At 34.3% G+C, this 57,671-nt stretch carries 49 protein-coding genes, 1 tRNA gene and 1 pseudogene (1 of these 51 running past the window's edge); 31 read left to right on the top strand and 20 right to left on the bottom strand.

All coding sequences use genetic code 11. The features are described 5' to 3' along the window. Nucleotides 1-619, bottom strand: partial view of an endonuclease/exonuclease/phosphatase family protein gene (locus ES765_RS09800; RefSeq protein ID WP_138113697.1) — the 5' portion only. 194 nt of this gene lie to the left of the window's left edge; the window shows 619 of its 813 coding nt (coding positions 1-619); the start codon lies at nt 617-619; its stop codon lies beyond the left edge, outside the window. 38 nt (nt 620-657) lie between these two features. Here ES765_RS09800 and ES765_RS22895 point away from each other — a divergent pair, with 38 nt between their 5' ends. The 3 genes from ES765_RS22895 (at nt 658) to ES765_RS09790 (ending at nt 2,758) form a co-directional block, all read left to right on the top strand. Continuing rightward, nucleotides 658-936 carry a DUF4143 domain-containing protein gene (locus ES765_RS22895; RefSeq protein ID WP_410504485.1) on the top strand — a complete coding sequence of 93 codons (279 nt, stop codon included), beginning with the start codon at nt 658-660 and terminating at the stop codon, nt 934-936. 49 nt (nt 937-985) lie between these two features. After that, the gene (locus ES765_RS22055; RefSeq protein WP_212744228.1) at nt 986-1,150 is read left to right on the top strand and encodes a hypothetical protein; all 165 of its coding nucleotides are present in this window, start codon (nt 986-988) and stop codon (nt 1,148-1,150) included. A gap of 534 nt (nt 1,151-1,684) precedes the next feature. Further along, nucleotides 1,685-2,758 carry a Fic family protein gene (locus ES765_RS09790; protein ID WP_138113695.1) on the top strand — a complete coding sequence of 358 codons (1,074 nt, stop codon included), beginning with the start codon at nt 1,685-1,687 and terminating at the stop codon, nt 2,756-2,758. 74 nt (nt 2,759-2,832) lie between these two features. Here ES765_RS09790 and ES765_RS09785 read toward each other — a convergent pair whose 3' ends face one another. Then, the gene (locus ES765_RS09785; RefSeq protein ID WP_138113693.1) at nt 2,833-3,159 is read right to left on the bottom strand and encodes a phosphotyrosine protein phosphatase; all 327 of its coding nucleotides are present in this window, start codon (nt 3,157-3,159) and stop codon (nt 2,833-2,835) included. 124 nt (nt 3,160-3,283) lie between these two features. Between ES765_RS09785 and ES765_RS09780 the strand changes: the two genes are divergently transcribed. From ES765_RS09780 to ES765_RS09715, 14 genes are all read left to right on the top strand, one after another. Beyond that, nucleotides 3,284-4,075 (top strand): type IV toxin-antitoxin system AbiEi family antitoxin, encoded by a 792-nt coding sequence (locus ES765_RS09780; protein WP_138113691.1) that lies wholly within the window; start codon nt 3,284-3,286, stop codon nt 4,073-4,075. After that, on the top strand, nt 4,072-4,863 hold the full coding sequence (locus tag ES765_RS09775; RefSeq protein WP_138113689.1) for a nucleotidyl transferase AbiEii/AbiGii toxin family protein: 792 nt from the start codon (nt 4,072-4,074) through the stop codon (nt 4,861-4,863). Before ES765_RS09780 ends, ES765_RS09775 begins: the two co-directional genes overlap by 4 nt. A 28-nt stretch (nt 4,864-4,891) precedes the next feature. Beyond that, nucleotides 4,892-7,315, top strand: coding sequence for a type I restriction-modification system subunit M (locus ES765_RS09770; protein ID WP_138113687.1), 2,424 nt, complete (start codon nt 4,892-4,894; stop codon nt 7,313-7,315). After that, nucleotides 7,306-8,544: a restriction endonuclease subunit S gene (locus ES765_RS09765; protein WP_138113685.1), complete on the top strand. Its 1,239-nt coding sequence runs from the start codon at nt 7,306-7,308 to the stop codon at nt 8,542-8,544. The genes ES765_RS09770 and ES765_RS09765 overlap by 10 nt, the downstream gene beginning before the upstream one ends. Further along, nucleotides 8,541-9,296: a hypothetical protein gene (locus ES765_RS22050; protein ID WP_212744227.1), complete on the top strand. Its 756-nt coding sequence runs from the start codon at nt 8,541-8,543 to the stop codon at nt 9,294-9,296. Before ES765_RS09765 ends, ES765_RS22050 begins: the two co-directional genes overlap by 4 nt. A gap of 37 nt (nt 9,297-9,333) precedes the next feature. Beyond that, on the top strand, nt 9,334-9,834 hold the full coding sequence (locus ES765_RS09755) for a hypothetical protein (RefSeq protein ID WP_138113683.1): 501 nt from the start codon (nt 9,334-9,336) through the stop codon (nt 9,832-9,834). A gap of 82 nt (nt 9,835-9,916) precedes the next feature. Further along, nucleotides 9,917-11,725 (top strand): McrB family protein, encoded by a 1,809-nt coding sequence (locus ES765_RS22290; protein WP_249356311.1) that lies wholly within the window; start codon nt 9,917-9,919, stop codon nt 11,723-11,725. A 2-nt stretch (nt 11,726-11,727) separates the two neighbouring features. After that, the gene (locus ES765_RS09745) at nt 11,728-13,017 is read left to right on the top strand and encodes a 5-methylcytosine restriction system specificity protein McrC (protein ID WP_138113681.1); all 1,290 of its coding nucleotides are present in this window, start codon (nt 11,728-11,730) and stop codon (nt 13,015-13,017) included. A 61-nt stretch (nt 13,018-13,078) separates the two neighbouring features. Continuing rightward, on the top strand, nt 13,079-13,918 hold the full coding sequence (gene dinD, locus ES765_RS09740) for a DNA damage-inducible protein D (RefSeq protein ID WP_138113679.1): 840 nt from the start codon (nt 13,079-13,081) through the stop codon (nt 13,916-13,918). A gap of 9 nt (nt 13,919-13,927) precedes the next feature. Next, nucleotides 13,928-16,960, top strand: coding sequence for a type I restriction endonuclease subunit R (locus tag ES765_RS09735; RefSeq protein ID WP_138113677.1), 3,033 nt, complete (start codon nt 13,928-13,930; stop codon nt 16,958-16,960). Beyond that, nucleotides 16,950-17,678, top strand: coding sequence for a M48 family metallopeptidase (locus ES765_RS09730; RefSeq protein WP_138113675.1), 729 nt, complete (start codon nt 16,950-16,952; stop codon nt 17,676-17,678). Before ES765_RS09735 ends, ES765_RS09730 begins: the two co-directional genes overlap by 11 nt. Nucleotides 17,679-18,558: 880 nt before the next feature. Continuing rightward, entirely contained in the window at nt 18,559-18,990 is a 432-nt protein-coding gene (locus ES765_RS09725) for a BfmA/BtgA family mobilization protein (protein WP_138113673.1), read from the top strand. After that, a complete protein-coding gene (locus ES765_RS09720; protein WP_138113671.1) occupies nt 18,987-19,646 on the top strand; it encodes a hypothetical protein in 660 nt (219 codons plus the stop codon). The genes ES765_RS09725 and ES765_RS09720 overlap by 4 nt, the downstream gene beginning before the upstream one ends. 190 nt (nt 19,647-19,836) lie before the next feature. Next, nucleotides 19,837-20,922 (top strand): Fic family protein, encoded by a 1,086-nt coding sequence (locus tag ES765_RS09715; protein ID WP_138113669.1) that lies wholly within the window; start codon nt 19,837-19,839, stop codon nt 20,920-20,922. Between the two features lie 67 nt (nt 20,923-20,989). Here the strand turns inward: ES765_RS09715 and ES765_RS09710 are convergent, their stop codons facing one another. Both ES765_RS09710 and ES765_RS09705 read right to left on the bottom strand, forming a co-directional pair. Next, the gene (locus ES765_RS09710) at nt 20,990-22,201 is read right to left on the bottom strand and encodes a site-specific integrase (RefSeq protein WP_138113666.1); all 1,212 of its coding nucleotides are present in this window, start codon (nt 22,199-22,201) and stop codon (nt 20,990-20,992) included. 239 nt (nt 22,202-22,440) lie between these two features. Next, nucleotides 22,441-22,525: transfer RNA gene (locus tag ES765_RS09705), tRNA-Ser, on the bottom strand. 159 nt (nt 22,526-22,684) lie between these two features. On the opposite strand from ES765_RS09705, the gene ES765_RS09700 reads away from it, so the two are divergent. The 5 genes from ES765_RS09700 to ES765_RS09680 all read left to right on the top strand — a co-directional run bounded on the left by ES765_RS09700 (nt 22,685) and on the right by ES765_RS09680 (nt 27,978). Continuing rightward, on the top strand, nt 22,685-23,692 hold the full coding sequence (locus ES765_RS09700) for a glycosyltransferase (RefSeq protein WP_138113664.1): 1,008 nt from the start codon (nt 22,685-22,687) through the stop codon (nt 23,690-23,692). 107 nt (nt 23,693-23,799) lie between these two features. Next, complete coding sequence (locus tag ES765_RS09695) at nt 23,800-25,716, top strand: BatA domain-containing protein (protein WP_138113662.1); 1,917 nt, start codon at nt 23,800-23,802, stop codon at nt 25,714-25,716. A 5-nt stretch (nt 25,717-25,721) separates the two neighbouring features. Continuing rightward, nucleotides 25,722-26,981, top strand: a complete 1,260-nt coding sequence (locus ES765_RS09690; protein ID WP_138113660.1) for a dihydroorotase — start codon at nt 25,722-25,724, stop codon at nt 26,979-26,981. Between the two features lie 3 nt (nt 26,982-26,984). Beyond that, nucleotides 26,985-27,314, top strand: coding sequence for a hypothetical protein (locus ES765_RS09685; protein WP_138113658.1), 330 nt, complete (start codon nt 26,985-26,987; stop codon nt 27,312-27,314). 4 nt (nt 27,315-27,318) lie between these two features. After that, entirely contained in the window at nt 27,319-27,978 is a 660-nt protein-coding gene (locus tag ES765_RS09680) for an alpha/beta hydrolase (protein WP_138113656.1), read from the top strand. Here ES765_RS09680 and ES765_RS09675 read toward each other — a convergent pair. Both ES765_RS09675 and ES765_RS09670 read right to left on the bottom strand, forming a co-directional pair. Further along, nucleotides 27,975-28,469, bottom strand: coding sequence for a hydrolase (locus ES765_RS09675; protein ID WP_138113654.1), 495 nt, complete (start codon nt 28,467-28,469; stop codon nt 27,975-27,977). The genes ES765_RS09680 and ES765_RS09675 overlap by 4 nt on opposite strands. A gap of 2 nt (nt 28,470-28,471) precedes the next feature. Continuing rightward, nucleotides 28,472-29,248 (bottom strand): MBL fold metallo-hydrolase, encoded by a 777-nt coding sequence (locus ES765_RS09670; RefSeq protein WP_138113652.1) that lies wholly within the window; start codon nt 29,246-29,248, stop codon nt 28,472-28,474. 170 nt (nt 29,249-29,418) lie between these two features. Between ES765_RS09670 and ES765_RS09665 the strand changes: the two genes are divergently transcribed. Further along, nucleotides 29,419-30,873 (top strand): TonB-dependent receptor, encoded by a 1,455-nt coding sequence (locus ES765_RS09665; RefSeq protein ID WP_138113650.1) that lies wholly within the window; start codon nt 29,419-29,421, stop codon nt 30,871-30,873. 104 nt (nt 30,874-30,977) lie between these two features. On the opposite strand, the gene bcp is transcribed toward ES765_RS09665, so the two are convergent. After that, nucleotides 30,978-31,430, bottom strand: a complete 453-nt coding sequence (bcp, locus tag ES765_RS09660; protein ID WP_138113648.1) for a thioredoxin-dependent thiol peroxidase — start codon at nt 31,428-31,430, stop codon at nt 30,978-30,980. A 55-nt stretch (nt 31,431-31,485) separates the two neighbouring features. On the opposite strand from bcp, the gene ES765_RS09655 reads away from it, so the two are divergent. Next, a complete protein-coding gene (locus ES765_RS09655; RefSeq protein ID WP_138113646.1) occupies nt 31,486-32,148 on the top strand; it encodes an endonuclease III domain-containing protein in 663 nt (220 codons plus the stop codon). Nucleotides 32,149-32,377: 229 nt separating this feature from the next. On the opposite strand, the gene ES765_RS09650 is transcribed toward ES765_RS09655, so the two are convergent. Next, a complete protein-coding gene (locus ES765_RS09650) occupies nt 32,378-32,959 on the bottom strand; it encodes an RNA polymerase sigma factor (RefSeq protein WP_138113644.1) in 582 nt (193 codons plus the stop codon). Between the two features lie 631 nt (nt 32,960-33,590). Then, nucleotides 33,591-34,172, bottom strand: coding sequence for an RNA polymerase sigma factor (locus tag ES765_RS09645; protein ID WP_138113642.1), 582 nt, complete (start codon nt 34,170-34,172; stop codon nt 33,591-33,593). A gap of 243 nt (nt 34,173-34,415) precedes the next feature. Here ES765_RS09645 and uvrA point away from each other — a divergent pair, with 243 nt between their 5' ends. Both uvrA and ES765_RS09635 read left to right on the top strand, forming a co-directional pair. Then, nucleotides 34,416-37,196 (top strand): excinuclease ABC subunit UvrA, encoded by a 2,781-nt coding sequence (gene uvrA / locus ES765_RS09640; protein WP_138113640.1) that lies wholly within the window; start codon nt 34,416-34,418, stop codon nt 37,194-37,196. Nucleotides 37,197-37,370: 174 nt separating this feature from the next. Continuing rightward, nucleotides 37,371-38,591, top strand: a complete 1,221-nt coding sequence (locus ES765_RS09635) for a hypothetical protein (protein ID WP_138113638.1) — start codon at nt 37,371-37,373, stop codon at nt 38,589-38,591. A 71-nt stretch (nt 38,592-38,662) separates the two neighbouring features. Here ES765_RS09635 and ES765_RS09630 read toward each other — a convergent pair whose 3' ends face one another. Beyond that, nucleotides 38,663-39,541 (bottom strand): RluA family pseudouridine synthase, encoded by an 879-nt coding sequence (locus tag ES765_RS09630; protein WP_138113636.1) that lies wholly within the window; start codon nt 39,539-39,541, stop codon nt 38,663-38,665. Between the two features lie 145 nt (nt 39,542-39,686). Here ES765_RS09630 and ES765_RS09625 point away from each other — a divergent pair, with 145 nt between their 5' ends. Further along, nucleotides 39,687-40,724: an AI-2E family transporter gene (locus tag ES765_RS09625; RefSeq protein WP_138113634.1), complete on the top strand. Its 1,038-nt coding sequence runs from the start codon at nt 39,687-39,689 to the stop codon at nt 40,722-40,724. Here ES765_RS09625 and ES765_RS09620 read toward each other — a convergent pair whose 3' ends face one another. From ES765_RS09620 to ES765_RS09605, 4 genes are read right to left on the bottom strand one after another with little or no spacing between them, the layout of a single operon-like run. After that, the gene (locus ES765_RS09620) at nt 40,725-42,179 is read right to left on the bottom strand and encodes a lipopolysaccharide biosynthesis protein (protein ID WP_138113632.1); all 1,455 of its coding nucleotides are present in this window, start codon (nt 42,177-42,179) and stop codon (nt 40,725-40,727) included. Next, entirely contained in the window at nt 42,179-43,450 is a 1,272-nt protein-coding gene (locus ES765_RS09615) for a glycosyltransferase family 4 protein (RefSeq protein ID WP_138113630.1), read from the bottom strand. The genes ES765_RS09620 and ES765_RS09615 overlap by 1 nt, the downstream gene beginning before the upstream one ends. Beyond that, a complete protein-coding gene (locus ES765_RS09610; protein ID WP_138113628.1) occupies nt 43,450-45,885 on the bottom strand; it encodes a YfhO family protein in 2,436 nt (811 codons plus the stop codon). Before ES765_RS09610 ends, ES765_RS09615 begins: the two co-directional genes overlap by 1 nt. Before the next feature lie 32 nt (nt 45,886-45,917). Beyond that, nucleotides 45,918-46,172, bottom strand: coding sequence for a DUF4834 family protein (locus ES765_RS09605; RefSeq protein ID WP_138113626.1), 255 nt, complete (start codon nt 46,170-46,172; stop codon nt 45,918-45,920). Between the two features lie 86 nt (nt 46,173-46,258). Between ES765_RS09605 and ES765_RS09600 the strand changes: the two genes are divergently transcribed. Together ES765_RS09600 and ES765_RS09595 are read left to right on the top strand one after the other, a co-directional pair. Beyond that, entirely contained in the window at nt 46,259-47,332 is a 1,074-nt protein-coding gene (locus ES765_RS09600) for a transporter (protein ID WP_138113624.1), read from the top strand. Between the two features lie 88 nt (nt 47,333-47,420). Beyond that, nucleotides 47,421-48,542 (top strand): GTP cyclohydrolase, encoded by a 1,122-nt coding sequence (locus ES765_RS09595; protein WP_138113622.1) that lies wholly within the window; start codon nt 47,421-47,423, stop codon nt 48,540-48,542. A gap of 63 nt (nt 48,543-48,605) precedes the next feature. On the opposite strand, the gene ES765_RS09590 is transcribed toward ES765_RS09595, so the two are convergent. From ES765_RS09590 to ES765_RS09580, 3 genes are all read right to left on the bottom strand, one after another. Further along, on the bottom strand, nt 48,606-49,865 hold the full coding sequence (locus tag ES765_RS09590; RefSeq protein WP_138113620.1) for an aminotransferase class I/II-fold pyridoxal phosphate-dependent enzyme: 1,260 nt from the start codon (nt 49,863-49,865) through the stop codon (nt 48,606-48,608). A gap of 114 nt (nt 49,866-49,979) precedes the next feature. Beyond that, complete coding sequence (locus ES765_RS09585; RefSeq protein ID WP_138113618.1) at nt 49,980-51,020, bottom strand: PLP-dependent cysteine synthase family protein; 1,041 nt, start codon at nt 51,018-51,020, stop codon at nt 49,980-49,982. A 78-nt stretch (nt 51,021-51,098) separates the two neighbouring features. Beyond that, on the bottom strand, nt 51,099-53,156 hold the full coding sequence (locus ES765_RS09580; RefSeq protein WP_138113616.1) for a S9 family peptidase: 2,058 nt from the start codon (nt 53,154-53,156) through the stop codon (nt 51,099-51,101). A gap of 123 nt (nt 53,157-53,279) precedes the next feature. Here ES765_RS09580 and ES765_RS09575 point away from each other — a divergent pair, with 123 nt between their 5' ends. Both ES765_RS09575 and ES765_RS09570 read left to right on the top strand, forming a co-directional pair. Further along, nucleotides 53,280-53,606, top strand: coding sequence for a YbaB/EbfC family nucleoid-associated protein (locus ES765_RS09575; protein ID WP_138113614.1), 327 nt, complete (start codon nt 53,280-53,282; stop codon nt 53,604-53,606). A 65-nt stretch (nt 53,607-53,671) separates the two neighbouring features. Next, nucleotides 53,672-53,986, top strand: a complete 315-nt coding sequence (locus ES765_RS09570; protein WP_138113612.1) for a YegP family protein — start codon at nt 53,672-53,674, stop codon at nt 53,984-53,986. Between the two features lie 3 nt (nt 53,987-53,989). Here the strand turns inward: ES765_RS09570 and ES765_RS09565 are convergent, their stop codons facing one another. The 3 genes and pseudogenes from ES765_RS09565 to ES765_RS22285 all read right to left on the bottom strand — a co-directional run. Continuing rightward, nucleotides 53,990-55,012, bottom strand: coding sequence for a threonine aldolase family protein (locus ES765_RS09565; RefSeq protein WP_138113610.1), 1,023 nt, complete (start codon nt 55,010-55,012; stop codon nt 53,990-53,992). A gap of 19 nt (nt 55,013-55,031) precedes the next feature. Next, nucleotides 55,032-57,437: a zinc-dependent metalloprotease gene (locus ES765_RS09560; protein WP_138113608.1), complete on the bottom strand. Its 2,406-nt coding sequence runs from the start codon at nt 57,435-57,437 to the stop codon at nt 55,032-55,034. A 121-nt stretch (nt 57,438-57,558) separates the two neighbouring features. Continuing rightward, nucleotides 57,559-57,671 (bottom strand): annotated as a pseudogene (locus ES765_RS22285) (IS1595 family transposase); the annotation flags it as partial.

Genomic DNA, 57,671 nt, shown 5'->3' with positions numbered 1-57,671 from the left:
CATTTGATATTGAAGCATTATAGCCTAATGTCTTTAACCCATCAAAAACTAATTCCTGTTCATTAACATTAAAATCTCCCGCCAAAATAATTGGGTGCTGTGATGCGTTTATCTTCAAAAAATCTGTAATAGCCAGTATTTCTCTTTCCGGATTTTTATCATGTGGCCTAGAATGAAAATTAAGAACTGTTAGCTTCCGACCTTTTATATAAAAATCGATAAAAAAAGGTTCTCGGTCTACAAGTGAATCCAAGTCTGCGATTAGTAGACCTCTATTTTTAATTTTTATGTTTTTAGTCTTCCAAATAAATGCATAGCGCTCCGTTACATAGTTAGTACTATTGGTAGGGTCACTAATAACATAATCCCATTTACTCCCTTTTCTATTCAGGTTATCCGCAAGTTTGGCAACTGCCTGCGCACCGCCGTATCCGGCTACAACTTCTTGTATAGCAACAATATCTGCGTCTCTGACTATGTCTGCAATTCTATCTAATTCGTCGCTGTTTTTGGTTTTGCCGAAATCTCTAATATTCCATGAGATTAGGCTGATGGGTTCTTGGGATGATACACTAAAGTGAAAAAGAATAATTAGGAGTAGAACTGTCTTTTTGAACATAAAGAATTTTATTTAAAAACAAAATTAATCAAATTAGATTGTGGTGGTGTTTTGACACCTATAAAACAAGTTATAACGAACTGACGCAATTGTTAGGTATTTATAAGAAAACAGTCTCTAATTATATCGATTTGCTTTGCCAAGCCTATTTGATTTTCAAACTGCCTAGTTTTAGCAAAAAATTGCGAAACGAAATAAAAACGAATCAAAAAATATTTTTCTACGATACCGGCGTGAGAAATATGATAATTGGTAACCTAGGTACGACAGGACAAAGGCAATCTTTGGTAGAATTTTTTAATTGCAGAACGACTTAAACATAATGCCTATAATAGCTCACTAGCTAATGGTTATTTTTAGCGAACTGTGCAACAGCAAGAAATTGTTTATGTAGAGGAACAAGCAGGAATAATTACAGGCTTTGAAATAAAATGGAATCCAAAAATAAAAGTCAAAATTCCTAAAACTTTTATTGAAACATACAAAACAGAAGTACAAGTAATCACCAACAAAATTTTTGGAAATTTTTAAAATAACGTACTCAACCAACAAGCACTTTTGAAAAAGAACTAGTAAAAATAGCCGACAATTACTCTAGAAGATGAATACACCAAAATATAGTCATTTGGTATTATTGAGAGTATGTCATCACTGTGTATATTCCTTCAATCCCAAAACCTGATAATAAATCTCAAAATGGCAATTCCATTTCAGGATTTTCCATTTATTCCATGTATCAAAACAGTATTTTGAACATTATATAAAAGAAAAAAACCCAATATCTTTAGATATTGAGCTTTGCTCTAAGCGGAGAAAGAGGAACTAACCAAAATCTTATTTTAGTAGTGTTTATAGGGATTAAAAGCCTCTTCATATTTTACGTCCACCAAATATGCCCCTTTTTAACAAAAGTTTATGAAACATGTCATTATAAAGCCTATTTGATATCATTTACATACAATCAACAAGGTAAATAATAAAATATGTCTATAAAACAATAAAATTTCGACATATATTTGCATTGTGTCGAAATTATCGACATACTAACGTCAATATGTCGATTGCATGTACCATCCTGAAAAACCCTATAACAATTTACCATTAGTACCGCCAGCTATAGAAGTTGAGACTAAAAAAATATTGAAGCAAGCCATCGCTTCAAATAAAATTTTAGCGGAGTTAAAAGGACGGGCAGACGAAATTCCAAATCAGTCAATGCTGGTTAATGCCATTACATTGCAAGAAGCGAAGGACAGTTCTGAAATTGAAAACATCATTACAACACAAGATAGCCTGTATAAAGCTTTTTCTTCAAATACCTCAGGAATTGATGCACAAACAAAAGAAGTTTTAAGGTATAGACAAGCACTGTGGGAGGGATTTAATGATTTGAAAAATAGACCGCTTTCAACAAATTCGTTCATAAAGATTGTACAAACCATTAAAGAAAATAATTCTGGAATACGTAATGCACCAGGCACTACTATCTCTAGCAATAATAAGGTACTTTATACGCCACCTGTGGGAGAGGAAACAATTCGAGATTTATTGAGAAATTTAGAAAATTTTATTCATGAGGACGATACTATTGACCATTTAGTAAAGTTGGCCCTGATGCATTATCAGTTTGAGGCCATACATCCATTTTTTGATGGGAATGGTAGAACAGGTAGGGTGCTCAATATGCTTTATATTGTAGAAAAGGGGTTATTGGATAAACCTATTCTATATCTGAGCAAGTTCATCATTGAAAACAAGAATGAATATTACCGACTTCTAAGAAACGTTACGGAACAGCAAGCTTGGGAAGATTGGGTGCTTTTTATGCTCAAAGGAATTGAAGAAACCGCTAGATACACACTAAACAAGATAAACGATATTAATAGCTTAATGCAAGAAACTATTGCGTTTGCAAAAACAAATTTGCCAAAAAGAGTGTATTCCAAGGAGCTGATTGAAATTCTATTTGAACAGCCTTATAGCAAAGTAAAATATTTGGTTGATAACGATATTGCAAAGAGACAAACCGCTGCGGAATATCTAAATGCGCTAGAAGAAATTGGAGTATTGAAATCCCAGAAAGTAGGGGTAGAAAATTTGTATCTTAATGTGAAGCTTTTTGAGTTATTGAAAAGTTAAACCTGTATACTAATTACCATTATTTTGGTAAATAAGACGATATGTTCTATAAATCTACCATTATAATGGTAATTCTAAAGCATAATTCTCTCGTCCAGAATTCTTATTAACGCTTTGTCATAATATTGATAAATATCTGGAATATGTAATACTGTTATTTTTGAATAGTATGTTGACCCGGTATGTTTTTGAATCTGACCGAGATGTTTCTTTTCCATAACATAGACCTTGTCTGCCCATTTCAATAAATCCTCAGTTAGCTCAGTAGTTCCTTCTTTTCTGCAAATCCTAAAATTGGTTCCTGCACTCAAAAACTCGTGCTCTGGAAATTTTGAAGAAAAATAGTCCTCAGCAGTTTTAGAGCGTTGTTTGTTTGCGGAGCATATAAAGAGGATTTTCATATTAAATTGATACTCTTTCTTGTTTACAGGCAATCGTTGCTATTGATTAAATCTAAAAATATCATAGTAAAATAATGAGATTAATACCTTAAAATGGTATCTTTCTAAAAAATTTACTTTTAAATTGGATATTTCAGACTACATAAAGCAATTACAATCGGTTGAAGAGTACTCATTTTCCTGGGATGAACTTATTCAAAAGTGTCATAAAACAGAAACTGCTTTAACGCGAGAGCTCTCCCGATTGGTAGCAAAAAAGGAAATTATAAATTTAAGAAAAGGATTTTACCTAATCATTCCACCAAGATATTCAAAACAAGAACAGCTTCCTATACAATTATTTGCAGATAAACTTTTTAACTATTTGGATAGTAAGTATTACCTGGGCTTTTATTCCGCTGCAAAATTTCACGGTGCAGGACATCAACAAGTGCAACGGGAATATGTGATGACGGATAACCAATTTCCTAACATTAAAAAATCATCGCTGGACATCCATTTTTTTACAACTTCAAAATGGCCAACAAAAAACATTTTAGAAAAAAAATCGGACGCAGGTATTTTTAAAATTTCAAGTCCAGCGCTAACCGCAGCAGATTTAATTAGTCATCAAACCAAGTTGGGTGGCATTAATAGAATGTTAGCCATTCTCGAAGAGTTATCAGAAGAGATTACCGTTCAAGACATAAAAGACTTATTAAGTTGGTATCCTCACAAAAGCACCCTACAACGTTTTGGTTTTTTGTTAGAGTCAGCACTACAAGTTGAATCTAATTTATATGTACCAATTATGGAATGCTTAAAGGCATCAAAATACTATCCGGTGTTATTGAGTCCAAAATCAAAAGAGAGACCTGGAGCCATTAATAATGACTGGAAAGTTGATGTGAATATAAAACTGGAAAGCGATTTATGATTCCAAAGCCCTACATAGCAAAATGGCAAGAACAAGCCCCTTGGAAACAATTTTATCAAGTAGAACAAGACCTTGTAATTAGCAGAGCATTAGTAGAAATTTTCTCTGATGATTTTCTAAGAGAAAACCTAGCTTTTAGAGGTGGTACTGCTTTGCATAAGTTGTATCTAAATCCTGCGCCAAGATATTCTGAAGATATCGATTTGGTTCAAATTAAAGAAGGTCCAATAAAACCAATAATGCAACGTCTCAATGAAGTCATTACATTTTTTGAAGAAAAAAGAAGCACTAAAATCGGAGGACATGGAGCAAAAGCATTATATCGTTTTACTTCTGAATATGAAGATATTAGACTGCGCTTAAAATTAGAAATTAATTGTAAAGAGCATTTTAATGTACTAACATGGGTTGAATTTCCTTTTGAGGTGCAAAGCGATTGGTTTAAAGGAAGTGCTAATATTCGAACGTACAACATCAATGAACTTTTAGGTACTAAGCTTAGGGCATTATACCAACGTAGCAAAGGTCGCGATTTGTTTGATTTGGATTATTCTAGATTGAATTTGCAATTAGATACAGAACAAATTATTAAATGTTTTAAGGAATACACCACATTCTCAACTGGTAAGAGACCACCAAGTCAAAAACAATTTTTATTAAATATTGAAGAAAAAGAGCAAGACCCAAATTTTACTGGGGATATGGAAGCCTTGTTACGACCCGAAATTAAATATGACCAAAATGCAGCCTTTGAATGGCTAAAGAATGAGGTTGTAAAGAAACTATAATAGATACCTATATTATTTAAAACTAACTATGGCAATTAAAAAATCAGAATTATACTCATCCCTTTGGGAAAGCTGTGATAAGTTAAGAGGTGCTGGAGGAATGGATGCCTCACAGTATAAAGATTATGTACTTACAATGCTTTTTGTGAAGTATGTGAGCGATAAATATGCTGGTAATGCTATGAGTTTAATTGAAGTTCCTAAAGGAGCTTCGTTTGAAGATATGGTGGCGTTAAAAGGTCAGCCAGATATAGGTGACCGTATCAATAAAGAAATACTACGACCACTGTTTGACTCTAATGGTTTAGGTGGTTCACTAGAGATTGTAGATTTTAATGATGACGAGAAGCTAGGTAGCGATAAAGAAAAGGTGGAGCTACTTTCTAAGCTCATTGCCATTTTTGAGAACCCTGCCTTAAACTTTAAAAACAATCGTGCCGAAGATGATGATGTTCTAGGTGATGCGTACGAGTTTTTAATGCGTCACTTTGCAACCGAATCTGGTAAGAGCAAAGGACAATTTTACACGCCTGCTGAGGTGTCTAGAATCTTATCTAAAGTGATAGATGTACACAAAGCAGATAAACCTTCGTATAGCGCTTATGACCCAACCTGTGGTTCTGGTTCGCTATTATTAAAGGTAGCTGGCGAGGCACCTAACGGTTTAACATTGTACGGACAAGAAAAAGATGTGGCAACTAAAGGACTTGCCATTATGAATATGTGGCTGCACGGGTACCCTGAGGCTTCTATTGCTGGCAAGAACACCATTGCGTCACCACAGTTTACAGAAAACGGACAGTTAAAACGTTTTGACTTTGTAGTTGCAAACCCTCCATTTTCAATAAAAAATTGGGATACTGGTATTGTACCCCTAGATGATGTATATAATCGTTTTAGAGGTTTTGGCGTGCCACCAGATAAAAACGGAGATTATGCTTTTCTATTACATATTCTCGCATCCTTAAAAAGTACAGGTAAAGGTGCTGTTATTTTACCGCACGGTGTGTTGTTTCGCGGTAATGCAGAGGCTGCAATACGCCAGAATATTATAGAGCGTAAATGGATTAAAGGCGTGATAGGTTTACCAGCAAATTTATTTTACGGTACTGGTATTCCTGCCTGCATTATTGTGATAGATAAAGAACATACAGAAGAGCGTGATGGAATCTTTATGATGGATGCAAGTAAAGGCTTTATTAAAGACGGAAACAAAAACCGACTACGAGAGCAAGACATTCACCAGATAGTAGATGTGTTTAATACACAAACTGAGGTGGAGAAATATGCACGCTTTGTGCCTTTTGACGAGATTGAAAAAAATGAGTACAACCTTAACATCCCTCGTTATGTGGATACGCAGGAAGAGGAAGATATACAAGATTTAAACGCACACCTTAATGGTGGCATCCCTAATAAAGATATAGAAGGGCTAAGTAGATTCTGGAAAGTATACCCTAACCTTAAAGCACATTTATTTTCTCGCTTTCGCGAAAACTACTCACAACTCAATGTAGCGGCTAGTGATATTAAAAATGCCATTTATTCGCATCCTGAGTTTACCAATTATAGCGATAAGCTAGCTTTGGTTTTTGAAAGTTGGAAAGAGAAAGTCTATGCAGATTTACAAGGCATTAATGAGCAAACCGCACCTAAAAAATTAGAAAAGCGTATTGCAGAAGCCTTATTGCACGAGTATGATGGCAAACCACTCGTAAACCAGTATGCGATGTACCAACATTTTATGGATTACTGGGATGCGATGATGAAAGATGATGTGTACCTACTGGCAGAAGATGGTTGGGTAGCTAAAACCAAACGCATACTAGAAAAAAATAGCAAAGGAAAAGAAGTAGATAAAGGCTGGACCTGCGATTTAATCCCTAAGCAGCTAGTGATAGACAAATACTTAGCAAGCGAACAACAAGCACTTAATGACCTAGTAGCACAACTAGAAACCAAACAAGCCGAAATCACTACCTATAATGAAGAACATGCTGGTGAAGAAGGATTATTGAGTGATGCTACAAATGATAAAGGTACCATTACTAAAACCACACTCACCAAATACCTTAAAAGTATAAAAGGGGACAAGAGCGAAAAAGAAGCCTACGATTTAGGAAACAAACTATTGACCGCTTTCGCAAAAGAAGCCACACTAAAAAAACAAATTAAAGTTGCAGAACAAGAACTGGATGCAAGTACTTTAAAGCAATTTGGCAAACTCACCGAACCAGAAGTTAGAACTTTGGTAGTAGATGATAAATGGCTTACCACCATAAGCGCTGCTATGCAAAGCGAGATAGACAGTATCTCACAACGTCTTACTGGTCGTATTAAAGAACTGGCAGAGCGTTATGAAAATACATTAGGACAACTTGATACGAGCAACACCGAACTAGAAGAAAAAGTAGCTGGTCATCTTGAAAAAATGGGATTGGTATGGAATTAACTTTAAAGGAAGGCTATAAGCAGACTGAAATTGGGATTATTCCAAAGGATTGGGAAACAATAAAAATTGGAGACTCTTTATTATTTAAGAACGGGCTAAACAAGGAAAGTGAGTTTTTTGGTTACGGAACTCCTATAATTAATTATATGGATGTTTTTAAAAACTTTGGTCTGACAAAATCGGATATAAAAGGTAAAGTTTTTTTGAATTCACAAGAGCTAAATAATTTTTCAGCAAGAAAAGGCGATGTATTTTTTACTAGAACTTCTGAAACTCAAGAAGAGATTGGTGTATCTGCTGTACTTTTAGAAAATATAGATAATTGTGTTTTTAGTGGATTTGTTTTACGCGGGCGTCCAGTAAATAAAAAAGTGGCATCTGAATACTTTCAATACTGTTTTATACCAGATTATGTAAGAACACAAATAATAGCCAAAAGTTCATTTACTACCAGAGCTTTGACCAACGGAAGATATCTATCTAAAGTAACCATTGCACTACCACCAACCCTAGAAGAACAAAAAGCCATCGCCACCGCATTAAGCGATGTAGATAATTTGATAACCAACCTAGACGACCTTATCGCAAAAAAGAAAGCCATAAAACAAGGCGCGATGCAGCAGTTGTTAACGCCAGATGAAAAATGGGAAACAAAAACTATTAAAGAGCTAGCAACCTACAGGAGAGGTAGTTTTCCGCAACCTTATGGATTATCAAAATGGTATGATGATATAAATGGAATGCCTTTCGTTCAAGTTGTGGATGTAGATAAGAATAACAAACTGAAACCTGAGACAAAACAAAAAATCAGTCTTGAAGGTTCGAAAAAAAGTGTTTTTGTAGAAAAAGGAACAATAATACTAACTCTTCAAGGGTCTATTGGTCGCATTTGTATTACTCAGTATGATGCTTATGTGGACAGAACTTTGCTGATTTTTGAGTCAATTAGTTCAGATATAAGTAAATATTTCTTTATGCTTTCTGTATGGCTCAAATTTCAGATTGAAAAAGAAAATGCGCCTGGTGGTATCATAAAAACTATAACTAAAGAGGCTCTTTCAAAATTTGAAATTTCCTTTCCCGATATCGATGAGCAAAATAGAATTGCAGAAATCCTATCTGATATGGATAAAGAACTTGAGGAGTTAGCCGCCAAAAAAGAGAAATACGAGCATATTAAACAAGGTATGATGCAGGAGTTGCTTACTGGTAAAACGCGGTTAGTGTGATGGAGAAAACAGCCCAAATTAACAAGGTAGTCCAGTCTTATTTTGAAAAAAATAAAGATTGGGTTATGGTACCAGCCAAAGACCTAATGCCTGAACTCATAAAAGCAGGCATTTTTATAAAAGACCACAGAAATGGGCTACCTATTAGAAAAGTGCTGAGAAATTTAAAAGCGAGCAATCAACTGCATTTAATACCATTTGCTCATGGTGTGCAAAAAACAAAGAATACAAATTGGTTTTTTATTCCATCAAATCAATCAATTCCTAAAGTAATTAGAGCAACTCCAAAAGTTAAACGGCTGGCGACGACAAGTAAATCAACAACCAAAAAGAAGCATAAGGATGAAGATTATATCATTGATTTATGCGATGAGATATTAGGAATAAAAGCCTCAAGGCAACATCGATTTGATTTCTTGCAAGGAGACCTACACTCTAATGGTGTTTTAAGAACTAAACTACCAGTTGATGGGTATTATGCGCCAAAAAATCTAGTAATTGAGTTTCACGAAAGACAGCATACCGAGGCTGTAAGTCATTTTGACAAACCCAACAAAATGACTGTTAGTGGAGTGCATAGAGGTGAACAACGCGCCAAATACGAACAACTTAGAAGAGACTTATTACCAGAAAACGGAATACAATTAGTGGAGCTAGACTATTCTTTGTTTGAGGTTACTTCTCAAAAGAAATTGGTAAGAAATAAAAAGAGAGATACAGAAGTGCTCAAAGTAATTTTAAATAAAAAATGATGCAAGAGTTATTGAATGGTAAAACACGGTTAGTGTAATGGAAGAAATTAATAATTTAAATATAGACTGGGAACTTATTACAAACGTTTTAGGCGTTTTGGTTACGTTTTTTTTGGGAGTGGCAGTTTTGATCTCGACTAATAAATACAATAAAAATCAATCTGACATTGCAAGTCATCAACTTCAAAAGGAGCTTTTCGGAGAATATAATAAGCGTTATGATGTGCTTAATGGTTATTTAGAAAAAATAACTAAGCATGAATCTATGGAATATTTAATGGATAAAAAGCCTAATAAGTATCCTTTTCTAAGAAATAAACTTAATGACTACTTCAATTTATGTGCAGAAGAATACTATTGGTATAAAAATGGACGTATCGATGAAGAATTATGGAAGTCTTGGGAAGTTGGCATGAATTCTTGGTATGATAATCACGCTATTATTAGAGAGGCTTGGAAAGAAGAATACAAGAGTTTTGGACATCAATCTTTTTACTTGAAAAAGGATGAGCAATTTTTTAAAAATTTTGAGAAGTGATGGAAAATAAAAAAGAGAATTACGGGCTCCTTAAACAAGATATGATACAGGGGTTACTTACTGATAAAAAGCGATTGGTGTGATGGGGGAAAGCATACTAGAATGTATAAGTTTTTTTAAAGAGTTACAGGTTACTGAAAACGATATTACAACAGTAGCAGAACTTCAAAATAACCAGATGGTTGTTGAAGTGGTATATTCATTTAACGGAAAATATTTTACTACACAAAGACTATATTACAAGAATATTCTATATCAGAATAGTGTAAGAAAACCTAAAAAAATCATCAACTATTTTGGTAATCCAGTATTTTGGTTAGACAACCTAGTAAATGATTGGGCTAAAGGTAGCGGTCAGGCAGAGCTTGAAAAAATTGTAATTGATGAAATTGCTTATCCTAATGATACTAATTTTAAAAAATTTTTAAAGAAGCTTGCCAACAATCAGAAAACAGGGTTTATACAAAGAATTACAGCTGATGGAAAATCAGGGCAATACCATCATAATTTTGAGAATAATAATCACTGGCACGATATTATTTTACTTATCAAGCAAATTATTGACAATAAAGGTGCAGCGATAGATAAAAAATATTTTTCACGACTTGTTTTTAAATGGGATGGAGATAAAAATTCAGTTAGAGAGCGTTCTTCTCTTGCCAAAGAAGTAGAATGGAAATCAAGAACTTTTATTGATAGATTATATACCAACATAAAATCAGTACAAAATAGAATTACTAATATGGAAATAGTAGAGGTACTTAACCAAAAGAAGCAAATCATTTTACAAGGTCCGCCAGGAACAGGTAAAACGAGAGAAGCAAAAGATATTGCTGAGCAGTTAATTTTTGGAACTGTGACAGATGATAAAAAAGAACAAAAAGCCATTTTAGAAAAATCTGAGCAATTTAAACTGGTTCAGTTTCATCCTGCCTATTCCTATGAAGATTTTGTGCGTGGTATCGTTGTAAAAACAGATGTTAGTACCACACCAGAATACAAAACCGTTAATAAAATTTTAGGTGCTTTTGCTAAAAAAGCAAACCAAAGCAACTTATCTGGTGGTACAGATGATTTTGATATAGCGTGGCACGAGTTAGTTCAGGACATCAACGATGGTACAGTTATTAAAATAGGAAGCAGTAATGTTCCCGTAAGCATCAATTCTCAAGAAAACATCAAGTTCAACTCACCAGTAGCAACGTATGAAAAGACTTATGAATTGTATAAGTTTGGTGAGACAGATTTAAAATATGAAACTTATCAAAAAATTGTTCTTAAATATCTAAAAGACCCTAAGGGTAAATATAAACTACAGGATTACGTAACACCTAAAGAGATAAGTTCAAACAAACCTTACGTTCTTATTATAGATGAAATAAACAGAGCAAATTTGCCAGCGGTTTTAGGTGAGTTAATTTATGCCCTAGAATATCGTGGAGAGAAAGTAGAAAGTATGTATGCTACGCCAGAAGATGGTAATACTTTACTATTGCCAGAAAATCTTTTGATTATAGGTACAATGAATACCTCAGACCGCAGTGTAGGACATATTGATTATGCTATTAGACGAAGGTTTGCATTTGTCGACAAATTACCAAAGGCGCTTCCAATTGATAATTTTGAAACTGAATTATTTGAGAAAGTATCTAATTTATTTATCAAAAATTATGATGAGTACAAGATAAATGATGCTGTTGTTTTAAAACCCTCAGAGCATTTATCAGAAGAGTTTAGACCAGAAGATGTATGGCTAGGACATAGTTATTTTATAAACGGTAATGGTGATTTTAGTATTAGGAAAAACTATGAAATCATCCCTATTTTAAAAGAATACGTAAATGATGGTATCTTAAAGCAAAGTGCAATGGTTGAAATAAATGCCTTGTAACTATGATACAACTTTGCGAGCAATACGGTTATAAAAACCCACGAGTAATTGATGATATTAATAATTTTACTGAATTGTTAAACGGTAAAGCATATTATAAATCTATACAGCGTGGTCAGAATAAAGCCTATTGCTTCAATATTTCACATAATGAAAATGATGAGAATCCCTACCGTTTCGAGACCTCTTATTTCGTAGGCGTAGATTGGATTGTTGAGAACGAATTACCCATTTACGTTTATCCTAAATTAGATGATACTATTCAGGAAGTAGATTATTTAAAAATGCTTTTTGCATTATTAAAAGAACCACAAAACTATAATCACCTAGACCAACTTTGTGAAATTGATTTTAACAAACCAAGTATTTCAATACAGCAATCGCAGGATTTATTAACTCCATTACTCTTAATTCAATTTTTAAATGTTTTAAAAAAGATTGTTCAGAAAGGATTAAAAAAATCATACTACCAAGTAACCAAAAACCTAAATGCAAAAGTAAAAGGGAAAATTCTAATAAATCAAACGATTAGAAATAACCATTTCAAAGGAAATACTTTTGATAGTTACTGCCAGTATAATGAATTTGGTGTAAACAGTTTAGAAAACAAGGTCTTGAAAAAAGCATTGCTTTTTTCTGTTTCAGCTATACAAAACTTAAAAGGCATAGATATTTCTTCAGCACATAATATCATTAATTATATTAATCCTGCTTTTGCCAATGTAGATAGTTATGTTGATATAAGATTACTTAAAAACACTAAGCCCAATATTTTGTATAAAGAATATGGTATTGCTATAAAATTAGCCAAAACCATTTTGAAAAAATATGGTTACAATATTTCAAATGCTACTAATGAAATAGTTAAAACGCCACCATTTTGGATTGATATGAGTAAGCTGTTTGAATTATATGTGTATGCTAAACTTAAAGAACGATTTACACAACATCAAGAGGTAACCTATCATAAGAAATTCAATTATTTAGAACCTGACTTCATAGTAAAAACAAATGATGGCTTAATTAAAATGATTGTAGATGCCAAATATAAACCTAGGTACGAAAATAGCAACATCAGTACAGAGGATATTAGACAGATAAGCGGTTATGCAAGATTGAAAAAAGTGTATGATTTTTTGAAATGTGATTATCATGAGGTTATAGATTGCCTTGTTATTTACTCAAATCAAAATTCAAATAGAAGTGATTTTACAGGAGATAATTTTCCTATTGAGGAAGAAAAAGAATACAATCGATTTTATAAAATAGGAATAGAATTACCAGTAAAATAATTTGAACAAATAGTAGATTTTAAATGTCTGCTAAATAGTAGGAAACTTTTAAATTCAGAGTATGAAATCAGAAATTATAAAATCACTTGCAAATACTTTTGAAGACCATTCTCAAACCACAGAAAATGGGATTGAATTTTGGTTTGCGAGAGATATTCAGCATTTACTCGGTTATGCTGAGTGGAGAAACTTTCAAAAGGTTATCGTAAAAGCAAAGATTACTTGCGAGGCTATAGGTAATCTGGTTACAGACCATTTTGTTGACGTCAACAAAATGGTTCCATTGGGTTCAGGAAGTGAAAGAGAAATAGAAGATATAATGTTAACAAGATACGCCTGTTATGTTATAGCTCAAAATGGAGACCCTCGAAAAGAACAAATTGCATTTGCTCAAAATTATTTTGCAATCCAAACACGAAAGTTTGAAGAAATTGAAAAAAGAATTAAGGACTGGGAGCGATTACAGGCAAGACAAAAATTAACACTGTCTGAGAAAGAGCTTTCAGAACTTATATATGAGCAAACTGGTAACGATAAAAATTTTGGGTTAATAAGGAGTAAAGGAGATGCAGCACTTTTTGGAAAATCAACGCAACAGATGAAACAAAAACTGGGTGTTCCAAAAGGTAGAGCACTCGCCGATTTTTTGCCTACAATAACTATTAAAGCAAAAGATTTCGCTACTGAGATAACCGTTTTTAACACTAAAGAAAAAGGTCTTTCAACAGAACGAAAAATTTCAGCTGAACATATTACCAATAATCGTGGCGTTAGAAACATTCTTTTAAATAGAGGTATAAAACCAGAAGAATTACCTCCCGAAGAAGACCTTAAAAAACTTGAAAGGCGCGTGAGTTCTGAATCAAAGAAAATGGGTAAAAATCCTGATAAGCTAACTTAAAAAAATAGTATGAACCACATAGGCAAGTCAGAACGCAAATCTCAAAACAGAGTCATACAGCTTTTTCAAAAAGAACTCAACTATGCTTATTTAGGAGATTGGGAAGAACAAGAACGCAATCGACCCATAGAAGAACACTTACTTTTTGATTATCTAATTAAAGATGGGAAGTATTCAAGAACGCTTGCTCAAAAAGCAGTAGATAAGTTGGTTAAGACCGCAACGAGCCTATCTGATGATTTATATGAAACTAATAAAGAAGTCTATAAATTATTACGTTATGGTATTACCGTACGTGAAGAGTTAGGACAGCCCAAAGAAACCATTTGGATTATAGACTGGAAAAATCCAAACAATAACGATTTTGCAGTTGCAGAAGAAGTCACCGTAAAAGGAAAACATACTAAGCGACCAGATGTAGTGCTTTTTGTAAACGGTATTGCATTAGGTGTTATAGAGTTAAAAAGAAGTAAAGTAGGCGTATCAGAAGGAATACGCCAAAACTTAGACAACCAGAAACCAGAGTTTATACAAAAGTACTTCACCACAATGCAGCTAGTAATGGCTGGTAATGATACCCAGGGCTTACGTTATGGTACTATTGAGACCTCAGAGAAGTATTATCTTAAATGGAAAGAAGAAAGTACTAAGGAGTATGATTATTTGCTTGATAAACACATAAGCCAATTATGTGAGAAATCGCGATTACTAGAACTCATCCACGATTTTATTGTGTTCGATAAAGGCACAAAAAAGCTATGTCGTCCTAATCAGTTCTTTGGTATTAAAGCGGCACAAACGCACATTAAGACAAAAACAGGCGGTATTTTATGGCATACCCAAGGTTCTGGTAAGAGCCTTACGATGGTATGGCTTACTAAATGGATACGCGAGAATGTAAAAGATAGTCGTGTTTTAATTATAACAGACAGACAAGAACTCGATGACCAAATACAAAAACTGTATACGGGTGTAGATGAAAATATTTACAGAACAAAGAGCGGTCGCGATCTTATAAATGTGCTAGACCAAAAAACAGAAATGTTAGTATGTAGTCTCGTGCATAAATTTGGCAGAAAATCTGATGAAGGTGATTATGACACGTACATAGAAGAACTTAGAGCTAGTTTAGGTAGTGACTTTAAAGCCAAAGGTGATATTTATGTTTTTGTAGATGAATGTCACCGTACACAATCTGGAAAGTTGCACGATGCAATGAAACTTATTTTACCAGGTTCTCTATTTATAGGTTTTACAGGAACACCATTACTTAAAAAAGACAAGCAAAAGAGTATAGAGGTTTTTGGTCCCTACATAGGTGATCCATACAAATTTGATGAAGCAGTAGAAGATGGCGTGGTACTCGATTTATTGTACGAAGCTAGAGACGTAGAGCAATTTATCACAGACCAAGACAAGATAGACGAATGGTTTGATGTTAAAACTAGAGGTCTTACAGACGTTGCTAAAATTCAATTAAAACAAAAATGGGGAACGATGCAGAAGGTCTTAGGATCTAAGTCTCGGTTAGCAAAAATAGTCAACGATATTATTCACGATTTTGATACAAAGCCTCGATTATATACAGGTGAAGGAAACGCGATGCTCGTGTCTGGTTCTGTATATCAAGCTTGTAAATATTATGAGTTGTTTCAAAATGCAGGTTTTAAGAACTGTGCCATTATTACCTCTTATCAACCACATCACGGTGACATTAAAGGAGAAGAAACAGGAGAAGAAAGTCCTACAGACAAGCTCTTAAAGTATGAGGTATATACTAAAATGCTTAAAGGGAAATCTACAGAAGATTTTGAAGCTTTGGCTAAAGCACAATTCATAAATGAGCCAAATAAAATGAAATTGCTTATCGTAGTAGATAAGCTCTTAACAGGTTTTGATGCACCATCTGCCACTTATCTCTACATTGATAAAAATATGCAAGACCACGGCTTATTTCAAGCAATTTGTCGTGTAAATAGAATAGATACAGAAGATAAAGACTATGGGTATATCGTAGATTATAAAGATTTATTTAAAAGTCTACAAAAATCTATAGGTGATTATACTTCAGAAGTTTTTGACGGTTATGATGAAGACGATGTAAAAGGATTGTTGAAAGATAGATTCACAGAAAGCAAAGAACGTCTTGAAACAGCTTTAGAGGTTTTGAGAGCTATGTGTGAACCTGTGCATCCTAAAGATGAACCTACTTATATTAAATTTTTCTGCGGCAATACCGAGGATCCATTAGATATAAAAGCTACCGAAGATAAGCGTGTTGGTTTATATAAAGCAGTAGTAAGTTTAATAAGAGCATACGCAAATGTTGCAAACGAAATTCACAAACTTGGATATAGTGATAAGGAAGCAAAAGAAATTAAGGAAGAAGTAAAATACTATTCTGATTTACGAGAAACAATAAAAAGAGCTAGTGGCGATTACATTGATCTTAAGAGATTTGAACCTGGTATGCGTCAATTAATGGATATGTATCTTGATGCAAAATCGAGTAAAAAAATATCTGACTTTGAGAATAAATCACTGGTAGATTTAATTGTACACGTTTCAGAACCAAGTGCGGAATATCAATCAAAAAACAGAAGAGAGGCAGTTGCAGAAACTATTGAGAATAACGTAAGAAAGGCAATTGTAGAAGAAGCAAAGGCAAATCCCAAGTACTACGAGAAGATGTCTGCATTATTAGATGAGCTCATATTACTTAGAAAAGAGGAGGCAATTTCTTATGCAGAATATCTGGAGAAAATCAAAGAACTAGCTGGTAAAGTAGTAACACCATCAAGCAGTTCTAATTACCCTAGTAATCTAGACACAAGAGCAAAGCAAGCACTTTATGACAACTTAGAGAGTAATGAACACCTAGCAATCACAGTTCACTCTACTATTATTGAAAATAAACTTGACGGCTGGCGTGATGGTGGTATTAAAGAAAAGAAATTAATGCTAGCCGTAGGTAAAGTAGTTAACGATATTGATACTACATTGCATATCATGGAAATTATAAAGGCGCAGAATGAATATTAAGACAGAAACTATTGCATTTGCAAATGTCGAAGTAGAGGTGATACGTAAGGATATAAAAAATATGCACCTTGCCGTTTATCCTCCAAATGGAGCAATAAAGTTATCTGTTCCTACTAAAACAGATGAGGAAGTATTACGCCTTTTTGCCATTTCAAAATTAGGTTGGATAAAGAAGAATGTAAAGAATTTTAAACAGCAAGCTAGAGAAACAAAACGTGATTACGTTTCTGGTGAGAGCCATTACTTTAAAGGTCAGCGGTATTTATTAAACGTTAACCATCATAATGGGTATAACAAAGTAGAGATTACAGGAGCAAATAAAATCCAACTTTGGGTAAAGCCTAGTGCAACAGTAGATGAAAAAGGGCACATAATTAAAGAGTGGTATCGTAAGCAATTAAAAAGTCAAATTCCAGAACTACTTGAAAAATGGGAGAAAATCATCGGAGTTCAATCCAATGATTGGGGCGTAAAGCAAATGAAAACCAAATGGGGCGCATGTAATGTAGACGCTAAGCGTATCTGGTTAAATCTGGAACTAGCCAAAAAGCCAACGATTTGTTTAGAATATATACTAGTTCACGAACTAGTTCACTTGCATGAAAGAAATCATAATGCACGTTTTATTTCACTTATGAATCAGTTTATGCCAAAGTGGAGGATGTATAGAGATGAACTTAATAGTCTACCTATAGTTCATAATGATTGGGGTTATTAATTACTTGGATCAATACTGTTAATCATGAGACGAATAACAATATTAATCGGTTCATAATAATAAATTAGGCAAAGAAATTACAACCCGTTCCACCCCATTCCCCTACATTTCGCGAAAAGCTACATTACGAGAAAAGAGGTTCACTACCCTATCTTGAACCCAGTTGCGGAAAAAGCGACAGCGTTCGCCTAAAAAAAGATACCACACCCATTTCTACACAAAGTTTAAAATTCTGCCCGAGACGAACTGCATAACCGTTCGCTCACCCACTCGACTACGCTCAGGGCAGGCTTCACTTTTATAAGTTCTTACTCGCACACAATTTTTATGTCGGTAACCGAAAAGGTAACGGCGATGGCGCTATGGGAAGTAAGTGAATAAAATTGAATTGAGCCTTAATCTGTATCATTTTGCCACAAATTAACTTGGTAATTACGAGGATAAATAGCGTTCAACATCAAAAGAAAAGGAAAACGCTCAAGATATAATAAGTACGTGATTTTAAAAGAAAAGTATATCAAATTCCACCAAAACAAGTCATCTAATATTAATAAATAAAATAGTTTATTTATTTGATATTCAGGTTATTAAAATTATTTATCTTCAATTTATTACTAAAAAAACAATAGCAATAAATGTGTCTAAAATAGCTTATCAGCATCTGTTGAAAAGTATGAAGATTCTGAAATGAAATGAAGGAATGGAATAGCAAGAGGGTAACGGGCAGTCGCCCTGTTACATTTATTCCATTTTCCTATAAGCATACTGTTTATAGGGCTTAACAGTGTTTCTTCAATTATTGTAATTTATGAATATACACTGCTTTTTAGTAAAAACATTTGTTAATCGCCATAAACAGGCATCTATTTTACTAAAAATCATGGATAAAGGATATGAAAAGGAAAAATTTGAAACTTTAAAAATCAAAAGTTCAGTAGCTGTTCAATTTAGGGAATTTAGTAAAATGTTTTCGAAATCCCAATCAATGACAATATTACTAATGATGGATTTTTTTAATGAAAATGGAATTTCCCCGACGGAGCGATTAGGACCTAGAATGGAAACTTTGGAAAACAGAATTACTGCGCTAATCAAAAAACGGATGAATGGAATGATTGCGATAATGAAGGATATTGAAAAGTCTCAGACCAAACCAACAGTTGCAATGCTACATGCCCTTTTTGAGCAAGCTGAACCACCTAAAAAGCAATTGATATTAGAAAAAAAATATACCGATAGAGAAAAAGATGTACGTCTGAATACCGGCGAGGGAGGTTTTCAAGAAATCAAAAATCCAAGTATAGATACATGATGGAAAATGTAAATTACATTACACACCTAAATATTGTATTAGAAAGTTTTCATAACGATGAGCGTATTAAACAAGGTCATATTACTTTGTACTTAGCATTTTTTCATTTATGGAATCGTAAATTTTTCGCTGAAATCTTAACTATCAATCGGGAAATGATAATGGAACGAGCGAAAATAAAATCTAAAACAACCTATCATAATCATTTGCATAACCTTAATGATTGGGGATATCTTACCTATTACCCATCATATCATCCCTTGATAGGTTCTAAAATTAAAATAACTATAGTGTGTCCCAAAAATGGTACAACTACTGGGACACAGGAAGTCCAGAATATGGACAGCTACGTTCCAGAACCCAGCCAAAATTTGGTATATTATAATAAACTTAAAACAAAAGAAAACTTAAATAAAAAGGCCTTGGCTATTTTTAATGAAGATGAAGTTTTTTTGTTTTTTAAAAAGAATAATTGGCCAGAGATAGAAGCAAGAAAATTCTATACCTACATTAAACTAAAAAAATGGAAAACAGAGAATTGGCAAATAATAGCAAAAATTTTTGCGAAGAACAATTTTAAGTTGGAAGAACCTAAAAAGACCAGTCCAATTTCTGGCTATGTAAATCATCTAAGGCAAATGAGAGATGAAAAATAATGGGAATCTTTTAGACTGAATGGATTTGGCGCAGATTATAAGTGGTATGATTACCAAATTAAGCAAGAATTTATGGTAAAAGGTTAAAATTAACGAGCGTAAGTTTTACCCTTATCATAAAAACAAAGGTAAAATTTTATTATATTTACCCTCGTTAAGATAATGCAAGTACTATTTACCCTCGTTTAAAATGGCAAAATTTAATAGAAACATACCTTATAATAGCCTACCAACATTACCACCTAAAACAACTTTAGAAACGACTAAAGTGTTACGGAAGACAATTGAAGCTAGTAGAGCATTAGCACAACTTAATGGTATGCTTACTAATCTACCAAATCCAACATTGTTTTTAGATACCATCCATTTACAAGAAGCTAAAGCAAGTTCTGAAATCGAGAATATAATAACTACTAACGACGATTTGTACAAATCTTTAGTTGCAGATAAAAAGTTTGATAACCCAGCAACAAAAGAAGTTATAAGCTACAAAGAAGCACTTTGGAATGGTTTGCGTGACATAGAAAGCCGCCCTTTTATAAGTACAAACTTATGTATTGACATTGTACAAAGTATAAAAAAAAATACGGCAGGTATTAGAACAACACCGGGAACTGCTTTAAAAAATGCCAATGGTAAAACTATATACACACCACCAACAGGTGAAGATGTCATAAGAGAAAAGATGGCAAACCTTGAAACCTTCATAAATGGTGAAGATGCTATTGATCCCCTCATTAAAATGGCACTAATGCACTATCAATTTGAAGCCATACACCCTTTTAACGATGGTAATGGTAGAACAGGGCGTATTTTGTTGCTGCTCTATTTAAAGCTAGAAAAATTGCTGGATACCCCTGCTATTTATTTAAGTGAATATATCATTAAAAATAAAGCAGACTATTATACTAAATTACGTGAGGTAACCGAAAATAATGATTGGGAAGGGTGGATACTCTATATGCTTGAAATGGTGAATTATACTGCAAAAAAAGGATTACTGCGTTTAAAGGCGGTAACTGTCTTAATGGAACAAATGGCTATAGAAATTAAAGAAACGTTACCAAAAGTTTATACCAAGGAATTAGTTGAAATTTTATTTAAACTACCTTATACAAAAAGACAGTTTTTAATTGATGCCAAATTAGGCACACCTAAAACCGTAGGTAATTATTTAATGGCATTAGAAAAAGCTGGTTTTTTAGTTTCTGAAAAGGTTGGTAAAGAAAAACTATATCTTAACCAAAGATTGATGGCTATTTTGGAATCGACTTAATTATTTCTTTTATTGATTGAAGTTACCCTGTGAGTGTAAGGTGTCGTATGTTTTAAGAACATAACAATCACTTAAACTTATTTCTCAAAATTTCCATATCCTTGCTCACTTTCATATCTAAAATCTTAGCATAATGCTGCGTTGTTTTGAGATTGGTATGACCAAGCATTTTACTAACGGATTCTATTGGCACACCATTCGTTAAAGTCACAGTTGTGGCAAATGTATGTCTGGCTAAATGAAAAGTTAGATTTTTAGTGATTCCGGCCAATGTAGCAATCTCTTTTATATATGCATTCATTTTCTGATTGCTCAGTACTGGAAGAACTAGCTTTTTTTCTTTCAAAAGCTGGTTATCTTTATACTTTTCGATAATTACTTTAGCAATTGGTAGAATAGGAATATTACTTCTAGTATCTGTCTTTGAACGTTTTGTTTTAACCCATTCCTCACCATCAGAGCCTAAAACAATATCAACTTTATTTAGTTTTTTAACATCTGCATAGGCTAGACCTGTAAAACAACAAAAGATAAAAATATCACGAACCTGGTCAAGACGTTCCATCTTAAAATCCAATTCAATGATTCGCTGAATTTCTTCTTCTGTTAAGAATTCACGCTCCACGATTTTAAGTTTGGCTTTCCAATGTAAGAAAGGGTCTTTGTCTATCCAATCATTAGCATGCGCAATTCGGATAATCTTTTTAAAGTTGGTGATATACTTAATAGCAGAGTTATGAGCGCACTTGCGAGTAGTTTTAAGGTAGTATTCAAGACCAGTAATGAACTTATGGTCTACTTGCTGAACAGGAATATCATTTTTCTTGTATTTCTGCTTTATAAACCCTGCAACGTGTTTTTTGCAAGTTCGATACCGTTCTGCCGTTCCTGATGCAAAATCTTTTCCGATAAGACTTTCTACTTTATCGTTGTGCTCTTGGAAAATTTCTAAAAGCATTTTTTGAGTTTTGTCTTTTCCTAGAAGAGCATCCCGAATATTTGATGCTGAATAGGATATGTTATCTCGTTCAAAATTCTGCTGAATAGAATATATTTTATTCTTAACAAAACTCAAATACCTGTTGATTTCCTGAGCTTCAATTGAGTTTCCAAGTGCAAGTTGAGTTCGGGAGTTCCACCAATCTACCTTAATTTTACGGTGGACGCTGAATTCGCACCGACGTCCGTCAAGTGTTATTCTCAGGAAGATTGTAGTTTTTCCTGATACATTTACTTTACTTTTTTTAATGAAAAATAGAAGGGAAAGTGAAAGAGACATACATTTAGAGTGTTTACTTTCTCTAATGTACTCAAAATATAATAATTATATTTTATATTAAGTAATTGATTTACAGAATTTTACGTGCTTCTGGTGGACCTTTTTAAAAAGACAAAACGTCCACCAAATTCACCCCTTTTAGATTGCTATTATTTGATATTAAATGAAATCAATAAAAATGAAAAACCCTCTAAATCAATGATTTAGAGGGTTTTTGTTGCCGTTTATAGGACTTTCCGCGGAGAAAGAGGGATTCGAACCCCCGGAGGTGTGACCCTCAACAGTTTTCAAGACTGCCGCATTCGACCACTCTGCCATTTCTCCTGAGTGCCTCATCAGGTATTCCCTGAATGCGGGTGCAAATATAGAAATGATTTCTTACCTATTAAAGCCTTTTCTTAATTTATTTTCATCCCGTTTCATCCTTCCCAAATTCTGACCAAATGAAAAGCCCAAAATTCAGTTTTTTATTACCTTGCCAACATGGCAAATCCACTGGTAAGTATATTAATTCCTTTTAAAAATGTAGCAGCATATTTTGAGGAATGCCTAAATTCAATTCGTGAGCAAACGTATGAAAATTGGGAAGTTCTGGCGGTTAACGACCATTCTGACGATTACAGCTTAGCAATAGCCGAAGGGTTTTCTAATTTGGACAGTCGAATTAAAATACTATCGAACGACGAATCGGGTATTATTACAGCTCTTCGAAAGGCCTACAAGAATAGCAGTGGTGAATTCATCACCAGAATGGATGCTGATGATTATATGACAGGCCATAGAATAAGCACTATGGTAAAATCATTGATGGAAAAGGGAAAAGGGTCCATTGCTATTGGACAGGTTCGCTATTTTTCTAAAGAGGGTATAAACGATGGCTATCATCGGTATGAACAGTGGCTGAACCAGTTGACCGTTACCGGAACAAATTACCAGGAAATATATAAAGAGTGCGTGATTCCGTCCCCATGTTGGATGGTGCATAGAACAGATTTAGATATGTGTGGTGCGTTCAATTCTAATCGATACCCAGAAGATTATGATCTTGCTTTCCGATTTTACGAAAAGAGACTAACCTGTATTTCGTGTACTGAAATATTACATTATTGGAGAGATTATGATACGCGTACTTCAAGAACCAGTGAACACTATGCGCAAAATTACTTTCTAGATATTAAACTACACTACTTTTTAAAATTAGAATATGAACCATCAAAAACACTAGTAGTGTGGGGAGCTGGTAAAAAAGGTAAAACAATCGCCAAATCACTTGTGGAACGAAAAATCAGGTTTATATGGGTTTGTGATAATCCGAAGAAAATAGGAAAAGATATTTATGGCGTATGCTTAGTTCATTATTCAAATCTGAATACGATTGAAATACCACAATGTATTATTACCGTAGCTAATGAAGAAGAACAACAATCTATAAAATCATTTTTTAATAAGAAAGGACAACTACCAGCCCAAGATTATTTCTTCTTCTGTTAGTTTCTAACCTACTTTTGAACGTGCAGTTAAACACCGTAAAATATTAGTGGCATCCCTTTGAGCTTCTCCATTCAAAATAATTATCTTTGAGGTAATCAAAAACAGGAATGCAATTTAAATATCCAGAAATACTTTGGGGTCTTTTTCTTCTACTCATTCCTATTATAATTCATCTTTTTCAATTACGTCGTTTTAAGAAAACACCCTTCACCAATGTAAAGTTCTTAAAACAGGTTGTTTCTGAATCGAGAAAAAGCAGCACCCTAAAAAAGTGGCTCTTGCTTCTGGCTCGATTAGGTCTGCTTGCAGCGCTTGTTATTGCTTTCGCTCAACCATTTCTAGCAAACGAATCTGCACTTCAAGAAAAGGAAACGGTATTCTACCTCGATGATTCTTTCAGTATGAATGGTCAAAATGAGAATGGCAATATATTTAAGAATAGTGTTCAAGAATTTATAAAGGGCATACCAAAAAACCAGCCGTTTACACTTTTCACCAATAAACAGGTGTTTAAAGATGTAGAAATAAGGGATATTCAAAATGAATTACTGAACCTTACAGTTTCTTCTGATCAACTGGCTATTGCTGAAATAATACTGAAAGGAAACACGTATTTCTCTACTGAAGCCGGGGTGCTGAAAAACCTTGTTCTTATTTCAGATTTTCAGCAACGTATGGGCGACCTACAACTTAACGATACTATTAATAAGATTAATATTCATTACCTTAAACCATCGAATAGTAAAATTATAAATAGTTCTATTGACTCCGTTTTTATTGGCGATAGAAATAATGAAACAATAGAAGTGGTGGCTCAACTATCTACCAATTCTTCTGAACAGACTCTACCCGTTTCCTTATTCAATGGAGATGAGCTCATAGCAAAAACCGCTGCTAAGTTTGATGGCATAAAAAATGCTGAAGTTCGATTTACAGTGAATGCCAAAGATGTCATTTTAGGAAAAGTAGCCATCTTTGATACCGGATTGGACTACGATAATCAGTTTTATTTCAACATCAATGAAAAGTTAAAAATAAACGTATTGGTCATCGGTAATACCCCGGGAGAATTCTTAAATCGAATATTCTTAAATAATGAGTTTAAAATCACATCAAGTACATTAGAACAATTAAATTATAGTACGATTGATAATCAAAATCTAGTGATTATCAATGAGATAAAGCAACTACCTAGTTCACTCATCACAGCTATCAATTCATTCAAAACGAATGGTGGTAGTTTTATTTTGATCCCTGGCATTGATGGCGATATGACTTCGTACAATCAATTATCGAACACGTATAGCACGACTAGATATGTAAATGCCGTGGTTTCAAAAATGGCGATATCGACCGTTAAAACTGAACACTCTTTATTTACAAACGTATTTGAAAAAAAAGTGACCAATTTTCAATTCCCAACGGTAGAAGAGCGCTATAAAATGACAACAAATGCTCCCGTTGCCATTGAATTTCAAACTAAGGAACCTTTTTTAATAGGAACTTCCGGTGCTTATTTCTTCGCTGCTTCATTAGCAAACGAGAATTCTAATTTTAAAAATTCTCCTTTAATCGTTCCTACTTTTTACAATATGGGGTTGAACAGTTTAAAGCTACCGCCTTTATATGCGAGTTTAGGCAAAGAGGTTGAAATAGAAGTGCCGATCACGCTACAGCAAGATGATAATATCAAAATATCGAACGCAAAAAATGAATTTATCCCTCAGCAGCGCGTATTCCCAAAAAAGGTACAACTCACGTTTATAGAAAACCCCAAAGAAGCAGGTATCTATACAATTATGCATAATGAAAAGATGATCAGAAATATCAGTTTTAACGATAATAGAAAAGAGAGCGAATTGATCTATTCACGATTACCAGAAAATAATGCCAATTCATCATTGTCTAATTTCTTTTTGGAAAGCCAAAAAAACAACGCCATAAACGAGTTTTGGAAATGGTTTGCTATTTTAGCATTGGCCTTTGTTTTGATAGAAACATTACTTCAAAGATTCTTAAAATAAACCCCATGAATATACTCTTAAAATCAGTTACAATAGTTCATGGGAATATCAAGGCCCTTCACCTTAAGAAAAGGGATATCCTTATTAAAAACGGAGTAATAGATGCTATTGCAACTACACTAGAACCATCGGCCAATACTAAGGTCATTGAGCAGCAGAACATGCATGTTTCCATTGGTTGGTTCGATAGTGGTGTTAGCTTTGGAGAACCTGGGTATGAAGAGCGTGAGACGATAGATAATGGATTACGTACAGCCGCTAAAAGTGGTTTTACAGATGTGATTCTTAACACGAGTAGTACTCCTACTCCTGATTCGTCTTCAGATATTGTTTTCCTTAAAAATGCAGCAAAGGATCATTTAACCAATCTATATCCTCTAGGAAACCTTACGGCAAAGGGAGATGGCGAAGCCCTTGCTGAGCTTTTCGATATGAAAAATGCAGGAGCGTTAGGGTTTTATGACTTTAAACACCCAATAGTTAACGCAAATCTCTTAAAAATTGCACTACAGTACGCTCAAAATTTTGACGGATTAGTTTTTTCATTTCCATTGGATAAAAGCATTTCTGGAAAAGGAATTGTAAATGAAGGTGTTTCTAGCACGCGATTGGGATTAAAAGGAATTCCGGCACTTGCTGAAGAACTTCAGTTATCCAGAGATCTTTTTATATTAGAGTATACTGGTGGCAAGTTATTTGTACCAACAATTTCAACTGAAAATTCAGTTAAATTAATAGCGGAAGCTAAGAAAAAAGGCTTAAAGGTTTTCTGTAGTGTTGCAGTACACAATCTGAAGATTACAGATGATGTATTAGAAGATTTTGATACACAATTTAAGGTTATGCCTCCATTACGAACTGCTGCAGACACTAAAGCATTGCTTAAAGGAATTAAAAACGGTACAATTGATTTAGTAACCTCTGACCATACACCCTTGAACATTGAGCTTAAACATGTAGAATTTGACAATGCTGATTATGGTTCTATAGGTCTGGAGAGTATATTCGGTATGCTGAACGAAATTCTTGGTATTGAAGAGACGGTTGAACTTCTAACAAAAGGAAGAACGATTTTTGGAATTGATTCACCGCAACTTGAAGTAGGTCAGCCAGCAAACCTGACACTATTTAATCCTGATACTTCGTATCATTTTTCAGAAGACCATATCTTTAGCTCTACCAAAAATTCTATTGCACTCGGCGAAAAAATGAAAGGAAAAGTACTAGGCACGATTGCAAACAACCAACTAGTTTTAAACAATTAAATAATGGAAGATAACCCAACTATACCGGGCAAAACTATAGCTATAATCGCATATTTAACCCTTTTAGGCGCAATAATCGCCCTTTTTATGAATCAGGAACCAAAGTATCGTTTTGCTAGATTTCATACCCGGCAGGCTTTTGGATTACACCTAATGTTTCATGGGTTTGCCTTATTTTCAAGCGTCTGGTTTAACGAATATGCACTTTACGGTCTATACCTATGCTATATTGTTCTTTGGATATATGGCTTTTTAGGTGCATTAAGCAATAAAGAACAAGAGGTTCCAATAGTGGGGCCTTACTTTCAAAAATGGTTCACTTTTATTCAATAATTAAATGACTACAGCTCCCCTATCTTTAGAACACATCATTAGACCTTCTAGCCTAACCGATAAAAAAGCTCCTGTGCTTTTTATGTTACATGGCTATGGCAGTAATGAAGAAGATTTATTTTCCTTTGCTCCAGAATTACCAGAAGAATTGTGCATAATTGCAGTTCGGGCCCCTTATATTCTGCAGCCGAACGGATATGCGTGGTACGCTATAAATTTTGATGATGATAAAGGAAAATGGAGCGATGATGACCAAGCAATTGAATCGCGTGATAAGATTAACGCTTTTATAGATGAGGCCTGCGCTACTTATGGCTTAGACGAACAAAACGTAAACTTATTAGGCTTTAGTCAAGGCACTATACTTAGCTATGCAGTAGCATTATCTTATCCAGAAAAAATTAAAAATGTTATTGCTTTAAGCGGATATATAAATGAAGCTATACTCAAGAATTCATTTAAAGAAAACAATTTCAAAAACCTCAATTTCTATTGTTCACACGGGGATGTAGACCAAGTGATACCCGTTGATTGGGCACGAAAGGCACCTGAATTATTGAAGGATTTAGGTATCAAACATGTATATGAAGAGTTTCCTGCTGGGCACGGTGTTGCATCTCAAAACTTCTACGCGCTTAAGAAATGGATTAGCGGTAAAATTTAGTTGCTACGGGTGTATAATAAATGATCGATAAGGGTGAAATCTACTCCCAAATCATCTTTTAACTCGTACTTAATCAATAATTCACCCCAATATTTTCCATCAGAAAAATCGGTCAGAATCCATTTATGGTTCAAAATTTTAATTTTATTTATTTTAAAATCATTCTGCATTCCCTCATAAGGAATTAATGGATTATCACCTTTCTGTTCATTAGTTTCCAATAATTTATCAGCAATATACCCCGCAGGATTAGTTAATTCTAGATGATCATAGTAGGCTAAAGCATCATCGTTATTTTCTAACGAGAAGTACTGCATATCCATCACCTTCAAATTAGATTTTTGAACGGAATCTTTCAGCAAATCAATTTCACTTTCTAGTCTAGATATTTTACTGGTATTTGCCTCTACCATATTACCGCTGCTCACAAATAGATATAAACAGATTAGGGATACAAATAGAAACAGGTAAAGAAATATTTTACTTTTCATAGTTATAGGGTAATGGTTAAATTATCGAAGGCTAAATGTACATTTTTAGGTAACTGTTTCTCCACTTCTTCATGAAAACCTAATGAATGACTTATATGGGTAAAATAAGCTTTTTCTGGTTTTACTTTATCAATAAACGCTAGTGCTTCCTCTAAATTAAAATGGGAGATATGTGGCTCTATACGTAAGGCATTTACAACAACTACTTTAGAGCCTATAATCTTCTCTATCTCTTTCTTTTTAATCGACTTTACATCGGTTAGGTACGTAAAATCACCCACCCTAAAACCAAAAACTTGAAGTTTGTTATGAAGAACATTAATAGGTATAACTACTTTATTACCTATTGAAAAAGAGTTATTCTTTTTCACCTTGTTAATTAGAACCGATGGTGCACCTGGATACTTATTCTTCTCATTAAGAATATACCCAAATCGATTTTTTAATGACTTCACGACCCTTTTATGCGCATAAATAGGAATATTACCTTGCCTAAAGAAAAATGGTCGAATATCATCAAGGCCGGCAGTATGATCCGAATGTTCATGGGTATATAAAATACCGTCTAGGCTGTTTACATTATGGCGTAGCATCTGCTGCCTAAAATCTGGACCACAGTCAATTACATAATTATATTCATCCCATGAAAGCAATACAGATACTCGTAGACGTTTATCTTTCTGGTTATCACTTAAACATACAGGATGGGAACTACCAATAATTGGTATTCCTTGAGATGTTCCCGTTCCTAAAAAAGTAACACGTAAATCGCCTGTCATGTGTTACAAATTTAATCCCTTTTTGGTGAAATTAAGGTTTGAAAATTATAAGATTGCAGTATTTAAATTGTGCTAAAAAAGTTACGTGAAACTTATTCCATTTTTTTCGGGCTATTGCCCTTTGTAAGGACCATTCTTTATAACTTTGTTCAAAGCTAAAAAGGAAAAAAATGGCATCCGTATTAAAAAGAGATAGTGTTTTTGAAAACATTCCCTCGATCAAAGCAAAGACCTTACGTATTAATCTAAATCCAGATATATATGGAACCTTTGCCGAAATTGGTGCAGGACAAGAAACTGCACGTCATTTCTTTAGATCCGGTGGAGCATCTGGCACCATTGCCAAAGCAATGAGTGCGTACGACAAAGATTTTAGCGATGCTATTTATGGTATTGAAACCGATGGTCGTTATGTGACACAGGCACGTCTTAAAACTATGCTTTCTCATGAAATGCAATTGATGAAGGAACGTATTAGTCGTGAAAACCATCCCGATCGATTGTTCTTTTCTTATGCTAATACGGTTGCTACTATTGATTTCTCTAAGCGATATAAAGGCCATGGTTGGGTTGGTATTCGGTATCAGCTAGATCCCAATCAAAAGGAGTTCGATGAGATTATTCTTCACATCCGATTTAAACAAAATGAAGCTAGACTACAACAAGAAACCCTTGGTATTCTTGGAGTTAACTTAATATATGGTGCTTTTTACAAATATCATAAGCCAAAGAAAATGTTAAAATATCTATATGACCACATAGATAAGGATACCTTGGAAATTGATATGGTTAACTTTTCAGGTCCTAATTTTAAGGATGTAGACAACCGATTAATGAGTTTGCAACTTATTAAATACGATATGACTGATGCTGTTATGTTCGGTCCTGATGGTAATAACCTTTTACCGGCAGCGGTACTTTACAAGAAAAATATCTTGGCATTGCGTGGTAGTTTTAGACCTGTTACCAAAGTGAATTTGGATATGTTTGAGAAATCATATGACATTTTCATTAGGGATAAACAAGTAGACCAAAACAATACTATGGTCATTTTTGAAATTACCCTTTCAAACTTAAGAGCTTCTGGAGAAATTGATGAGCAGGATTTTATGGACAGAGCAGAACTATTATGTTCGCTAGGGCATTCTGTAATGATTTCTAAATTTCAAGAGTATTACAAGTTAGTTGAATACTTTAATAACTTCACCAAAAATAGAATTGGCCTTACCATGGGTGTGAACAATTTGGTTGATATTTTTGATGAAAAATACTATCGACATTTAAGTGGTGGAATACTTGAGGCATTTGGTAAACTCTTCTTTAAAGATTTACAGGTGTACCTATACCCTATGAAAAATCCAGATACAGGTCAGATTATGACTAGTAACAACGTGAAGGTTCATCCACGAATGAAAGAATTATATAAATTCTTTAAATACAATGGTAAAGTTATGGACATCATCGATTACGAACCTGATATTATGCATATATTCTCAAGAGACGTTCTTAAAAAAATAATAAACAACGAAGAGGGTTGGGAGAAAATGTTACCAGAAGGAATTGCTGAAATTATAAAGGAAAAAAATCTTTTCAGTAGAAAGAGTATAGAACAAGAAACTGAATAAGTTTGGCTTTAGACGATTGTAATTCAGTTGATTATAAATAAACAAAAACGAGCGCCCATTTAAGAAATGGACGCTCGTTTTAATTATGATATTTTATTAAATGGCTACTCTAAAATCTGGGCAGCATGATCTTTTGTTTTCACCTTATCTATTACCTTAGTAATTAGGGCGTCGCCATCAATAACAAAAGTCTTTCTGTGAATACCATCATACTCTCTGCCCATAAATTTTTTAGGCCCCCAAACACCGAACGTGTTAAGGATAGTATGGTCTTCATCTGCCAATAAAGGGAATGGAAACTCATATTTACTTTTAAATTTTGCTTGTCTTGCTTCAGAATCTGCACTAACTCCTAAAAGTTCATAACCTTCAGATTGTAATTCTTTATAATTATCCCTTAAATTACAAGCCTCAGCAGTGCAACCAGGTGTATTTGCTTTTGGGTAGAAAAATACAATTAACTTTTTCCCTGTGTAATCAGCTAAATTCACAGTATTTCCATCTTGGTCCTTAGCTGTAAATGAAGGAACTTTATCACCAACTTTTAACGTATTCATACATCAAGTTTTATAAATTTGTGTTTAAATATTTTGAATCAAAATTAAACATTTAATGACGAAGGCCGAAAAAATAGCTTTTACAATTTCTAAACTTCAGGAAATTTACCCCGAGATTCCTATTCCTTTAGAGCATAAGGACCCCTATACACTACTAATTGCAGTTTTGATGTCTGCGCAAAGTACAGATGTTCGCGTCAATAAAATAACTCCTCTACTGTTCGCTAAAGCTGACAACCCATATGATATGGTAAAGTTAAGCGTCGAGGAAATTAGAGAAATCATAAAACCCGTGGGTTTATCACCAATGAAAGCTAAGGGAATTCATGGACTTTCGAGAATACTAATTGATAAGCATAATGGTGAGGTTCCGAAAGAACTTGAATATTTAGAAGAATTACCCGCTGTTGGACATAAAACGGCAAGTGTAGTTGTATCTCAAGCATTTGGTATACCAGCATTTCCTGTAGACACACATATTCATCGATTACTATACAGATGGGGATTTACGAATGGGAAAAACGTAGTTCAAACTGAAAAAGACGCTAAACGTTTATTCCCAATAGAGATATGGAACGACCTTCACCTACAAATTATATGGTATGGGAGACAATATTCACCTGCTAGGGCTTGGAATATGGATAAAGACATTATCACAAAAACCATAGGTCGCAAGACCGTTTTAGCAGAATATTATAAAAAGAAAAAAACCCGCTAAAAGCGGGTTTTTTATTAATTTAAAAAAGTTTCGAAACTTAAATCTTCATACTCAAATTCATAAAGCGCTTGAGAATAACTCAACAAAAAGTTGATTGTCTTCGGACATACTTTATTAAAACCAGTCTGTTCTTGATAATTAGAGTAAATTTTTTCCATATTTCCTACGTTGTTACACTCAAATAACGCCGGAAATTTATATATATTGTTTATTCCATTTTCTACTGCAATTAATTCGTTAGCACTATATTGTTTTTATCTATTATTTTTCTGAGATTTATCAATGCATAACGCATTCTTCCTAGAGCTGTATTTATACTTACTCCAGTATTTTCAGAGATTTCCTTAAAGCTCATATCCTTATAAATACGCATTAAAAGAACTTCTTTTTGATCATCTGGTAACTCTTCAACCAATTGTCTTAAATCAGTATCGATTTGATTTTTTATCAATTGCTTTTCGGCATTCAACTTATCGTCCCCTATTACAGAGAAAATATTGAATTCATCACTACCTTCAAACATGGGCATTCTTTTATTCCTTCTAAAGTGATCAATAATGAGGTTGTGTGAAATTCTCATTACCCATGGTAAAAATTTCCCTTCCTCACTGTACTTACCCTTCTTTAACGTTTTGATTACCTTTATAAAAGTATCTTGAAAAATATCTTCGGTAATATCCCTATCTAACACCTTTGAATAGATGAAACTAGTAATACGTTGATTGTGTCTGTTGATTAATACTTCAAGGGCACTTTCGTTACCACTGATGTAATCCCTAACTAATTCTGAGTCTTCAATTTGTAGTTTCATACGAGTTACTTTTTTTAAGGGTTTTAGATTAGGTAAATCCATTTAGCTGTTTGGTTTGCTTTTTAAATCTGATATAAAACTATAGAAAAGGGTTGCTGTGCAAAAAAGTATGTTGTCAAACCACACTTTTATGATGTGAAACATCGAAAAAGTATGTTTCCATACAATAAAAAGGGATTCAGATAGTTCTGCGGACAAAAAGAAGAGGGTGTAAGATTACCCTTACAACAACAAAACTTAGCTTCAATATCTCTAACTATCCGATAATTAAAGCCTAAGCTGTACAAGAAAGCTTATAAATCAATGATTATATTCAGCTATATATTTAATAAACAATAACATCAATAAGAAAGGGTACAAACAAAGAAACCCTTAGACCAAGGCCTAAGGGTTTCTTTAATTTATGATTTGTATTAGTTTAAGTTACTTTCAAACTGTAAACCTTTTACTTCTGTTAATTGTAAAGACTTGGAAAAAGCTAGTAAAAACTCAATCGTTTCTGGTTTAGCTTTTACTATTGTGCATTTATTTTTATCCTTTAAGTAAATTTTCTCCATGGTACTTGTTGTTTAGGTTCAACTAAAGAACGATGCATAAATGAAAATAGTAGATCAACTCGACCTGTAACCGATTAATTCGTTAAAACAATACTATTTGCTTCTACCAACTTTCTTAGGTTTATTAAAGCATAGCGCATTCTACCTAATGCGGTATTAATACTCACGCCCGTATTATTAGAAATTTCTTTAAAACTCATATCCTTATATATACGCATTTCTAAAACCTCTTGTTGATCTTCAGGCAGCTCCTTTATAATTTTTATTAAATCAGAATCTATTTGTTCTTTAATCAACTGCCGTTCGGCATCCAATTTATCATCCCCTAATAATGAAAAGATATTATAGCTTTCCTTGCTATTATACATTGGCATTCTATTATGTTTTCTGAAATAATCAATAATTAAGTTATGTGCTATACGCATAACCCAAGGCAAAAATTTACCTTCTTCATTATAAGCACCTTTTTTTAAGGTGCGAATGACCTTCATAAAAGTATCTTGAAAAATATCTTCGGTTAGTTCTCGGTCTCCTACCTTAGAATAGATGAAACCGGTTAGACGAGAATTATGACGATTGATAAGTGCTTCAATCGCTCTTTCATCTCCTTGAATATATTGCTTAACTAATTGGGAATCTTCAACTTGTACTACCATAAACTTTACTTTAAGGGTTAAAATGTAGTCCCAAATTCAAAGAATGAGGGTCTAGTGGTTATTATCCTAACTTAAAAAAGTAATGTTGCGCTATAGGCGAATTGAATTATTATTAAAAGCCAAAGATAGAAAAAAATAAATACTCTTATAATTATGTGAAAAATTCTTCCGTTATTTTAGATGAAATACATTTTTTAGCAAAGAAAAAAGGCAAAGCTTATCTTTGTCGACTTAGATATTCGTATGCCTACACTAGCCCAAATAAATCCGAAAGAAAACATCATAATTAAAGGAGCAAAACTGCACAACCTTAAAAACATCGATGTTGTTATCCCTAGAAACAAACTTGTAGTAATTACTGGATTGTCTGGTTCTGGCAAATCTAGTTTAGCTTTTGACACCCTCTATGCCGAGGGGCAAAGAAGGTATGTAGAAAGTCTTTCTTCATACGCTAGGCAATTTTTAGGTAAGCTTGACAAACCGAAAGTAGATTATATAAAAGGTATAGCACCTGCTATTGCTATTGAGCAAAAAGTAAACTCTACTAACCCTAGATCTACGGTTGGTACCACTACAGAAATTTATGACTACATAAAACTTCTATTTGCACGTATTGGCAAGACGTATTCTCCGGTATCAGGTAAATTAGTAAAAAAACATACCGTTACAGATATCGTCAATCATGTTAAAACATTTGAAGAGCAAACAAAACTTTTACTTCTTGCTCCGATTACTATACGAGATGATAGAGATGCGATTAAATCGTTAGAATTATTCTCAAAACAAGGGTATGCGCGTATTAAATACAACAATAAAGTTTTACGTATCGACCAAGTTCCAGAAAATATCGGGAAAAAATTTGATTTAGTTATAGATCGAATTATCACAAAAGATGATGAAGATTTTTACAATCGATTGGCAAATGCGATAGATACTGCTTTATTCGAAGGTAAAGGTGATTGTATTATTGAAGAATTAGCAAATGAAAAGCAAACACCGTTCAGCAATAAATTTGAATTAGACGGAATTACGTTTTTAGAACCCAATGTTCATTTGTTCAGCTTTAATAATCCCTATGGTGCCTGTCCTAAATGTGAAGGATATGGAGACGTAATTGGCATAGATCAAGATTTAGTGGTTCCAAATACTGCTCTTTCAGTTTTTGAAAATGCAATTTTTCCATGGCGTGGTGAAAGCATGAGCTGGTACCGTGATCAATTAGTGAACGCTGCCTATAAATTTGATTTTCCTATTCATAAGCCTTGGTTTGAATTATCTGAGGAACAGCAACAACTGGTATGGAAAGGTAATGATCATTTCATCGGTTTACATAAGTTCTTTGGCATGCTTGAGGAAAAGAGCTATAAGATTCAGAATAGGGTTATGTTGTCTAGATATCGTGGTAAGACAAAATGTAACGTCTGTAATGGAAAACGATTACGACCTGAAACCGATTACGTAAAAGTTGGTGGAGCTTCAATATCCTCATTGGTCGGTTTATCTATTGAAAAGCTCATTGTATTTTTTAATAATCTAGAACTCAATGAAAATGATGCAACTATAGCAGCGAGGTTACTAATAGAGATAAATACGCGACTTGGGTTTCTTAATAAGGTAGGCCTAAATTACCTTTCGATCAATAGAAAATCAAATACACTTTCAGGTGGTGAAAGCCAACGTATCAATCTTGCTACCTCATTAGGTAGTAGTTTGGTAGGTTCGATGTATATTTTAGATGAGCCAAGTATAGGATTACATCCTAAGGATACAGAAAACCTTATAGAGGTATTGATTTCCTTAAGAAATTTAGGAAATACGGTTATTGTCGTTGAACATGATGAAGATATTATGAAAGCCGCAGATATGGTAATCGACATTGGACCGGAAGCTGGTACCCATGGCGGAAATATTGTTGCTCAAGGTACCTTAAGCGAAATATTGAAATCAAAATCCCTTACAGCACAATATTTAAATGGGACGATGGAAATCAAAGTCCCTACAGAACGAAGAACTTTAAAAAATTATATTACCATAAAAGGGGTTAGAGAACATAATCTAAAGAATATAGATGTGACTTTTCCATTAGATATGCTTACGATAGTTACAGGCGTATCTGGTAGTGGTAAAAGTACATTAGTGAAAAAATTACTGTATCCTATAATTCTAAAAGCAGTTGGTGGTTATGGCGAAAAAGCTGGACAATTCTCATCTGTAGAAGGAAAATATAAGCATATAAAGCATGTTGAATTTGTAGACCAAAACCCAATAGGTAGGTCTTCTCGTTCCAACCCAGTAACCTACATAAAGGCTTACGATGATATTAGAAACTTGTATGCCAATCAAAAGCTAAGCAACATTAGAAACTATCAAGCCAAGCACTTTTCGTTTAATGTGGATGGTGGCCGTTGTGAAAAATGTAAAGGGGAAGGTGAGATAACGGTAGAAATGCAGTTCATGGCAGATGTGCATTTAGAATGTGAAACATGTGGAGGCAAACGTTTTAAAAAGGAAGTATTGGAGGTTGCATTCAATAATGCCAATATTGATGATGTACTTAATATGACTATTGATGATGCCATTCAGTTCTTTGAAAAAGGAGAACAGACGAAAATTGTCACTAAACTTAAACCGTTACAAGATGTAGGACTCGGCTATGTAACATTAGGCCAATCGTCCTCTACCCTATCGGGTGGTGAGGCACAACGTATTAAATTAGCATCTTTCCTTATAAAAGGAAGCACAAAAGATAAAGCGCTATTCATTTTTGATGAACCAACTACAGGTTTACATTTTCATGATATTAAAAAACTTTTAAAATCTTTTAATGCCTTAATCAAAAAAGGCCATTCCATTGTTGTCATTGAACATAATATAGAACTAATAAAATGTGCCGATTATTTAATCGACCTTGGCCCTGGCGGTGGAGAAAACGGCGGACAATTATTGGCAGAAGGTACTCCTGAAGAAGTCATAAAAAGCAAAAAATCATTTACAGCCAATTATTTAAAGGAGAAGTTGAATTAGGAATCCAGCTTATAATTTAATTAAATCACAAACAACTAAAACCGATTAAAATATTGATAATCAATATTTTAATCGGTTTTATATTTTTTTGGCACGTTGTTTGTATTATTCTAAGAGAATGTGAATAGTTACATTCGAAACCTCTGCCCTCGGGCAGATTTAAAACCTTATATCATGAAGAAATTAATACTCCTTTTTACGGCGTTGTTTTTAGGCACCACAGGTGTTTTCGCTACAAGTATTAATGAAGATAAGGTTGCTACCAGCAATACTTATAGATTTAATAACTCCTTTATTTTTATTGAAAATGGAATTACATTTTCTGTATACCCTGATGGCGAATTTGACTTTTATATAGAGAATCAAGTAAGTGGAAATAGAAATGGTACCACATTCAATTCCGGATATGATTATAGTCCATATGCACAGTATGATGATTACGGGGCTGTAATTCAAGTAGAAAATGTTCCGATTTATTATGACTATTATGGTCGTGTTAATCACATAGGTGATGTAGATATTAACTATTTAAATAATCGTGTACGTAGAGTTGGAGGGATGAATGTATACTACAACAACCGTGGATTTTATGATTACCATACAGGTTATATCAATATTTATAACAGAAACTATGTGTACCAACCATTCCATAGATGGTTTGCTAGACCGTCTATTAGCTTATGTTTAGTATATAACAGACCGTATAGAAGGTACTACACTCCAATACGTTATTCTTACTACAATCCCTACAGAAATAATTATAGAAAAGCTTATGTAAATGTTGGTAAACAACATAGATATAATAACGTAAGAAGAGAAAGAGCTAGCATTTATAGGAATGACAAACGTGTTGCAATAAGAGATAATTCTTATAGAAGCAATAGAAGTGTTGCTAAAAGAGGTAATGGCTTAAGAACTGGCAGAACAGTAGCTTCAAATAATACGGCAAGAACCAATAGAAGTGCTACGGCAAATAGATCTACAACCGTAAAACGTAATAAAAGTACTGGTCGCAAAAATCAAGGTAGAAGCGTAACTAAAAGAGAGGTTACAAGAAGTACTGTCAATAAAGGTACTGTTAAAAGAGTAAATAATTCGGCATCACGTAGTAATCAAGGTAGAACTGTAACTAAAAGAGAGGCAGTAAAAACGCCTAGGAGTACAAGCGTAAAAAGAAGTACTACCACGTATAAAAAACCCGTAGCCAGGAGTACGACTTCTAGTAGCAGAACTGTAAGAACGCAACGTAGCAGTGCGGCTAGAAGCACTACTAAAGCTCCTAACAGAAGTAAAAGCACCGTTAACAGAAGTACACGTTCTAGATCAGTAAGCAAAGCTCCATCAAGAAGTACGAGTTCTAGATCAGCGACTACTAGAAGTAATAGAAGAAATTAAAATAGTTTTTAGGTTGGTTAGTTGTTTAGCGCCGTAATGAATACGTTCATTACGGCGCTTTTTTATACAACCTATTTTTTATTTCGGATATTGCCAGGGAATAGTTTTTCAAATTTCTTTGGTAGATTTGAAATAATATACATTTCTTTATTCAGAACAGGGTGAACGAACTTTAACGAATATGCATGCAGATAAAGTCCCTTACCTTTTAATTGTAATCCTTCCAAAAAATAAGCAGCATCTCCTAAAATAGGATTCCCATTCATGAACATGTGTTTGCGTAACTGATGTCGTCTTCCGGTTTGCGGGTCTAATTTGACCAAATTCAAAAAATAAAATCTTTTAGAAGGTATGCAGTCCATAACTTGAAAAATTGAAAGAGCCATTTTTTCATCAATTAAAAAATCTATTGATCCACTCGATGTCATTAAACCTATAGTTACGGCGTAGTAGGTTTTAAGAATCTGTTTCTCTTTAAATAATTTATTTAATGCTACTATACTCGAATTTGTTTTGCCGACAAGCAAGAGTCCTGTGGTTGCATAATCTAGACGGTGAACTGGTTGCGGCCTAACCGAATCAAAGGCAGTGCTACTCCTTAAATTTTGACCTAACGCATTTGCAACTGTTTTAAATCCATTACCACTAACCAGTATACCTGCTGGCTTATTGACCACGGCTAAATAATCATCTTCGTAGATGACTTCTAGATTTAATTTGAGACGTGTACTATTAGTATCTTCTATTTGATAAGCGTATTCTATTTTTTCCCCTCCTTTAATAAATATTCCTGTAGATGCTACAATACCATCAACAAAAACCAATTCTTTCTTAATGGCTTTTTTTAAAGCAGATTTTGTTGGTATTCTCTTAAATATGCCTACCCCATATTCCTGCAAACGCATTGGTTCCTTAAAGTTTTTGACAATATGTATTTCTTTTAATTGCATACAGGAACATCTAATAACATGCCAAGATTATAATAGTTTTACAAGGTAAATTTTTGCATTAGAAAATATAGGATGTGAGTTAATTATTATAAAAATATAATTCTATCTTTTGACCTAATTTTTAGCTAACCGGAAACGGTATTTCATGAAGAGAATAAATCATAAAATTATTAGGCAGGTAATTATTCTTGCACTTATTATTTTCCTAGGAGGATTGATAATAAAATATATGTTACCGTACATTTCAGGTGTACTAGGAGCCCTAACACTTTATGTTATCCTAAGAAAATGGATGGTAAAACTTTTAAATAAAGGCTTGAAAAGAATGTGGGCAGCGTTATTACTGATTTTTGTTTCTCTAATTGGTGTTTTCTTACCCTTAACTGGAGCTGCTTTTATGTTAAGTGCAGAAATCGGGAACTTAGCAGATAAATCAGAGCAAGTTACTAAAGCTTTTAAAGAACAAGTTTATCAACTTGAGAAATATGTAGAATATGACGTTTCTTCCACCATAGACCCAAAACAAGCATCTGGTTGGCTGACAGATAACCTTCAAGGTTTCGCTAGCGGTACATTCAATATTCTAATTTCCCTTGGTTTACTCTTGTTCATACTCTATTACATGTTGAAAAGTCCTCAGAAATTAAAGGACTCATTACTAGTATACCTTCCTTTGAGTACTAAAACATTGGTGATTTTAGGTAAGGAAATAGAAAGTGTGGTTAAATCAAATGCCATAGCAATTCCATTAGTAGCCTTGGCTCAAGGTTTTATTGCATTAATTGGCTTCCTTATATTTGGAATTGAAAATCCTTTGTTTTGGTTTGTGATTATAACCATCGGCTCAATGATTCCTTTTATAGGAACCTTCATTGGTATTATACCTGTATTCGTGTTAAGCTTGGCGAGTGGAAATGATTTTCAAGCTTGGGGAATTTTGCTGTATGGTATTTTAGTAGTTGGTATGACCGACAATCTAATTCGATTGGTTGTTTTGAAAAAGCTAGACAGTACCCATCCACTGATTACATTGATAGGAGTAATAGTTGGAATTCCTTTATTCGGATTTGTTGGGCTAATCTTTGGTCCATTGATTATAAGTCTTTTTCTAATTATCGTGAAAATTTACAAACTACACTATGGTATACAACGTTCTCATAAAAAAGAAAAATTAAAGCTGTAATTAACGTTTTAGGAACTTGTTTAATACACCATAAACATCTTCTGATATTTTGAATCGGTACAATATTCCTACGTACATTGCTATCATTAATATACTTTTCAATGTAATATTAATTACGGGATGAAACGAAAAGGAATATGTGGAGAATAAGACTCCTACAATAATCAATAATGAAAGAACTTTCCAAGTTTCATGGGTAAATGGAACTATTTTAAACTTTGCCTTTACATAGCCCAATTTCAATGTATTATATATAAAAAAAGCAGTGAAACTAGCTATTGCAGCACCGTCGATACCATACGTTGGAATCAACCATAAGTTGAAAACAATAGCCAAAACTGCCAACAATACTCCAAAGAATAATATTGAACGATAATAATCAGAATTGAATAAAATTGAATTATTGTTCCCTAGAAGTGCATCGTAAACTTTAGCTAATCCTATCCAAAAAACAATCATGAAACCACCTGAATAGTTTTTCGGTAACAATTTATATAAATCATCAAGGTTTAGTATAATCAATAAAAAAAGAATGCCGGAGACTATGAAAAGTGTTAACGAACTTTTCTGGTATAGCTTTTTTAGCGCAGGTTTATCTTTTTCATTAAGATAGGCTGCTGTTAACGGATAGGTTATCTGATGCATGGCACGAGATGGTACAGCAATTGTTGACGCAATAAAACCTGCAACAGCATAGTAAGCAACATTTTCAATTTTCAAGAAGTTGTTCAACATTACTTTGTCAACTTCCATAAGAACAATAGCAGTTGAGCCACCTAATATGATGAGTCCGCTATACTTTATTATGCTTTTGGAATTGGCAGGAAGGTGGAAATTAAGCTTTGGCATCCGTAACCGAAAAGCGTAAATTTTCATGACCACTGTTCTTAAAAGATAACACCCAACCAGTGCATTTATAAAAGTATCAATATCAATGAATTTAAGCCATAGCAAAATAAGTAATACGGTTTGAGCAATTCTACAAAACACCTCTTTCATGAAATTACCGAAAATGGATTTCATTCGAATTCTAGCCCAAGCATAAAATACTTCGAAATAGGCCAAGGCCATACCGATTAGAAAAATATGCCAAACATAATCTCGTACTATCGGATTCTCCCTCGATAGTAAATCTCCAATAGTTTCATTGGCAAAGTAACTAAGTAAAGCTATAGGTATAATGAGCAGTAACGGAAGTAATAACATTAAAGTTAAAAACCCATCTTGACTACTATCCTTTTTGAAACTAGAATAAAATTTAACTAGACTATTGGGAACCCCAAAGGCTAAAATCGGCATTAGTACAGCTGATACAGATAAGACTACTTGAATCAACCCATAATTATCGGGCTGCATAAAATTAGTATACAAAAACAGGGTATTAACTGCTCCTATTGCAAAACCGATATAGGTTACAAGCGTGTTGTTTAAGGATTGTTTTAGTACGATGCCCATTAGATAAATTCTGCCAGTTTTCGGGTAAGTTCCTTTCTAGAATAGGTGTCAATTCCTTTAGAGTATATTGATAATTCACCCTTTTGAAACAGTTCAAACCAAGTTAAAAGTAGGTCTTTCAATGCAATTTCATCAGCATACTCAAAAATGTGACCAGCGTTTGTTTCTGCTACGATATCCCCTACTTCCCAATGCTTAGGCCCTACTCCTAATATAGGGCGCTGCGCAGCCATGTATTCAAATAATTTTCCAGGGATAATACCCTTGGTTTCATGAGAATCAATCTCAGCCAATAGTAAAACTTGTGATGTTTCTTGATATTTTAAAGCATCTTCATGCGACACATAACCAATAACTTTATAAACTTCCTTTAAACCAAAGTCTGTAAGTGATTGCAAAACATCATCGCTGACTACCCCAATAAATTGGAGTTGTAAGGCATTCTTGAATTCATTATTCTGTTTCATCAATACTGATAAAACGCGCCATAAATTAGTCGGATTACGGCCAGTAAGCATAGACCCAATATGAGAAATCGTGAATTTTTTATCAAGAGTAGCATTCGTTGTTCTTTCTCCATCGAATCCATTTGTAATCACTGTAATGGGCTGATTGGTAATTTTCTCGAACTCTTTCTTTGTCGTTTTACTAGTGACCACTATTTTGTCTGCAAAATTGAGCACTTTCGATTCCAAATTTTTGTGCTTTCTTTCTGCGTATGAAGAGAGTTTTAATTTTTTATGATACCCTATAGATGTCCAAGGATCTCTAAAATCTGCAATCCATTTAAGGGATAGTGATTCTTTTAGAGAATAACCAATGAGGTGCACACTATGCGGCGGCCCAGTAGTAATTACGGTATCTATATCTTCTTTTTTCAGAACTCCCTTTAAAAAAGTTACAGATGGTTGAATCCAAAACTTTCGTGCATCAGGTATAAATAGATTTCCCCTAACCCATAATAGGGACTTTTCGATGAACGATTGATTTTTTGATTGAATGATACCAGAGCTTATTCGCTTGGTCTTCTTGCTTGAAAATAGACTTGCTACACGATAGGGTTCAAAAATTTTATGGGTATAAATTTTAATATCCTTTGGTATGTCTTTTAGAAATGTTTCATCTATAAGTGGGTACTGGGGATTTTGAGGAATATAAACTATCGGTTCGATATCAAAATCGCTGAGATACTTAACAAACTTAAGCCAACGTTGTACACCTGGTCCGCCAGCGGGAGGCCAATAATACGTAATGACCAGGACCTTTCTCATTATTCTTCCTCCTCTTTTTTAAATTTCCAAAAAGAAAAGCCCAATCCTCCAACAATCACAAGACCTAATAAAATGGTACTTGCCAATGTAATTTTACTACCTTGAGTAACTACTTCTGGTTCAAATTTAAACTCTATCTTGTGTTTACCAGATGGCACTTTAAGTCCTCTAAGAACATAATCGACTTTAAAGTAATCACTTTCTTTACCATCTATATAAGCATTCCATCCATTTTTATAGTACATTTCCGAAAAAACAGCAACACCTTCATTACTATTCTTTGAGGAATAAATGAGGTGATTTGGCTCATAATCAATCAAAGATATCGACGCTGTAGCATCGACTTTATATGCTAATTTCCTAATATCCTTGAAGTTAGATGTATTAAAAACTGCACTATTTTTAGTGTCTAAACTATCTAAAGCAGAAATCTCGGCATCAGCATTAGCAACAGGTATTAACTGCTTTACAAACCACCCATTTCCGTTGGCATTTGGGTTTTCAATGGGAAACGATTTTCCCTCTTCATCCTTTCTTATCACGTATTTAATATTGAGCATATTCAATACAGAAAGATTACCGTTGTAAATATGGAAATCAAAAAGATCTTGCATACCAGCAGGTTTAGCTGCATGGTAGCCCGTTATGCTTTGATGAAAATATGCCGTTTTTGCAGAATCAAAACCATCAGTCTGGTCAAAAACACGAAAAACACCTTCATCTTTTGCTATAAGTTTATCTGCCGGTGTTTCTTGAAAAGGTTCTAACATTTTACGTTTAGATACAAAATTGTCATTGTTCACATACCGTAAATCAACTCCAACTAAATCTACAACGACTAAAACACCAACCGCAATAATTAAGATATTGATCTTTAATTTCTCTTTTAAATAAAACCACAATAATAATGCGGTAATGAGTGCAAAAGCAAGCGACCGAAATAAGTCACTTGAATACACACTTTTACGGTCTAATCTCAACATTTCAGGAAGCTCTTCTAACCCCGTCATTCTTAAATTACCATCTGTAGCTCCAACAAAATCAAAAGCTCCCTTAAATAAAAATAACAATACACCTAAGCCCAAAATTGTTCCGGTTGCGAACGTCAACGATTTTAGCTTATCAGTTCGTGGAACCTTATCCATTAATAATTTTTTCAAAGCCAAAATCGCAAGAATAGGTACGCATAGCTCCAATATAATCTGTATGGATGAAACAGCCCTAAATTTATCATACAACGGAAAGTAGTCAATCATAAAATCAGTAAGCATACTAAAATTCTTTCCCCATGATAAAACCAGGGACACTATCGAACCAATTAACAGCCACCACTTATGCTTTCCTTTTACCAGAAACAGGCCTAGAACAAAAAGAAAAAATACAACAGCACCTAAGTACGCTGGGCCTGATGTACCAGGTTGATCGCCCCAATACAATGGAACACCACTTACAAAATCTAATGCACTTGATCTAGGTAAGCCTTTATCAATCAGATAATTAAATGACTTTGAATCTTCACCCAAATTTTCTTGACTTGCACCACCAAAAAGTCGTGGCACAAAAAGATTCAACGATTCTGTAATACCGTAACTCCATGTTGTAATATAATCTTTACTCAGGCCTCCCGTATTCACTTTTGATGAACCGTCAGGATTAATCGTCAATGCACTTTTACCACGGGTACTCCAATCTGCATACTCTTTAGTAGCCATTAATCCGGTAGCGTTTGCGGCAATACCTAAGGTTACGGCAACTAATAAGATTCCTACTGAAATAAAGAAATGTTTTAGCTGCTTTTCCTTTACTGCATATACCAAATAAACAATACCTAATACAAGTACCAATAACATAAAGTAATACGTCATCTGATAATGGTTGGCGGTAATTTCAAGTGCCATAGCTAGTGCCGTAAGTACAAAACCCCACAAGTATTTCTTCCTGAAAACAAGAACAATACCAGCCAAGAGCACGGGCAAGTAGGCTATTGCATGTGCCTTAGAATTATGCCCAGCGCCTAAAATTATGATGAGATATGTAGAAAAACCAAAAGCTAATGCGCCTACGATGGCTAAACGATAATCAACTTTTAAACAACAAAGTAGAATATAAAAACCTATAAAATATAGAAAAAGGTAATCTGCAGGTCGAGGCAAAAACCGAATTAATCGATCTAATTTTTTAATGTAATTATGAGGATAATTTGCACCTAATTGATAGGTAGGCATGCCACCAAAAGCACTATTTGTCCAATACGGTTCTTGATCCTTTGATTTTCTGAAATCATTCTGCTCTTTGGCCATGCCCGTATACTGAGCAATATCGTGCTGATACATCACTTTACCTTGCAGTACAGGACTGAAGTACGCTAAAGCTGCAATTATAAAAAATGCTAGCACAAAAAAATGGATAAAAAAGAACTTTAAGCCTTGCTTCATTTGCTAAATAGGTAGTGTTTTTTCAAAGATAACTAGTCTAGCTCTTCAAAATCAATGTATTCACCTACTTTTTTAGAATCCCCTTTCTTCTTGGAAGTCTTTTTATTTATAATGACATCTCCTACTTTTTCCTCGCTTGCAGTACGTTGATTATCAAAAGCTTGCTTGAAATGTGATTCAGTTTTCTTAGCTGCGTAGCTTAAAATTCTAGGTGCAAATAACTTTACTAAGAATTTTAGTAGGTAATACACCAAAAGAATAATCAATATAGTTTTTAAAAAAGCCATTTATTACTACTTATATATATCAAAAATACAATTATCACGTTGTATAAATAGAATCATAATATTAAAATAAATATAAAATCGCGTTCATGAATAGTCTATTTGCCTACTCTAAAACATATCAACACATATTAAGCCTTCTTCTATTTCTACCTTGGGTCGGTATTTCACAATATACAGATGTGATTAATTCCAATAGACCCGGTCTATCTGTTAGTGCATATGCCGTCGGTAAAAATGTGGTGCAAGCTGAATTAGGTATTTTCTACGAACAACGTGATCATACACTTCTCAATACCCAATCGGATATTTGGGGTACCGATATTTCTTTACGCTATGGCTTATTATTTGAGCGACTAGAGCTTAATTTCGAGGGTACTTTTCAAGATCAAGATATAACCTATTCAAATTTTAATCTGTTAGCCAAGCGAAGAGACTTTTCACGAAATCGGTTAGGGCTTAAATATTTAGTTTATGATCCTTTCAAGAATCAGGAAGCCAATAAGCCAAATTTATATAGTTGGAGAGCAAATAATAAATTTCAGTTCAAGAATCTTTTACCAGCGGTTTCATTATACGGTGGAGCAAATTTCGTTCTTGGAGACAACCCTTTTTATGTCGGGGAACCTACCCTATCCTATCGAGGAATGATTGCTACTCAAAGTCGCTTGACTCCGCGGTTTGTATTGATTACCAACACTGCTTACGACCGCATAGGAACCGATGACCCAGAATTAAGTTATTTGATTTCCTTATCTCACGCTTTTAGAAATCCTAAATGGAGTGTATTTTTAGAACACCAGGGCATTCAAAGTGACAGGTATGCAGATGCGCTGCTACGAGGGGGAATTGCCCATCTACTTAAAGAAAATCTACAGTTCGACTTTCATATGGGAGCAAGTCTTAAAAATACACCTTCCCGCATTTTTATCGGTTTAGGAGGTTCTTATCGGATGGATTTTCATAAGGATGATTTAGTAGCTATAGAAGATCAAAAGGCTGACGAAAATGGTGGCGCCATCGATAAGGATGCAATGATGAAGAAAAAGGAGAAGCGTAACGGCGCTGAAGATATAGACTTAGGCCCTTCGAAAAAACAACTCAAAAAATTAAAGAAAAAAGAAAAAAAGAAGAACAAGCAGTCCAACGAAATTGACTTTTAACACGTTTTAAAAGTTAATTGTATTTCGCTCGTTCCTACTTCCCTATTTTGATTAATATCCCTAATATTGATACTTCTAAAGAAGTATTATGATTACTATACAAGAAGTAAAAACAAAGCAAGACTTAAAGCGCTTTGTAACTTTTCCCTTTTCACTTTACAAAAACAATGATTATTGGGTTCCGCCTATTATCAATGATGAATTGGAGAGTTTTGATAAAGATAAAAACCCTGTATTTAAGGATGCTGAAGCATGGTTTTTCCTTGCCTTTGAGGGATCAAAAATAGTAGGTCGTGTTGCTGGGGTCATTAATCACCTAGAGGTATATCAACAAAACGTTAAAAAGATGCGATTTGGTTGGTTTGACTTTGTAGACAATCCAGATGTTTCTAGGGCACTTTTAGATAAAGTAGCTGAAATTGGAAAGAACAACAACCTAGAATACATAGAAGGCCCTGTAGGTTTTTCCAATCTAGATAAAGTAGGTGTTTTGGTAGAAGGTTTTGATCATATAGGCACCATGATTACATGGTACAACCACGCTTACTACAAAGACCATTATGAAAATTTAGGTTTTGTAAAAGAGAAGGAATACATGGAAAATAAATTTCCAGCAAAGAATGCAGATCCAAAACTTTTTTCAAAACTGAACGACTTGGTAAAAAGACGTTACGGATTAAAAGAAGTTAATTTCACAAAGACTAAAGAAGTTATGCCAATGGCTGACGAAATGTTCGATCTTTTCAATGAGACTTATGCGAGTCTTTCTTCATTTGTTCCTATTACCGAAATACAGAAAGCTTATTTCAAGAAAAAATATATCAGTTTTATTAATCCTGAATATATCAAATTCATAAAAGATAAGGAAGATAAATTAATTGCTTTTGCCATTGTGATGCCTTCGTTTTCAGAAGCACTACAGAAAGCGAATGGAAAATTATTCCCATTTGGATTGTTCCACCTTTTAAAAGCAAAAAAGAATAGTAAAGACGTTATCTTTTACCTCGTTGGTATTCATCCCGAATATCAAAATAAAGGGGTTACCGCTGTCATTTTTAATGAATATCATAAGACCTTTACCGAAAAAGGTATAGAAATGTGCTATAGAACTCCAGAACTAGAAGAAAATATTGCTATTAAACAAATGTGGAAACATTTTGACCCAGTAGTGTATAAGCGCAGAAGAACGTACAAGAAATCACTTAATTAAGTATAATTAATAAGCCCGGATTCATACATGAATCCGGGCTTATTAATTTAAAATGACTTGGGATTATTCTCCCATTGCAGCTGCAACAGCGGCAGATAGTCTTTTATATGTTCCATTCTCAAGGCGATCACGAATAGCCGAAAATGCCGTCAAAGTTTCATCAACATCTTGTAACGTATGCGTAGCCGTTGGTATCATACGAAGTAAAATAAGGCCTTTTGGAATTACTGGATAAACTACAATCGAACAGAAAATACCATGATTTTCTCTAAGATCTTTTACCAATGCCATTGCTTCAGGAATGCTACCGTTCAAATAAACAGGAGTTACACAACTGGTCGTAGTACCAATATCAAAACCTTTTTCTTTTAATCCGTTTTGAAGTGCATTTACGTTCTCCCAAAGTTTAGCCTTAAGCTCTGGCTGGGTACGTAACATATCTAATCGCTTTAATGCTCCTTTCACATAAACCATTGGTAATGATTTAGCGAACATTTGTGAACGTAGATTATATTTTAGGTAGTCAATAATTCCTTGGTCAGCAGCTACAAAAGCACCAATACTTGCCATTGATTTAGCAAAAGTAGCCAAATACACATCAATATCACCTTGAACATCTTGTTCCTGTCCAGCTCCGGCTCCAGTTTTACCTAAAGTTCCAAAACCATGTGCATCATCAACTAACAATCGAAAATTATATTTTTTCTTTAATGCTACAATCTCTTTAAGAATACCTTGTTCTCCACGCATTCCAAAAACTCCTTCGGAAATCACAAGAATACCTCCACCAGTTTGATCTGCCATTTTAGTGGCACGCTCTAAGTTTTTTTCTAGACTCTCAACATTATTGTGGACAAAAGTAAATCGCTTGCCCATATGCAAACGTACACCATCAATAATACAAGCGTGGCAATCAACATCATAAACAATTATATCATCTTTCGTCACCAAAGCATCTATCACAGACATAAAACCTTGGTAACCAAAATTTAATAAATATGCCGCCTCCTTATCTACAAACGCAGCACATTCTTGCTCTAATTGCTCATGAAATTCAGTATGACCGCTCATCATTCTTGCACCCATAGGATATGCAGCACCATATTCTGCAGCTGCTTCTCCATCAACCTTTTTAATTTCAGGAAGATTTGCCAAGCCTAAATAATCATTGATACTCCAGGTGACAACCTCTTTACCTTGAAATTTCATTCTATTGGAAATGGGACCTTCCAATTTGGGGAAGACAAAATATCCTTCTGCTTGTGAAGCCCATTTACCCAAAGGGCCTTTATTCTCTAAAATTCTATCAAATAAGTCTCTCATTGCTTAATTTGGTTCTGTTGGCAAAAGTAAATAATTTTGATAAGGATTCATAATTATTTACAACGCAAAAAAGTGGGCTGCAAACCCACTTTTTTATATTATCGTCTATACCTTTTATTTAATAAATTGAATTTGCTGTGTTTCCTCAACCGTACTGGTATTTAAAAAACCTTGATCCTCCATCCATTGATCACTATATATTTTACTCATATAGCGAGATCCATGATCAGGAAAAATAGCAACAACATTACTATTTTTATCAAACGTATTCAATTCGTTCAATTGTTTGATGGCCTGCATCACAGCACCACAGGTATATCCAGCAAAAATACCTTCCGTTTTGGAAATTTCTCTTGCGGTATGTGCACTTTCTGCATCAGGCACTTTTATAAATTCGTCTATGATTTTAAAATCTGTAGCACCTGGAATCAAGTTTTTACCCAAACCTTCTATACGGTATGGATAAATCTCATTGGTATCTAATTTTCCAGTTTCGTGATATTTTTTCAATACAGAACCAAAAGCATCTACTCCAATAACTTTAATGTTTGGATTTTGTTCTTTTAAGTACCGTGCAGTACCAGAAATAGTACCACCCGTACCACTACAAGCAATCAAATGCGTTATTTGTCCCCCTGTTTGTTCCCAAATTTCAGGACCAGTAGATTTATAATGCGCCTCCATATTCAGTTTATTGAAATACTGATTGATATAGATGGAGCCTTTTGTTTCTTTATGTAGCCTTTTTGCAACTTCATAGTAAGATCTTGGATCGTCTGCACTAACATGTGCCGGACATACATATACTTTTGCACCCATTGAGCGAAGCATATCTATTTTATCTTGAGAAGATTTTGAACTTACCGCCAAAATACAATCGTACCCTTTAATGATACTTGCCATAGCAATGCTGAAACCTGTATTACCGGATGTAGTCTCAATAATGGTACTATCTTCTGTAAGTAAGCCTGCTTTTTCAGCCTGTTCAATAATGTGAATCGCTATTCGATCCTTAGAAGAGTGACCTGGATTAAAAGACTCTACCTTGGCATAAAAATTACCGGTTAGACCCTTAGTAATTCTGTTTAATTTAACTAGTGGTGTATTACCAACTAGCTCTAATATGTTGTTATAAGCCCTGATCTCATTTTTCATAAGGAGAATCAATGTTTAGTTATTACTCAGAATAAAATTTGTTAAAATTTCTGTTGCAAAGCTACTATTTTTTTTCAATTACACGATTTTTCCTTCTAAATCTAAAAGAAATGCATATTCTTTAGCTACTTCGTGTAATGCTTCAAACCTACCAGAAGCTCCACCATGGCCTGCCTCCATATTAATATTAAATAGCAATTGATGAGCATCAGTTTTCAATTCCCTTAATTTTGCGACCCACTTAGCAGGTTCAAAATACTGCACCTGAGAGTCGTGTAGCCCCGTAGTTACTAGCATATTAGGATACTTCTGAGCGACCACGTTATCATATGGAGAATAGGATTTCATATAATCATAATACTCCTTTTCGTTTGGATTACCCCACTCATCATATTCGCCAGTGGTAAGTGGAATGGAATCATCTAACATAGTTGTAACAACATCAACAAAAGGCACCGCAGCTATTACACCATTATAGAGGTCCGGTTCCATATTAATAATTGCCCCCATTAATAGCCCCCCTGCTGACCCGCCCATGGCGTACAAATGCTCGGCACTGGTCATTTTTTGTTCAATTAAATATTTAGAACAATCTATATAATCAGTAAACGTATTTTTCTTTTGTAATAACTTACCGTCTTCATACCATCTACGCCCTAAATACTCTCCTCCTCTTATATGCGCAATGGCATATACAAACCCACGATCTAATAAGCTTAATCGTACTGTTGAAAAGTAAGGATCTATAATTGCCCCATACGATCCATAGGCATACTGCAAAACAGGTGTTCGTTCATCTAACACAGTATCTTTTCTATACACTAATGACATAGGTATTTTTTCTCCATCTCTTGCATTTGCCCAAATACGACGTTCTGTGTATTTATCCTTATCAAATAACCCCCCCAGTACTTCTTGTTCCTTCTTTATGTTCTTTTCCTTAGTATTCATATTAAAATCGATAACCGAACTTGGGGTGGACATCGAATTGTAGGAATATCTTAAAATCTCTGTATTAAAATCGGGATTACTACCAACATACGCCGTATACGTTTCTATTTTAAAGGGTAAAAAATACTCACCTGTTCCGTCCCATCTGATAATTCGAATCTTATTAAGGCCATTTTCACGCTCAGAAAGCACATAATACTCTTTGAAAATATCAATATCCTCTAACAACACATCTTCTCGGTGCGGAATAAACTCCTGCCAATTTTCAGACGTAGTTTTCCCTTCAAAGGTTCGCATTAACTTAAAATTTTCAGCTTTATCTTTATTGGTCAATATATAGAAGCAATCTTCATAATGAAAAATAGTATACTCCAAACCACGTTTTCTTGGTGAAAATATTTCAAACGCACCATCAGGATTATCCGTTGGTAAAATCTGAAATTCAGAAGTCAAAGTACTAAATGACCCTATCACCAAATATTTCTTTGACTTGGTGCGGTAAATAAAGGTACTGAAGGTATCATCCTTCTCATGAAAAATCAACACATCTTCAGAAGTAGGTGTTCCCAACTTATGCTTGTAAATTTTATCTGAACGAAGTGTTACTGGGTCTTTTCTAGTATAGAACAAGGTTTTATTATCGTTAGCCCATACGCCACCACCTGTAGTATTCTCAATTTTATCATCAAATATAACCCCTGTTTCCAAGTCTTTTATCTGCATGATATATTGCCTTCTAGAAACAGTGTCTACACCAAACGCTGCTAATTTATTATCAGGGCTTATTGCAATGCCTCCAAGACTAAAATAATCATGCCCTTTGGCCATTTCATTTCCGTTGAAGATAATTTCTTCAGAAGCCTCTAAAGTCTCCTTAAATCTTGAATATAATGGATACTCCCCTCCTATTTCATAACGAGTACTATACCAATACCCATTAAGTTTATAAGGAACCGATGCATCATCTTCCTTAATTCTACCCTTCATTTCATGAAATAAAGATTCTTGAAATTCTTTGGTATGTTCGGTTAAGGCATCATAATAGGTGTTTTCCTCCTCTAAATAAGAAATGACTTCTTTATTCTCCTTGTCATTGAGCCAATAATAATTGTCTAACCGAACGTCGTCATGAATAATCAATTCTTTTGGAATCTTCCTTGCAATTGGAGCTATTTTATGAACCATAAACTTTTTGATATATTAAGTTGGCAAAAATAAGCCTAATTCAAAGAAGCCTATTTAGATTTCCAAAAAGAAAAAGTAGGTTTCGTTTTTGTTATTTTTGCTGACAAATTTAAAAAAATAATTATGTTTGGAGATATGATGGGAATGATGGGCAAACTTAAAGAGACCCAACAAAAAGTAGCAGACACGAAAAAAAGATTGGATACGGTAACACTAGAAGAAAAATCAAACGATGATTTAGTATCCGTAACTATTACCGCCAATAGAGAAATAAAAAAAATAGCGATTGACGATCGTCTCTTGGCGGATAAAGAACAATTGGAGGATTACCTTGTGTTGACCTTGAACAAAGCCATACAAAACGCAACTAAGGTCAATGAAATCGAATTAGCGGCCGTTGCAAAAGAAGGAATGCCCAATATACCAGGCATGGATTCACTTTTCAAATAATGAAGTCATCGCAGTAATTTAAATCTCTTGTGAATTTCATATCTTTAGTTTAAAAGATTACTGCTATGATTGAATTTAAACAGACCAAGAAAGATAAATACCGCTTCCTTGTCAAGTCACCAATGGGAAAAATACTCTTAAGGAGTATTCCTTTCACTAGTAAAGGTTCTATGGAATCCTCTTTAAAAGTACTTAAGAATAACGAAGGAATTCACGCCAAGTTATTTGAACGCAAAACCACCACCGAGGGTAAATTTTTAGTCGAATTAAAAAACTCTTTTGGTGAAATTATTGGTTCTAGTGGTCTTTATTCTTCTGAAGCAGGTATGGAAAACGGAATTTTAAATATTTCGAACACCCTTGAATCAGAACTCAAATAAGATTTAAAACTTGGCCAATTGCGTCAAAAGTTCTTCATGCATATCATCTGTATAATCTAAATGGGTAACCATTCGTAATTTGCCTTGACCCATACCTATAATTAAAATACCCTTTTCTGCTAACTTATCTACAAATTCAGCACTGGTCATAAACGATTCATCGATTTCAAAAATGACAATATTAGTCTCTATTGGTTCTACCTTACTCACAAATGATAGAGTCGATAATGCGTCGCCAATTTCCTTAGATTTTTTATGGTCATCAGCTAAACGCTCTCTATGATTATCCAACGCATAAATAGCTGCAGCAGCTAAAAACCCAGATTGACGCATACCCCCGCCAAAAATCTTACGAATTCGAATCGCCTTATCCATATGCGCTTTTGTTCCCAAAAGTAAAGAGCCAACAGGACAACCTAAGCCTTTACTCAAACAAACACTAATGGTATCGAACATCTGACCATACTGCATAGTAGTTTCATTCTTTTCAACCAATGCATTCCATAAGCGAGCGCCATCTAAGTGATAGCCTAAATTATTATTATCACAGACTTCTCTAATTTTCTTTAGCTCTTGAAAATCCCAACACGTTCCACCACCTTTATTTGCCGTATTCTCTACACAGACTAACGTTGTTAGTGGACTATGATAAAAGTCTGGTGGATTAATGACGGCTTCCACTTGGGCGGCAGTCATTGTACCTCGAGTACCATCAACTAATCTACAGGACACACCGCTATTAAAGCTAACACCACCACCTTCATAATTATAAATATGCGCATATTTATCACATATTACTTGTTCGCCCGGTTGGGTATGTAATTTTATGGCCGTCTGGTTCGTCATGGTGCCACTTGGGAAGAATAAGGCGGCTTCCATACCAAAAAGTTTTGCTACTTTTTCTTCTAATGCATTAACGGTAGGGTCTTCTTTAAATACATCATCCCCTACGACTGCCGACATCATAGCATCTAACATATCCGGCGTAGGTTTTGTTACCGTATCGCTAATTAGATTTATTTTCATAAAAATTCATAAATTTAGATTAGTGAAAACAACCCATTCCAATAGGTGACCCATCTGGAATTTGAGTTGAAGGAATTACCTTGAATAATTCTGGATGTTCATTAAATTCTTTAATTCTTTTCAGCATTTCGGCGTGTATAGCATTAGTTGCAGCGTCTTTAACAAACTGCATGCTCAATTCTCGTAATTTTTGTGAAGCAATTGCATTTACTTGTGGATGCACCTCGGTATGGCCCGCCAAGTTCATGACATGAAATAAAACCCTAAAGTTGATACTTGTTTGTACTGCATTTAAATAGGCATCCTTTTGCTTTGCATTAATGGTTTTTGACACCAACTCACTTAACACCTCTTCCAATCCCAAATTATTAACCTCTATAGCCTTTTGTTGAATCAGTCTCGAAGCTCGCTCTGGATGTAATAAAAACACCAATGTCATATCTGAAGCAGTTTCAACAGCTGATAATGCATCAAAAGACACTCCTGTTTTACCTTTGATAGACTCTCTAGTTCTTGGATTGCCAAAAGCTCTTGGAGGGAACAAATTAAGCTTCTCTTTTGGAATTGCAATTTCATTAGCATCCAAAGTGGTTAAAATACTTTTCAACGCTTCTTGTTGCAACGCTTTATCCGCAATTGCAACAGTTTCCTGTCCATCTCCTTTTACAGCATAGTTATATTCCAATCCTCCGATAATCTTTGCTACCGCTTCGGTTTGGTATCTATGAAAGAAATATAATGGAACAAAGACATCTTCTAATACCGAATAAGGTGTACCATTTTGAATATTATCTACTGAAAAATTCTTAATTGCAATTTTACGAACGTTCAACATAGCATCCAACTCTTTACTAACACTAGTACCATTATCCCACAAATGAGCCAATACATGAGCGCTACCCTGAGGTCGAGCATCTTGATCGGTGATATAACGAAGACCATCGACTTTGGCTTTATCCAAGATATTATTCAGACCTTCCTTTTCCTCATCTTTAGAAAAATTCTGATATGAATAAGCAACTGTAACCTTATCCCAATCCCCTATTCCTGTTTCATACGCCTTTGAAAAATCTATTTTTCCGTTAGTCAAAGAAAATTGTGGATGAGGGTAATCCATTACCGATGCTTTATCTGTGGTACTGGCCGCATAATTATGAGCAAACCCAATAGTATGTCCGATTTCATGAGCAGATAACTGGCGAATACGCGCTATAGCCATATCTAACATCGGTTGATAATTATCGTCGCGATCTGCAAAAGGTTTGTTCATAAGCGCCTGTGCGATTAGAAAATCTTGTCGAATACGCAAACTCCCCAGGCTAACATGGCCTTTTATAATTTCACCTGTTCTTGGGTCTGTAATACTACTTCCATAACTCCATCCTCTGGTAGATCGATGAACCCATTGAATTACATTGTACCTTACATCTAAAGGATCGGCATCATCTGGCAACATCATCAATTGAAAAGCATCTTTATATCCTATGGCCTCGAATGCTTGGTTCCACCAACGACCGCCCTCCAATAGAGCTGATCTAACTGGTTCTGGAGTACCATTATCTAAATAATAGATGATTGGTTCAACCGCTTCGCTTATTTCTTTATCAGGATTCTTCTTTGTTAACCGATGCCTTGTAATGAACTGTTTTAGAATCGGAGACTCTACAGGTGTAGCATAATCATAATAGGAAAATGGATACGAACCACTTCTTGGGTCGAACACTCGCTTCTCGTAATTATCGTCTGGTAATTCAATAAATGAATGGTGTTCGGCAACCGTTACTAAGCTTGGGTTAGGCGCTACACTTTTTATATAACTTCCTTTTGGTTCGCCCTTAAAAGTTAAGGTAACATCAAATTCTACATTCTTGGGGAATGCTTTTGTTCTATCTAAGGCAAAGGCACTTTTTGATTTATCTAAACTGTATGAACCTTGCTCAGTTCGTTTAAGAGTTTCTGAAACACCATGGGCATCTTGCATCAAAAAATCGGTGATATCAATAATATAAGTACCACTTTTTTCCTCTTCAATAGGAAAACCAAATAAAATTGATTTTGCAAATGCCTGCTCTACAGATTTACGCTCTAGCTCATTATCTGTAATAGCCCTATATTTCAAATTCGGCTGTACCAACAGAAGCTTGTTCCCAGCCCTCTTAAAGTATACTACTTGTTCATTCCCTAATTGACCTCGGTCTAAACCTATATCATTACTTCCGATGCCACTACTTAAAGAGTATACGTATAAAAATTCCTTATCTACACTATCTACTTCTAGGTAGATTTTGTCAGTGGCTTCATCATAATAGAAATCATAAAGGCCTTCATATTTAACAAAATCCTTTTTCTTAGCACTGAATTGGGCAGATATACTATTCACGAATAACAAAGTCAATCCAACTAGGAGTACATACTGTTTTTTCATTCTCTTTTAGTTTTGCCTAAAAGTATAGAAAATATTAGTAATGTTAAATACTACTTCTAATCAAAATTTTAAAAAGCAAACTTGTAAAAAAACCTGCATTATAATTATTAGAGGTGTCAAGTTAGGTACTTAGTTTAATTTGCTTGTAACCAACATGTTGATGTTTACTCATTCTTTTAATAAGGTTATCAAAAATGGTTTGTTTGTGAATTGACCTGTTTAATCGATAACTAT

This window comes from Maribacter sp. ACAM166 (genome assembly GCF_005771495.1).
In the GTDB taxonomy this organism is placed as follows: Bacteria; Bacteroidota; Bacteroidia; order Flavobacteriales; family Flavobacteriaceae; genus Maribacter.
The sequence above is the reverse complement of the archived record's forward strand: the minus strand, read 5'-3'. Positions and strand labels throughout refer to the sequence as shown.

Bases quoted from the DNA above. Each gene is read 5' to 3' on its own strand.
- ES765_RS09625 (WP_138113634.1), top strand. From the start codon at position 39,687: ATGAAGAGAATAAATCATAAAATTATTAGGCAGGTAATTATTCTTGCA.
- ES765_RS09765 (WP_138113685.1), top strand. From the start codon at position 7,306: ATGGAATTAACTTTAAAGGAAGGCTATAAGCAGACTGAAATTGGGATT.
- ES765_RS09720 (WP_138113671.1), top strand. From the start codon at position 18,987: ATGATGGAAAATGTAAATTACATTACACACCTAAATATTGTATTAGAA.
- ES765_RS09585 (WP_138113618.1), bottom strand. From the start codon at position 51,020: ATGAAAAATGAGATCAGGGCTTATAACAACATATTAGAGCTAGTTGGT.
- ES765_RS22290 (WP_249356311.1), top strand. From the start codon at position 9,917: ATGGGGGAAAGCATACTAGAATGTATAAGTTTTTTTAAAGAGTTACAG.
- ES765_RS09675 (WP_138113654.1), bottom strand. From the start codon at position 28,469: ATGAAAAGTAAAATATTTCTTTACCTGTTTCTATTTGTATCCCTAATC.
- ES765_RS09590 (WP_138113620.1), bottom strand. From the start codon at position 49,865: ATGAGAGACTTATTTGATAGAATTTTAGAGAATAAAGGCCCTTTGGGT.
- ES765_RS09600 (WP_138113624.1), top strand. From the start codon at position 46,259: ATGAATAGTCTATTTGCCTACTCTAAAACATATCAACACATATTAAGC.
- ES765_RS09695 (WP_138113662.1), top strand. From the start codon at position 23,800: ATGCAATTTAAATATCCAGAAATACTTTGGGGTCTTTTTCTTCTACTC.
- ES765_RS09790 (WP_138113695.1), top strand. From the start codon at position 1,685: ATGTACCATCCTGAAAAACCCTATAACAATTTACCATTAGTACCGCCA.
- ES765_RS09745 (WP_138113681.1), top strand. From the start codon at position 11,728: ATGATACAACTTTGCGAGCAATACGGTTATAAAAACCCACGAGTAATT.
- ES765_RS09615 (WP_138113630.1), bottom strand. From the start codon at position 43,450: ATGAGAAAGGTCCTGGTCATTACGTATTATTGGCCTCCCGCTGGCGGA.
- ES765_RS09755 (WP_138113683.1), top strand. From the start codon at position 9,334: ATGGAAGAAATTAATAATTTAAATATAGACTGGGAACTTATTACAAAC.
- ES765_RS09685 (WP_138113658.1), top strand. From the start codon at position 26,985: ATGGAAGATAACCCAACTATACCGGGCAAAACTATAGCTATAATCGCA.
- ES765_RS09605 (WP_138113626.1), bottom strand. From the start codon at position 46,172: ATGGCTTTTTTAAAAACTATATTGATTATTCTTTTGGTGTATTACCTA.
- ES765_RS09665 (WP_138113650.1), top strand. From the start codon at position 29,419: ATGGCATCCGTATTAAAAAGAGATAGTGTTTTTGAAAACATTCCCTCG.
- ES765_RS09690 (WP_138113660.1), top strand. From the start codon at position 25,722: ATGAATATACTCTTAAAATCAGTTACAATAGTTCATGGGAATATCAAG.
- ES765_RS09770 (WP_138113687.1), top strand. From the start codon at position 4,892: ATGGCAATTAAAAAATCAGAATTATACTCATCCCTTTGGGAAAGCTGT.
- ES765_RS09680 (WP_138113656.1), top strand. From the start codon at position 27,319: ATGACTACAGCTCCCCTATCTTTAGAACACATCATTAGACCTTCTAGC.
- ES765_RS09645 (WP_138113642.1), bottom strand. From the start codon at position 34,172: ATGGTAGTACAAGTTGAAGATTCCCAATTAGTTAAGCAATATATTCAA.
- ES765_RS09580 (WP_138113616.1), bottom strand. From the start codon at position 53,156: ATGGTTCATAAAATAGCTCCAATTGCAAGGAAGATTCCAAAAGAATTG.
- ES765_RS09730 (WP_138113675.1), top strand. From the start codon at position 16,950: ATGAATATTAAGACAGAAACTATTGCATTTGCAAATGTCGAAGTAGAG.
- ES765_RS09560 (WP_138113608.1), bottom strand. From the start codon at position 57,437: ATGAAAAAACAGTATGTACTCCTAGTTGGATTGACTTTGTTATTCGTG.
- ES765_RS09650 (WP_138113644.1), bottom strand. From the start codon at position 32,959: ATGAAACTACAAATTGAAGACTCAGAATTAGTTAGGGATTACATCAGT.
- ES765_RS09715 (WP_138113669.1), top strand. From the start codon at position 19,837: ATGGCAAAATTTAATAGAAACATACCTTATAATAGCCTACCAACATTA.
- ES765_RS09570 (WP_138113612.1), top strand. From the start codon at position 53,672: ATGATTGAATTTAAACAGACCAAGAAAGATAAATACCGCTTCCTTGTC.
- ES765_RS09725 (WP_138113673.1), top strand. From the start codon at position 18,559: ATGGATAAAGGATATGAAAAGGAAAAATTTGAAACTTTAAAAATCAAA.
- ES765_RS09630 (WP_138113636.1), bottom strand. From the start codon at position 39,541: ATGCAATTAAAAGAAATACATATTGTCAAAAACTTTAAGGAACCAATG.
- ES765_RS09785 (WP_138113693.1), bottom strand. From the start codon at position 3,159: ATGAAAATCCTCTTTATATGCTCCGCAAACAAACAACGCTCTAAAACT.
- bcp (WP_138113648.1), bottom strand. From the start codon at position 31,430: ATGAATACGTTAAAAGTTGGTGATAAAGTTCCTTCATTTACAGCTAAG.
- ES765_RS09565 (WP_138113610.1), bottom strand. From the start codon at position 55,012: ATGAAAATAAATCTAATTAGCGATACGGTAACAAAACCTACGCCGGAT.
- ES765_RS09655 (WP_138113646.1), top strand. From the start codon at position 31,486: ATGACGAAGGCCGAAAAAATAGCTTTTACAATTTCTAAACTTCAGGAA.
- ES765_RS09735 (WP_138113677.1), top strand. From the start codon at position 13,928: ATGAACCACATAGGCAAGTCAGAACGCAAATCTCAAAACAGAGTCATA.
- ES765_RS09635 (WP_138113638.1), top strand. From the start codon at position 37,371: ATGAAGAAATTAATACTCCTTTTTACGGCGTTGTTTTTAGGCACCACA.
- ES765_RS09610 (WP_138113628.1), bottom strand. From the start codon at position 45,885: ATGAAGCAAGGCTTAAAGTTCTTTTTTATCCATTTTTTTGTGCTAGCA.
- dinD (WP_138113679.1), top strand. From the start codon at position 13,079: ATGAAATCAGAAATTATAAAATCACTTGCAAATACTTTTGAAGACCAT.
- ES765_RS09670 (WP_138113652.1), bottom strand. From the start codon at position 29,248: ATGACAGGCGATTTACGTGTTACTTTTTTAGGAACGGGAACATCTCAA.
- ES765_RS09575 (WP_138113614.1), top strand. From the start codon at position 53,280: ATGTTTGGAGATATGATGGGAATGATGGGCAAACTTAAAGAGACCCAA.
- ES765_RS09620 (WP_138113632.1), bottom strand. From the start codon at position 42,179: ATGGGCATCGTACTAAAACAATCCTTAAACAACACGCTTGTAACCTAT.
- ES765_RS09710 (WP_138113666.1), bottom strand. From the start codon at position 22,201: ATGTCTCTTTCACTTTCCCTTCTATTTTTCATTAAAAAAAGTAAAGTA.
- ES765_RS09595 (WP_138113622.1), top strand. From the start codon at position 47,421: ATGATTACTATACAAGAAGTAAAAACAAAGCAAGACTTAAAGCGCTTT.
- ES765_RS09700 (WP_138113664.1), top strand. From the start codon at position 22,685: ATGGCAAATCCACTGGTAAGTATATTAATTCCTTTTAAAAATGTAGCA.
- uvrA (WP_138113640.1), top strand. From the start codon at position 34,416: ATGCCTACACTAGCCCAAATAAATCCGAAAGAAAACATCATAATTAAA.
- ES765_RS09775 (WP_138113689.1), top strand. From the start codon at position 4,072: ATGATTCCAAAGCCCTACATAGCAAAATGGCAAGAACAAGCCCCTTGG.